The 57,671-nt window shown below is 51.3% G+C and carries 54 protein-coding genes (2 of these 54 cut by a window edge); 33 read left to right on the forward strand and 21 right to left on the reverse strand.

The features are described 5' to 3' along the window. Positions 1-33 carry the 3' end of a hypothetical protein gene (locus tag EFO84_RS09550; protein ID WP_127347837.1) on the forward strand. It extends 822 nt beyond the left edge of the window, so the window shows 33 of its 855 coding nt (coding positions 823-855); its start codon lies off the left edge, out of view; its stop codon occupies positions 31-33. Here EFO84_RS09550 and EFO84_RS09555 read toward each other — a convergent pair. From EFO84_RS09555 to mfd, 8 genes are all read right to left on the reverse strand, one after another. After that, the gene (locus EFO84_RS09555; RefSeq protein WP_127347838.1) at positions 30-872 is read right to left on the reverse strand and encodes a DUF1028 domain-containing protein; all 843 of its coding nucleotides are present in this window, start codon (positions 870-872) and stop codon (positions 30-32) included. The genes EFO84_RS09550 and EFO84_RS09555 overlap by 4 nt on opposite strands. Positions 873-884: 12 nt before the next feature. Continuing rightward, positions 885-2,243 carry an alkaline phosphatase gene (locus EFO84_RS09560; protein WP_127347839.1) on the reverse strand — a complete coding sequence of 453 codons (1,359 nt, stop codon included), beginning with the start codon at positions 2,241-2,243 and terminating at the stop codon, positions 885-887. Between the two features lie 75 nt (positions 2,244-2,318). After that, positions 2,319-3,155: a PDZ domain-containing protein gene (locus EFO84_RS09565; RefSeq protein ID WP_127347840.1), complete on the reverse strand. Its 837-nt coding sequence runs from the start codon at positions 3,153-3,155 to the stop codon at positions 2,319-2,321. Beyond that, entirely contained in the window at positions 3,152-3,559 is a 408-nt protein-coding gene (locus tag EFO84_RS09570) for a hypothetical protein (protein WP_127347841.1), read from the reverse strand. Before EFO84_RS09570 ends, EFO84_RS09565 begins: the two co-directional genes overlap by 4 nt. Then, entirely contained in the window at positions 3,552-4,109 is a 558-nt protein-coding gene (locus EFO84_RS09575) for an RNA polymerase sigma factor (RefSeq protein WP_127347842.1), read from the reverse strand. Before EFO84_RS09575 ends, EFO84_RS09570 begins: the two co-directional genes overlap by 8 nt. An 80-nt stretch (positions 4,110-4,189) precedes the next feature. Next, entirely contained in the window at positions 4,190-5,986 is a 1,797-nt protein-coding gene (locus EFO84_RS09580) for an ExeM/NucH family extracellular endonuclease (protein WP_127347843.1), read from the reverse strand. A gap of 27 nt (positions 5,987-6,013) precedes the next feature. After that, a complete protein-coding gene (locus EFO84_RS09585; RefSeq protein WP_127347844.1) occupies positions 6,014-7,090 on the reverse strand; it encodes a CsiV family protein in 1,077 nt (358 codons plus the stop codon). Positions 7,091-7,121: 31 nt separating this feature from the next. Beyond that, positions 7,122-10,601 (reverse strand): transcription-repair coupling factor, encoded by a 3,480-nt coding sequence (gene mfd, locus EFO84_RS09590; RefSeq protein WP_127347845.1) that lies wholly within the window; start codon positions 10,599-10,601, stop codon positions 7,122-7,124. Positions 10,602-10,731: 130 nt separating this feature from the next. On the opposite strand from mfd, the gene EFO84_RS09595 reads away from it, so the two are divergent. The 3 genes from EFO84_RS09595 to EFO84_RS09605 are packed head-to-tail and all read left to right on the forward strand — an operon-like array spanning position 10,732 to position 13,878. After that, positions 10,732-11,967 (forward strand): lipoprotein-releasing ABC transporter permease subunit, encoded by a 1,236-nt coding sequence (locus tag EFO84_RS09595; RefSeq protein ID WP_164742426.1) that lies wholly within the window; start codon positions 10,732-10,734, stop codon positions 11,965-11,967. Continuing rightward, positions 11,960-12,661 carry a lipoprotein-releasing ABC transporter ATP-binding protein LolD gene (lolD, locus tag EFO84_RS09600; protein WP_127347847.1) on the forward strand — a complete coding sequence of 234 codons (702 nt, stop codon included), beginning with the start codon at positions 11,960-11,962 and terminating at the stop codon, positions 12,659-12,661. Before EFO84_RS09595 ends, lolD begins: the two co-directional genes overlap by 8 nt. Continuing rightward, positions 12,655-13,878 carry a lipoprotein-releasing ABC transporter permease subunit gene (locus tag EFO84_RS09605; protein WP_240642686.1) on the forward strand — a complete coding sequence of 408 codons (1,224 nt, stop codon included), beginning with the start codon at positions 12,655-12,657 and terminating at the stop codon, positions 13,876-13,878. Before lolD ends, EFO84_RS09605 begins: the two co-directional genes overlap by 7 nt. On the opposite strand, the gene EFO84_RS09610 is transcribed toward EFO84_RS09605, so the two are convergent. After that, entirely contained in the window at positions 13,879-14,433 is a 555-nt protein-coding gene (locus tag EFO84_RS09610; RefSeq protein ID WP_127347848.1) for a DUF2062 domain-containing protein, read from the reverse strand. A 58-nt stretch (positions 14,434-14,491) separates the two neighbouring features. Between EFO84_RS09610 and EFO84_RS09615 the strand changes: the two genes are divergently transcribed. Genes EFO84_RS09615 through kdsB form a run of 5 tightly spaced genes read left to right on the forward strand, consistent with a single transcriptional unit; the run spans position 14,492 to position 20,556 of the window. Further along, positions 14,492-16,795, forward strand: a complete 2,304-nt coding sequence (locus EFO84_RS09615) for a DNA internalization-related competence protein ComEC/Rec2 (RefSeq protein WP_164742427.1) — start codon at positions 14,492-14,494, stop codon at positions 16,793-16,795. 57 nt (positions 16,796-16,852) lie between these two features. Beyond that, positions 16,853-18,604: a lipid A export permease/ATP-binding protein MsbA gene (msbA, locus tag EFO84_RS09620; protein ID WP_127347850.1), complete on the forward strand. Its 1,752-nt coding sequence runs from the start codon at positions 16,853-16,855 to the stop codon at positions 18,602-18,604. Continuing rightward, on the forward strand, positions 18,604-19,620 hold the full coding sequence (gene lpxK / locus EFO84_RS09625; RefSeq protein ID WP_127347851.1) for a tetraacyldisaccharide 4'-kinase: 1,017 nt from the start codon (positions 18,604-18,606) through the stop codon (positions 19,618-19,620). Before msbA ends, lpxK begins: the two co-directional genes overlap by 1 nt. Further along, on the forward strand, positions 19,610-19,807 hold the full coding sequence (locus tag EFO84_RS09630; protein WP_127347852.1) for a Trm112 family protein: 198 nt from the start codon (positions 19,610-19,612) through the stop codon (positions 19,805-19,807). Before lpxK ends, EFO84_RS09630 begins: the two co-directional genes overlap by 11 nt. Beyond that, the gene (kdsB, locus tag EFO84_RS09635; RefSeq protein ID WP_127347853.1) at positions 19,804-20,556 is read left to right on the forward strand and encodes a 3-deoxy-manno-octulosonate cytidylyltransferase; all 753 of its coding nucleotides are present in this window, start codon (positions 19,804-19,806) and stop codon (positions 20,554-20,556) included. Before EFO84_RS09630 ends, kdsB begins: the two co-directional genes overlap by 4 nt. Here kdsB and EFO84_RS09640 read toward each other — a convergent pair. The 4 genes from EFO84_RS09640 to EFO84_RS09655 all read right to left on the reverse strand — a co-directional run bounded on the left by EFO84_RS09640 (position 20,534) and on the right by EFO84_RS09655 (position 28,460). Continuing rightward, positions 20,534-23,602, reverse strand: coding sequence for an efflux RND transporter permease subunit (locus tag EFO84_RS09640; protein ID WP_431355331.1), 3,069 nt, complete (start codon positions 23,600-23,602; stop codon positions 20,534-20,536). The genes kdsB and EFO84_RS09640 overlap by 23 nt on opposite strands. Further along, a complete protein-coding gene (locus tag EFO84_RS09645) occupies positions 23,602-26,853 on the reverse strand; it encodes an efflux RND transporter permease subunit (protein WP_127347855.1) in 3,252 nt (1,083 codons plus the stop codon). Before EFO84_RS09645 ends, EFO84_RS09640 begins: the two co-directional genes overlap by 1 nt. After that, positions 26,850-27,944 (reverse strand): efflux RND transporter periplasmic adaptor subunit, encoded by a 1,095-nt coding sequence (locus EFO84_RS09650; RefSeq protein ID WP_164742428.1) that lies wholly within the window; start codon positions 27,942-27,944, stop codon positions 26,850-26,852. The genes EFO84_RS09645 and EFO84_RS09650 overlap by 4 nt, the downstream gene beginning before the upstream one ends. A gap of 186 nt (positions 27,945-28,130) precedes the next feature. Beyond that, on the reverse strand, positions 28,131-28,460 hold the full coding sequence (locus EFO84_RS09655; protein ID WP_127347857.1) for a hypothetical protein: 330 nt from the start codon (positions 28,458-28,460) through the stop codon (positions 28,131-28,133). Positions 28,461-28,645: 185 nt separating this feature from the next. Between EFO84_RS09655 and EFO84_RS09660 the strand changes: the two genes are divergently transcribed. Further along, positions 28,646-29,056: a hypothetical protein gene (locus EFO84_RS09660; RefSeq protein ID WP_127347858.1), complete on the forward strand. Its 411-nt coding sequence runs from the start codon at positions 28,646-28,648 to the stop codon at positions 29,054-29,056. A gap of 66 nt (positions 29,057-29,122) precedes the next feature. Here the strand turns inward: EFO84_RS09660 and EFO84_RS09665 are convergent, their stop codons facing one another. Beyond that, on the reverse strand, positions 29,123-30,403 hold the full coding sequence (locus tag EFO84_RS09665; protein WP_127347859.1) for a citrate synthase: 1,281 nt from the start codon (positions 30,401-30,403) through the stop codon (positions 29,123-29,125). 421 nt (positions 30,404-30,824) lie between these two features. Between EFO84_RS09665 and sdhC the strand changes: the two genes are divergently transcribed. The 12 genes from sdhC to EFO84_RS09725 all read left to right on the forward strand — a co-directional run bounded on the left by sdhC (position 30,825) and on the right by EFO84_RS09725 (position 43,626). Beyond that, positions 30,825-31,199 carry a succinate dehydrogenase, cytochrome b556 subunit gene (gene sdhC / locus EFO84_RS09670; protein WP_127347860.1) on the forward strand — a complete coding sequence of 125 codons (375 nt, stop codon included), beginning with the start codon at positions 30,825-30,827 and terminating at the stop codon, positions 31,197-31,199. Beyond that, positions 31,193-31,549: a succinate dehydrogenase, hydrophobic membrane anchor protein gene (sdhD, locus tag EFO84_RS09675; protein WP_127347861.1), complete on the forward strand. Its 357-nt coding sequence runs from the start codon at positions 31,193-31,195 to the stop codon at positions 31,547-31,549. The genes sdhC and sdhD overlap by 7 nt, the downstream gene beginning before the upstream one ends. Beyond that, a complete protein-coding gene (sdhA, locus tag EFO84_RS09680) occupies positions 31,550-33,316 on the forward strand; it encodes a succinate dehydrogenase flavoprotein subunit (RefSeq protein ID WP_127347862.1) in 1,767 nt (588 codons plus the stop codon). A 14-nt stretch (positions 33,317-33,330) separates the two neighbouring features. Further along, positions 33,331-34,050 carry a succinate dehydrogenase iron-sulfur subunit gene (locus EFO84_RS09685; RefSeq protein WP_127347863.1) on the forward strand — a complete coding sequence of 240 codons (720 nt, stop codon included), beginning with the start codon at positions 33,331-33,333 and terminating at the stop codon, positions 34,048-34,050. Between the two features lie 101 nt (positions 34,051-34,151). Continuing rightward, positions 34,152-36,962, forward strand: coding sequence for a 2-oxoglutarate dehydrogenase E1 component (gene sucA, locus EFO84_RS09690; RefSeq protein WP_127347864.1), 2,811 nt, complete (start codon positions 34,152-34,154; stop codon positions 36,960-36,962). 12 nt (positions 36,963-36,974) lie between these two features. Beyond that, positions 36,975-38,537: a 2-oxoglutarate dehydrogenase complex dihydrolipoyllysine-residue succinyltransferase gene (odhB, locus tag EFO84_RS09695; RefSeq protein ID WP_127347865.1), complete on the forward strand. Its 1,563-nt coding sequence runs from the start codon at positions 36,975-36,977 to the stop codon at positions 38,535-38,537. A gap of 135 nt (positions 38,538-38,672) precedes the next feature. Then, positions 38,673-39,839: an ADP-forming succinate--CoA ligase subunit beta gene (sucC, locus tag EFO84_RS09700; RefSeq protein ID WP_127347866.1), complete on the forward strand. Its 1,167-nt coding sequence runs from the start codon at positions 38,673-38,675 to the stop codon at positions 39,837-39,839. Between the two features lie 2 nt (positions 39,840-39,841). Then, positions 39,842-40,714, forward strand: coding sequence for a succinate--CoA ligase subunit alpha (sucD, locus tag EFO84_RS09705; protein WP_127347867.1), 873 nt, complete (start codon positions 39,842-39,844; stop codon positions 40,712-40,714). A gap of 94 nt (positions 40,715-40,808) precedes the next feature. Continuing rightward, positions 40,809-41,717, forward strand: a complete 909-nt coding sequence (locus EFO84_RS09710) for a M14 family metallopeptidase (protein WP_127347868.1) — start codon at positions 40,809-40,811, stop codon at positions 41,715-41,717. Beyond that, positions 41,714-42,016: an excalibur calcium-binding domain-containing protein gene (locus EFO84_RS09715; protein ID WP_127347869.1), complete on the forward strand. Its 303-nt coding sequence runs from the start codon at positions 41,714-41,716 to the stop codon at positions 42,014-42,016. The genes EFO84_RS09710 and EFO84_RS09715 overlap by 4 nt, the downstream gene beginning before the upstream one ends. 6 nt (positions 42,017-42,022) lie before the next feature. Further along, positions 42,023-42,367 (forward strand): hypothetical protein, encoded by a 345-nt coding sequence (locus EFO84_RS09720; protein WP_127347870.1) that lies wholly within the window; start codon positions 42,023-42,025, stop codon positions 42,365-42,367. Further along, positions 42,364-43,626 (forward strand): hypothetical protein, encoded by a 1,263-nt coding sequence (locus tag EFO84_RS09725; RefSeq protein WP_127347871.1) that lies wholly within the window; start codon positions 42,364-42,366, stop codon positions 43,624-43,626. The genes EFO84_RS09720 and EFO84_RS09725 overlap by 4 nt, the downstream gene beginning before the upstream one ends. Positions 43,627-43,643: 17 nt before the next feature. On the opposite strand, the gene EFO84_RS09730 is transcribed toward EFO84_RS09725, so the two are convergent. Continuing rightward, positions 43,644-44,204, reverse strand: a complete 561-nt coding sequence (locus EFO84_RS09730) for an FMN-dependent NADH-azoreductase (RefSeq protein WP_127347872.1) — start codon at positions 44,202-44,204, stop codon at positions 43,644-43,646. 121 nt (positions 44,205-44,325) lie between these two features. Between EFO84_RS09730 and EFO84_RS09735 the strand changes: the two genes are divergently transcribed. The 4 genes from EFO84_RS09735 to EFO84_RS09750 all read left to right on the forward strand — a co-directional run bounded on the left by EFO84_RS09735 (position 44,326) and on the right by EFO84_RS09750 (position 48,439). Beyond that, positions 44,326-45,288, forward strand: coding sequence for a LysR family transcriptional regulator (locus EFO84_RS09735; protein WP_240642687.1), 963 nt, complete (start codon positions 44,326-44,328; stop codon positions 45,286-45,288). A gap of 86 nt (positions 45,289-45,374) precedes the next feature. Continuing rightward, positions 45,375-46,601 carry an acyl-CoA dehydrogenase family protein gene (locus EFO84_RS09740; protein WP_127347873.1) on the forward strand — a complete coding sequence of 409 codons (1,227 nt, stop codon included), beginning with the start codon at positions 45,375-45,377 and terminating at the stop codon, positions 46,599-46,601. Between the two features lie 3 nt (positions 46,602-46,604). Then, positions 46,605-47,684, forward strand: coding sequence for a phosphotransferase family protein (locus EFO84_RS09745; RefSeq protein ID WP_127347874.1), 1,080 nt, complete (start codon positions 46,605-46,607; stop codon positions 47,682-47,684). Positions 47,685-47,686: 2 nt separating this feature from the next. Continuing rightward, positions 47,687-48,439 (forward strand): SDR family oxidoreductase, encoded by a 753-nt coding sequence (locus EFO84_RS09750; RefSeq protein ID WP_127347875.1) that lies wholly within the window; start codon positions 47,687-47,689, stop codon positions 48,437-48,439. Here EFO84_RS09750 and EFO84_RS09755 read toward each other — a convergent pair. After that, complete coding sequence (locus EFO84_RS09755) at positions 48,419-48,925, reverse strand: hypothetical protein (RefSeq protein WP_127347876.1); 507 nt, start codon at positions 48,923-48,925, stop codon at positions 48,419-48,421. The two genes, EFO84_RS09750 and EFO84_RS09755, sit on opposite strands and share 21 nt — an antisense overlap. Then, positions 48,922-49,890, reverse strand: a complete 969-nt coding sequence (locus EFO84_RS09760; protein ID WP_127347877.1) for a pirin family protein — start codon at positions 49,888-49,890, stop codon at positions 48,922-48,924. Before EFO84_RS09760 ends, EFO84_RS09755 begins: the two co-directional genes overlap by 4 nt. A gap of 142 nt (positions 49,891-50,032) precedes the next feature. Here EFO84_RS09760 and EFO84_RS09765 point away from each other — a divergent pair, with 142 nt between their 5' ends. The 7 genes from EFO84_RS09765 (at position 50,033) to glnS (ending at position 55,034) form a co-directional block, all read left to right on the forward strand. Further along, positions 50,033-50,212, forward strand: coding sequence for a hypothetical protein (locus tag EFO84_RS09765; RefSeq protein WP_127347878.1), 180 nt, complete (start codon positions 50,033-50,035; stop codon positions 50,210-50,212). After that, positions 50,199-50,486 (forward strand): hypothetical protein, encoded by a 288-nt coding sequence (locus EFO84_RS09770; protein ID WP_127347879.1) that lies wholly within the window; start codon positions 50,199-50,201, stop codon positions 50,484-50,486. The genes EFO84_RS09765 and EFO84_RS09770 overlap by 14 nt, the downstream gene beginning before the upstream one ends. 16 nt (positions 50,487-50,502) lie before the next feature. Beyond that, on the forward strand, positions 50,503-50,892 hold the full coding sequence (locus tag EFO84_RS09775) for a hypothetical protein (protein WP_127347880.1): 390 nt from the start codon (positions 50,503-50,505) through the stop codon (positions 50,890-50,892). A 2-nt stretch (positions 50,893-50,894) separates the two neighbouring features. Continuing rightward, positions 50,895-51,650 carry a 5-oxoprolinase subunit PxpA gene (locus tag EFO84_RS09780; protein WP_205701972.1) on the forward strand — a complete coding sequence of 252 codons (756 nt, stop codon included), beginning with the start codon at positions 50,895-50,897 and terminating at the stop codon, positions 51,648-51,650. After that, positions 51,647-52,300, forward strand: a complete 654-nt coding sequence (locus EFO84_RS09785; protein ID WP_127347881.1) for a 5-oxoprolinase subunit B family protein — start codon at positions 51,647-51,649, stop codon at positions 52,298-52,300. Before EFO84_RS09780 ends, EFO84_RS09785 begins: the two co-directional genes overlap by 4 nt. Positions 52,301-52,311: 11 nt before the next feature. Further along, entirely contained in the window at positions 52,312-53,286 is a 975-nt protein-coding gene (locus EFO84_RS09790) for a 5-oxoprolinase subunit C family protein (RefSeq protein WP_164742429.1), read from the forward strand. A 77-nt stretch (positions 53,287-53,363) separates the two neighbouring features. Continuing rightward, the gene (glnS, locus tag EFO84_RS09795; protein ID WP_127347883.1) at positions 53,364-55,034 is read left to right on the forward strand and encodes a glutamine--tRNA ligase; all 1,671 of its coding nucleotides are present in this window, start codon (positions 53,364-53,366) and stop codon (positions 55,032-55,034) included. An 18-nt stretch (positions 55,035-55,052) separates the two neighbouring features. On the opposite strand, the gene EFO84_RS09800 is transcribed toward glnS, so the two are convergent. From EFO84_RS09800 to EFO84_RS09815, 4 genes are all read right to left on the reverse strand, one after another. Continuing rightward, positions 55,053-56,354 (reverse strand): DEAD/DEAH box helicase, encoded by a 1,302-nt coding sequence (locus EFO84_RS09800; protein WP_127347884.1) that lies wholly within the window; start codon positions 56,352-56,354, stop codon positions 55,053-55,055. Positions 56,355-56,402: 48 nt separating this feature from the next. Then, positions 56,403-56,849 carry a ferric iron uptake transcriptional regulator gene (gene fur, locus EFO84_RS09805; protein ID WP_127347885.1) on the reverse strand — a complete coding sequence of 149 codons (447 nt, stop codon included), beginning with the start codon at positions 56,847-56,849 and terminating at the stop codon, positions 56,403-56,405. An 80-nt stretch (positions 56,850-56,929) separates the two neighbouring features. Then, positions 56,930-57,445 (reverse strand): flavodoxin FldA, encoded by a 516-nt coding sequence (gene fldA, locus EFO84_RS09810; RefSeq protein ID WP_127347886.1) that lies wholly within the window; start codon positions 57,443-57,445, stop codon positions 56,930-56,932. A 51-nt stretch (positions 57,446-57,496) separates the two neighbouring features. Next, a protein-coding gene (locus EFO84_RS09815; protein ID WP_127347887.1) for a DUF2788 domain-containing protein crosses the window boundary here: on the reverse strand, positions 57,497-57,671 show its 3' portion. It continues 41 nt past the right edge of the window; only the last 175 of its 216 coding nucleotides appear in the window; its start codon lies beyond the right edge, outside the window — the gene reads right to left on this strand; it ends in the stop codon at positions 57,497-57,499.

Consider the following 57,671-nt stretch of genomic DNA (forward strand, 5'->3'; position numbering starts at 1 on the left):
CGCTTTATGGTGGAAAACTGGCGTGATTTCTAAGCTCGCCATAGCGCCGTGAGAATTGGCAGGGCCGCAAGCAGAGCGGTGCTGAGGGTGTTGTCTTGTGGGTTTAGGTGGTGAGCTAAATTATGCCGTTGTAGCCATTGCTGTCGCTCAGCCGCGCTGTCTGGCAGCGGCAATTGTGCCAGCAGCGTAGTGGCGTCTGGGCTGAACTGAGCGGGGTGGATAAAGGTCAGTGCAGTCAGCGGATGATAGAGCCTATGAAGCTGCACTAAGTGGCTCAGTTCAGTGAGTGGCGTGGCGCTGGCATCAACGCGCACATTAAGCTGTTTATAGGCGGATAGTTGTGGCCGCCACGCTTGCACCGCCGCCGCCAGCTTGCCGCGTTTATCGCCGCCATGGCGGGCGCCAGCCTGCAGCGCGGCGACACAACGTTCTACCAGCGGCTGCTGCCGAGCGCGGTTAAAGGCCTGTATCATCTGCGCCACGGTACCGGCCACCAACATGTTACCAATAGCCACCACCCCCGGTGCTTGGTAGTGCTCTACCACTGGCACACAAGCTTGGCCTGAAAATACACGGGAGTGGCCCTGAGCATTTAACAGCGCCACTTGGCGGTGCTCACGGTGGGCATCATTGGCTAAATACTGGGCTAGGCTACCGTCGACATCTTCAGGGTGCTGTTGCAGATACTGCAGCGCTACGGTCGCGGCTTCGGGGTGCGCCTGTGACTGGCTTAACAGCACTCCCGCCGGTGGCGCGCAGTGCAGAACTAATGGCCCGAGCGCTAGATAGTTTGAGCAACTAGCGACCACCAACTCGCCGCTGAGGCTATCAACGGCGGCAATCGAAAAGGTAGCAAGTTTGGATTGTGACAAACCATCTCCTGTTTACTGTTGTTGCATAATACTCAGCAACAGCTTAGCAATTTCGGTGTTGTCTTGGTAGCCACGGAATTTTTCCGCACCTGGGCCAATGGCTAACACTGGTACATCCACGGCGGTATGGCCGGTGGTGGTCCAGCCGGTGCGAGTATGCGCGCTGATAATCTCCACCAACACTTTACCATGAGGCATTTGCCGAGCGCGACCACGCAACTCGTCAGGTACTTGTACTGCCTCCAACTGCTGCCACTGTTGTTCGGTAAGCGGCAAGTTAAGTAGCGGGCTTAAATAGTCGCGGAACTCGCTCGGTTGACGGGTGAGCAAGCCACGGGTCATTACCTCCAGCGAGGCTTTGATGCCCATCACTTTGTCACTATACCAAGCGTACTCGCCGCCTTGCCCTAGGGTCAGACCACCGGTGGAGTGGTCAGCGGTGATCACTACCAAGGTATTTGGGTGTTGTTGCTGGTACTCCAACACCACCTTAATAGCATTGGCGAAATCGGCCACTTCGTGCACGGCACAGGCGATATCATTAGCATGCCCACACCAGTCTATCAAACTGCCTTCAACCATTAAGGCAAACGGCTTGCCAGTGCTTTGCTGCTGTTGTTGTAACAGCCGCAAAGCCTGCGTTGTCATAGCTGCCAGTTGTGGTTCAGCATCAATGCTGTGCGGCAGCGCTAGTGGCGCAAATAAGCCAAGTACTGGAGTGTGTTGCAACTGGTTGAGTTGCTCAATTTCGGTCGCAATGTGCAGCCCTTGTGCGGTTAATTCCGGTAGCCAGTTTTTATCATCGCGGACAAAATGGCTCTGTCCGCCGCCAAGCAGAACATCAAAGCCCCATTCACCAGCGCTGACTTGTTGAGCATAACTGTCGGCAATGGCATCGTACATGGTGCGTGAAGCGTGGTGGGTAAAAAACGCGGCTGGGGTAGCGTGCGTCACCTGTACGGAAACCACCGCACCGGTGCCCCAGCCTTGCTGCTTGGCAACTTCCATCATGGTGGTCAGCGGTTGCTGTTGAGTATCCAGTCCAATGGCGCCGTTGTACGATTTAACCCCAGTTGCTAGCGCCGTGGCAGCGGCTGCAGAATCTGTCACCCAGGTATCATCATCGGGGTAGGTCGTGGCTGCGCCCACCAGCAAATCGTCAAATACCGTGGGTGTAAGGGCCTCAGCGCCGAGCTCACTGTGGGCATAGCGATAGGCAGAAATATATTCAAAGCCCATGCCATCGCCGACCATAAAGATGATCGACGGTGGTGTGCTAGGTGCAACTGGGGCGGGGCTTTGACAAGCTGTTAATAGACCAACAGCGAGTGCAATCGCTGGGTATTTTAGCCGTTTAGAATGAGCGCGCATAATCAACCTCTACCATAATTTTATGCGCGCTAGATTAGCACAATACAATGACAGTTGGGTGACAAAAAGCACCAGTTAGTCGAGTGAACAAGACTGTTCGGTGACTTTCCACACCACTGGTTCCCAATAGTTCTGATTGGCCCGCTCATAACGCTTGGAACGAACAAAATGAGAACCGAGATGGTATTTTTTATCCGCTTCAACCACCACCGATAACAGTTTGACCTGATCAATGGCGCCACTGCGGCTAACCTGACGGTTATCAATCAATTCGACCAAGCCAATAATATGCTCACCCACCGGTAGTACTAAATTGGGGCTGAGGCTTTTCAGCGGCTCACCATTAATACTGATGATCCGGGCTGGGTAGTGGTCAATAATACTGGGTTGTAAAAATACACTGAGTCGACCACAAGCACTGCTGCTGGCGGTGACGCCGGCGACATGGTCGCGCCGCGGTAATTCGATGTGCAGGCGCCACCCCGGCACTACGGTAGCTAGCACTTGGCCAGTAAGTTGCAGGTCTTCTCCGGAACGCTTGATCTGTACTGTTAGCTGGCTACCATGTTCTAAGCTGGCCAAATACTGCAATACTTCACCGAGTGAATCGCCGCTTACCTGTAAAGCGTTAATACCCTCAACCTGATCGTTTTCGCGCAGCCCCATAGTGGCGGCAACTGACCCCTCACGCACCGACAGCACCTTGCCGTCCGGGCGAATGATGGCGCCCCAGTCAAAGTAACTGCGTGCTGCTTCTTCATAGGTAGCTTGTTCTTTGTCGCCTAATTCTTTCGCCAGTTCAGCGGCGGCGGCGCGGGCTAGGTCAACCCCTTGTTGGGCACTGGCTACAGGTGCCATAGCGGCAATAGAAAGTAGCGCGAACATGAGGCTAAAGGCTGGTATGGGTTTCATTGTGTCCACTCCTGATTGATACGGTCTTTGGCTGTCCAATAGGCACGTTGTGCCCATAGCTGGCTGATAGTTTGCTCGTCGGCGCCGCTTAGATAAGCGTACTGAATACGCTGGTCTAAGGCTTCGAGCTGATAATTTTCTGCCATTAACATTGGCGGTGTGCTGGCGCCGTACTGTTGTGGCTGGGTAGGTGACAGGGTTGGCGACAAGGTATAGTCGCCAACCACCAGCCATGCCACCGCGGCGGCTGTGGCCAACGGCACGATGCCCCATGCCCAGCGGCGGTTCGACGCTGTCGGCAGCGGCCATGCCAGCGCTGGCTCATTACTGACTTGCGCAGCTGCTGCTTGCTGCAGGCGCTTACTGAGTTGCTGTTCAGCTGGACTGCGAGATAATTTATCCATGTTCGGCTCCATGATTTGCCGCCTGTTGTAATTTTTTTAATGCGCGGTGATAGCGTTGACGAATAGTCGCTGCTGGCACCTCATACAAGGTAGCAAGTTGCTGATGGCTATAATCTTCAACCAAGTATAACCACACCAGTTGTTGCTCGGCTTTGGTTAAGCACTGCATAAGTTGTTCAATGTCATCACAATGGCTTAACCAATCGGCTTGTTGATAGGGCTGCTCATCCACCGGCTGATGCTGGTCGTTGGCCTCAAGGACTAACCACGACTGTTTGCGAAAATGTGCCAAGGCACAGTTCACCGTAAGTTGCTTGAGCCAGCCGCCAAAGGCGGTAACATCGCGTAGTTGATGAATTTTGGCAAACACCTGAATAAATACGTCTTGGGCTAAGTCACGGGCAAGCTCGCGCTCACGGCATAAGCCCAGCAGACTGGTGAGTACCGCAGTTTGAAAGGTTTCGAAGATATGTTGCTGGGCATCACGGCGACCCTGTTGGGCTTGCCGAATGATGCTCGCAGCTATGGGCGTTCCGAATCCTCTGTACACAACATAGTTCCTGTGGCAACACGGTCAGTCTGTTACTAGCACAGATGAACACTAACCACTATGTGTGACAGCGTGACCGTCTAAAATTGAATATCAACGTATACTGGGTCGTGATCAGAGGCCCGGAATGGGCTGCTATCCACCCAATTGGGATTGCTTCGGTGCATGTCGTATTGCAGCGCCGTTGGCTCATCGGCGTTGATTGACCAATGGCGTTGCATAACCACGCGGTTGTGTAATGCAGTGGATACCAAAATGTGGTCGAGGCTGCCGGCAAAACCATTGAATACATAGGAGTATCCTTGTGGTTCAAACACTTCAATGCGGTTGTGGTAGCCGTTTTGTTTGAACCAAGTGATTGGGTCTTCCATAGCATAGGCATTGAAATCACCCAGCAATACGCTGTGTTCCACCGTGTTCAACGGTGATTGTTGCATGAGTTCGGTGAGTAATTGTGCAGATTCCAGCCGAACCGCATTCCAACAGCCTTGACCGTCAGCTTGATCGGCATTGGCTTGGTTACCATCGCGTGGGCATGAGCCTTTTGATTTAAAATGATTGACCGCAACGGCAAACAGCTCGCTATTATGCAAGGCTTGGAACTGCTGCACTAACGGTGGTCGGCTGCGGGTACCAAATGGAGCCTGCCGTGAGGTAATAACGTCACTGTGTGGCTTCACCCGGTCAGCTCGGTAGAGCAAACCGTTGGTAATAGAATCAGTACCGAAACGGCCACTATCTTGGGCCTGCGCCGCATTAACAAAGCGCCAATCGTGGCCACTGTGTTGGCGCAACGCGGTGGTTAGTTCAACAATGGCACTACTGCTGCCATAGCCGTCATTTTCAATTTCCATTAAGCCAATAATATCGGCATTCAAAGCAGTCAAGGCACTGATAATTTTATCGTGTTGACGAGCAAAGTCAGCGGCGGTTTTCGCACCACGATCGGTCGGAAAGGTTTTATCTGGGCCGTTACCATTAAAGTAATTGAGCACGTTGAAGGCGGCGATACGCAGAGTTTGCTCAGCCGGCGCCGGTGGGTTGGCGGGGCGCGGATTGCTGTGGCTAAATTGTGGTTGCTGGGTGGGTTGCAACTGGTAGCTGCCATTGAATTCACTCAATAGGCCAACCAATTGGCTGACGCTATCGCCACTGCGCAAGGTGTTGGTAGCAGTTAATTCGGGGCTTGGGTAGCTGATTTGAGCCGGTTTTTCGGCCTTATTGTCATCAACGCTAAGGCGGCCAAGTAAGGCTTGTTGATTGGCAGCGTATGCGTCAGCTCCAGGTGCACTAATCTGGGTTGCGGTGAACTGTTGCTGAGCGGCAACTTGAAATTGGCCATGCCGGGCTAATGGGTAATGGCCGGTGACCACCAGGGTTTGTGCAAAGCGTACTGGCATATTCTCCAGTGCTTCAAACTGACTCATTGAGGTGACTGGCAATTGTAGTAATTGAGCGGCAGGCAGGGCTTGTTCGCCGCAGCTTTGCAGCAGTGATGGTTGGCTTAACCCGGTCACTTGTGCGGTTTCGCTAACGGTGCCGCTTAGCAGCACGGTCTGCCCCGCAGTTAGCTCGGGAAAGCCAGAGTCCGTAGCAACAAATAGTGCCTCGGAGGTGGTTACATCCTGATCGTTATCGTGTTCCAAACTGTGCAGATAAAAGCCACCGAGTTGCTCCTCAGCTTGCCAGCTAGCGAGCACCACGCCACGCACGGTAACCTGTTGGCCGAGCAGGGAGCTGACCATGGCAGAGCCTTGAATGCTGTGAATAGGCGTGACGGCGACATCACAGGCGGCTACGGCTTGCGGTTGTTGTTGACAGCCAGCGACCAACAAAGCGGCGGTAGCGGTGATAAAAAGCGAGCGAAGAGCAACCATAAATAATCCTAACAGCTAAACTAAATGTTACCGTCGCGCCGATAGTTCGGTGCGTCGAATTTGTACCACCAGCGCAAATTTGGGGTGGTCAAAATAATGCGTTTCATGACTAATCACGCGACGTAATTGGTCCAGCTCAAAGCGTCGCAAAAATAGATTATTAGAACCTTGTTGCAGCGCCGCTTGAGCCTGTTCAGCCAAACTGATGCTACTAAATACTACCGGCTGTGGTTGGCGTAGCTCTAACTGACTATCAATATGCAGATAGTTGCCGACTAGGTAGATGTGCAGCAAGCCATCGAGCTCCCATACCGGCTGTTGCGCTAGTTGGCTGACATCCACAGTGGGCGGTGGCGGCGGTGTATCGGCTTGTTGTACCCGGAAGGTGAGCTGCCCTTGCTGTTGTAACTCCATTAATTGTTGCAGCGGATCGGCCTGTATGGGCTGGTCGGCATGGCCGACTGACCATTGCCGTGGCGGCCGTTGATAGCCGCTGGGCAGAAACGCTTCGGCATAGTTGCGGCCACCAAATAGGCGCATTTGAAAGTCTTGATTGCGGTTAAACACCGGCTGTCTGTAGGTGACGTGTAGCAGTGGGGTTGCCACCTTGCGGCGCACCAATTGTTGGCGCAGTTCGGTGAGCTGATGGGCACTGGCTGGCATCAAAAACGGTTGACTGGTTTGGTTGATATCACCGCCACCACCATCAATGACTACCGGCGCCTCAGCAAAACTGGCTAAGATACGTTGCGGCTGATACCAATCCTTGCCATCTGGCAGGTTGAGTTCGGCCCAATCATGACAGGGTAGCGCTGTGCTATCGGTAAAGATGGTTTGCCAATTGTCACGCGGGCATTCCGGCAATTGCTGTAACAGGGCCCAAAAATTGGGCGCATAGTAACCGCTCAACAAGTCATTGGCAGTGGCTTTTGCGGTGGCTGGCGGCAACCAATCAAAATGTTCCACCGGGCCGTCGGGCTGCTGGTGTTTGATGACTAATACTTCCACCTCAAACCAGCGTAACTCGGCAGCATCGGTTTGTGCCCAAGCAGGCATTGCCGTTAGCGCCAAAGCCCATGGCATTAATCGAATTAGCCAGCTCATGATTGATGGGTTCCTCTATGGCTCACTGCGGTTATGGCTCATTACGGTGTTGATTAAAGTCGTGTAATAGCGACTCTACCAGTTTCAAGCGGGCTTGAGTATCGTCAATTTTGCCAAGAACACGTAAACGATTCGGCCCGTCTAAGCGATAGTGTTGCGGTTGCTGTTGCATTAGTTCAATCAGATAGCTGACTGAAATCTTGGTGGTTGCAGCAAATTCAATACTTATGCCCTGCGGGCCGCCATCAATTTTACGAATGCCAAGACTATTAGCTATCTGCCGCAGGGTGGCAATACGGATTAAATTTTTCACCGGCTCGGGCAATAACCCAAAGCGGTCAATCAGCTCAATCTGCAGGTCATCTAGAGCGCTAGTATCTGCAGCGCTAGCAATGCGTTTGTAGAGACTGAGGCGCTGGTTGACATCGGCAATGTAATCATCAGGTAGCAATGCAGCAATCCGGAGGTCAATGTCCGATTGTTGCTGGAGCAGTTGATCAAGCGCTGGCTCACGCCCTTCGCGCAGGGCCTGAACCGCTTGTTCGAGCATCTCCATATACAAACTAAAGCCAATACTCTCAATTTGACCGCTTTGCTCATCACCGAGCAACTCCCCGGCACCACGGATCTCCAGATCGTGGGTGGCGAGCATAAAACCGGCTCCTAAATCTTCTAGTTGAGCAATGGCTTCTAACCGTTTTAAGGCATCTTTGGTCATGCGCTTGGGGTGCGGGGTCAGCAAATAAGCGTAGGCTTGGTGGTGCGAACGACCAACACGACCGCGTAATTGATGCATTTGCGCTAAACCTAAATGATCAGCACGGTCCATAATGATGGTGTTTGCCGTCGGTACGTCAATACCGGTCTCAACAATAGTGGTACAGACCAAGACGTTAAAGCGTTGATGGTAAAAGTCGGACATGATGCGTTCAAGATCGCGTTCCCGCATTTGTCCGTGAGCTACGGTGATGCGCGCTTCTGGCACCAGTTGTTCGAGGTCGGCGGCGGTTTTGGCGATAGTATCGACATTGTTATGCAAAAAGTAGACTTGGCCGCCGCGAAGGATCTCCCGCAAAATGGCCTCACGAATAGTCGCCTCATCGTATTCGCGCACAAAAGTCTTCACCGCCAGGCGCTTGGCTGGCGGGGTGGCGATGATGGATAGATCGCGGACACCATGCATTGCCATATTCAAGGTGCGAGGAATAGGTGTCGCGGTGAGGGTGAGAATATCTACGTCCGCGCGCATGCGCTTGATGGCCTCTTTTTGGCGCACTCCAAAGCGGTGTTCTTCATCCACAATCAACAAGCCCAAGTCGTGAAACGTCACTGAGTCTTGGAGCAATTTATGGGTACCGATGACCAAGTCCACTTTTCCTGCTTTTAGGTCGGCTAAAATTTGCGTGGTTTGTTTGGCGCTTTTGAAACGCGACAGCACCTCTACCCGAATGGGCCAATCGGCAAAGCGATCTTTAAAGTTCTCGTAATGCTGTTGCGCTAGTAGTGTTGTGGGTACCAGTACTGCCACTTGTTTACCGGCATTGACGGCGACAAAGGCAGCGCGCATCGCTACTTCAGTTTTACCAAAACCTACATCACCGCACACCAAGCGGTCCATGGCTCGTGGCGCTTGCATATCGTTGAGTACACCGCTAATTGCGCTTTGCTGGTCGTCGGTTTCCTCAAACGGGAAGCCATTGGCGAAGCGTTGATAATCGCTGTGATCGAAGGTGAATGGAAAGCCCGGTTTAGCTTCACGGCGGGCATAGACATCCAAAAGTTCTGCCGCGACATCACGAATTTTCTCGGCGGCCTTGCGCTTGGCCCGTTCCCATTGGTCATTGCCTAATTTGTGGAGTGGCGCGGCAGACTCTTCACCACCGCTGTAGCGGCTCAATAAATGCAGTGACGCTACGGGCACATACAATTTGCTTTGATGGGCGTACTCAATGGTAACGAATTCGGTGGTGATTCCACCGGAATCAAGAGTTTGCAGGCCTTGATAACGGCCCACGCCATGTTCAAGGTGCACTACCGGTTGGCCGATTTTTAATTCAGCTAGGTTGCGGACTAAATGCTCACTGGCCAGTGCTTGTTTTTGCTCACGGCGGCGGCGCTGAATGATGCGGCTGCCCAGCAGCTCGGTCTCGGTAATCAGAACTAATTTGGCTTCTGCCAGACTGAACGAATGGATCAGTGGCGCTACTACTACGGCACTGCGTTCATTGCTGGTTAGAAAGGCATCAACGCTGGCGCATTCTGGTAATGCCAAGCGCAGTGGTGCCAATAGCTCTTTTAAGCTTTCGCGACGGCCAGCAGATTCCACCGCAAATAGCACCCGATAGCCCTCGGCAAAGTGCTGCTCGAGTTGTTGACGAAGGCTTTGCAGCGGTTCTTTCGCCTGATGATTAACGGCAATGGCAGTCAAGGCTTGGGTGGCAAACTGCTGCGGCCCCGGTTGTGGCTTATCGGCAGGGATCAGTGCGCGAATCCGCGGCCGACGTTTGAATTCTCCGTGCAGCTGATCAACGGTGAGAAATAACTGCTGCGGTGCCAGTAACGGCCGTTGCTGATCGTAGCGGCGTTGTTCATAACGTTGGCTGACGTCGTGCCACAGGCCATCAACTGCGGTCTGTAAGTCGCCGCAGGTAACCAGCAAGGTGTCATCGGGCAGATAGTCAAATAAACTGGCGGTGTCGGCAAAGAACAGCGGTAGATAGTATTCGATACCACCAGGTAGTTGGCGCTGTGAGACTTGATAATAGACCGAGTCACGCTCGTTGGAGGCGCCGAACAGTTCACGGTAACGGGCGCGGAACTGTTCAATACCGCTATCATCAGTGGGGAACTCATGCGCCGGTAACAGATTAATGGCATCGATGGTGCCGGCTGACAACTGGGTGTCTGGGTCAAAGATACGAATGGAATCCACTTCGGTATCAAAAAAATCAATGCGGTAGGGCACACTGCTTCCCATCGGGAACAAATCCAGCAACGAACCTCGAGCACAGAACTCACCATGCTCCATGACTTGCTGGACATGGCGATAGCCGGCCCGTTCGAGGCGCAGGCGCAGGGCATGGATATCAAGATGCTGCTGCTTGCGTACTTGTAATGCTTGCCCAGCAACATAATCTGTCGGCGCCAACCGATGCATGAGGGTGTTGAGCGATACAATCAAGGCGCCACGCTGCAAGCTGGGTAATTTTGCCAACACACTTAAGCGTTCTGAGATAATATCTTGATGCGGCGAAAAGCTGTCATATGGCAGCGTTTCCCAATCGGGGAATACCCACACGGCAGCAGCTGAATCGGGTAAGAAGGCATTGATTTCTTGTTCCAGCCGATGCGCTTGCGGTGCGTCTGGGGTAACAATAAGCAATGGTCGAGTTTGTTGCTGAAGCAGTTTAGCCAGCGCCAATGCAACGCTGCTGCCAGCCAATTGCTGCCAACTGATATCTTGGGTTGCCGACAGTGGGAACGGTGGCGATAAAACAGAAGCCTTGGTCATAAGTGTGTGTTGATTCTTAATAACAGCGGGTTTGTTAGCGTGTAGGCAAGTATACCTGAAGTTGTCGCTTGGATCAGTGGCAAGATTTCTTTATGCTTGCAACGCACCATGGTTTTCATTGGAGATGCCCTTGTCGGCCGTATTTTTTATTGCTCAACGCTTTGCCCGTTCTAATTACGGTAATCGCTTTGCTCGCTTTATCAATCGCTTTTCGTTGGCCGGCATTATGCTTGGTGTTGCAGCGTTGATTGTGGTCGGCTCGGTGATGAACGGCTTTGAACAACAACTTAAAGAACGCATTTTAGGTGTGGTGCCGCAATTATCGATTGTCCCCAGCAACGGCTTAGCCTTGGTTGATTGGCAGCCACTTGCCGAGCAATTACCAGCGCTACCACAACAAACCGCGTTATTGCCGCAGGTGCTCAGCGCCGGCGTGGTGCAACAGCAAGGGCAACTCAAGCCGATTTTTATGCAAGGCATATTTGCCGACTATCCCGGCAGTGAGGTGCAGTTAGCACCGTTGCGGCAGCAGCTTCAGGTCGGTGATTTCTCGGCCTTACAAGCTGGTAGCTATAAGGTGTTGATTGGTCAACAACTGGCTACTGAACTGAACCTTTGGCCAGGCGACAGCATGCGTATTGTTGCCGCCGCAGGGGGCACCTATACCCCGTTTGGCTTGGTACCGTCACAGCGGCAATTTGAAGTTGCCGGTATTATTGCCATGCAATCTGAAGCAGACGCGCAACTAGTGGTGATGCATGGCGTTGATGCGGCACGGCTGTTGCGCCTCGGGGATGACCAAATCACCGCGTTACGCTATTTCTTCAGCGACCCATTTGCCGCGCTTGCCGCTCAACAGCAGCTCGATACCTTGTTAAACGACAACTATCGCAGTGAAAGCTGGCGCCAACGTTATGGCGAATTGTTTGATGCGGTGGCACTGGAAAAAGCCATGATCACCATGATGCTGGGGCTGATCATTGCCGTTGCTGCGTTCAACATTGTGTCGTCACTGATGATGGTTATCCAAGATAAACGGGCCGATATCGCGATCTTGCAGACCATGGGGCTGCGCCGCCGCTCACTGTACTGGATCTTTGTTATCCATGGTCTGCGTAATGGCATTATTGGCGGACTGTTAGGGTGCGCCCTAGGGGTCGGCTTGAGCCTCGGTTTGAATGATCTACTCTGGGCCTTTGGCGTACAAACCGACTTTACCGCCGATGGCGGCCTACCGGTGCGACTAGTCACCACACAAATTGTGCTGATTGTGGTCACTGCCATGCTATTAACTCTGCTTGCTACACTCTACCCAGCGTGGCGAGCCAGTCGAATTTTGCCCGCGGAGGCACTGCGCTATGAATGATGTGTTATTGGCTTGTCAGCAATTAAGCCGGGTCTATCAAGACGGTCAGCGGCAACTGCAAGTCCTCAATCAGGTCGATTTGCAGATTCAACAGGGCGATATGGTTGCTATTGTGGGTAGTTCAGGATCGGGTAAAAGTACCTTGTTGCACTGCTTAGGGGGGCTTGACCAACCTAGTTCCGGTGCGGTGACCTATCGTGGCCAAGCCATTACCCAGTGGTCGCCGAATCAGCTAGCTGACTGGCGTAATCAAGCGCTGGGTTTTGTTTATCAGTTTCATCATTTATTACCCGAATTTAATGCTCTCGAGAATGTTGCTATGCCGCAACTTATTGCTGGACACTCGCAGCGTTTAGCCATGCAACGAGCTGCCGAAATGTTGGCTTTTGTTGGTTTAAGCGAGCGCCAGCAGCACCGTCCGGCTGAGCTATCAGGCGGTGAGCGGCAGCGTGTCGCTATTGCCCGGGCATTGGTTAATCAGCCACAATTGGTGCTCGCCGATGAACCAACCGGCAACTTGGACGCGCAAACCGCTGAGCAAATTTATGCGCTGATGCAGCGCCTGAATCAGCAATTGGGTACCGCATTTGTGATCGTCACTCATGATCAACATCTAGCCCATCAATTACCGCGGGTGTTGCATTTGCACCGCGGCCAATTGCAAGCCGTGGCAAGTGAGCAAGCGGCATGCTAGCGCAAGTGCGGTTGACCTTTGCGCTAGCCCGGCGCTTTCGTGCTGGCCGTGAACGCAGTGGCTTTTTATCATTTATCTCAGCATCATCAACCTTAGGCATCGCCTTAGGTTGCGCCGCCTTTATTGCTGGCCTGAGTGTCATGAATGGTTTTGCTGATGTATTGCAACAACGTTTTTTAAGCTTGATACCGCAGGTAGAATTGCGCGCGGTAAACGGCACCTTGCAGCAGCCGCAACAACTCATTGAGCAAGCGCTGGCGCATCCACAGGTGCGTGCTGCGCAACCGGTGATCCGTAGCCAAGCTATGATTCAGCAAGGTGCGCGGTTTACTGCCTTGCAGGTGAATGGTATTGCGCTTGAGCAACCTCAAGCTATTGCTGACTATATGCCGGCCACGGCATGGCAGGCGTTGCAGCAGCCCAATAGTATCGTGTTAGGAAGTGGTTTAGCGAAGCTATTGGATTTAACGGTCAATGACACCATCACGGTGTTGGTGGCGGACCAGCAAAGCTTTCGGCAGCCGCAACGTAAAGTGATGACCGTAGCTGGTGTGTTTCATTTTGGCGGCACCGTCGACCATTATATGGGGTATACCTCGCTGGCTAACGCCCGCGAATTACTCGGCATGGACACCGGCGTCACGGCCATTGACGTACAGATACGCGATATCTTTGAAAGTGGTCAGGTAGCTACCGCTATTGGCCGGCAAAGTAGTGAGTATTTGTATCTTGATCATTGGATGCGCAGTCATGGTCACCTATACCGCGATATTTTACTGGTACGCTTAATCATGTATGTGGTGTTGGTGCTGGTATTGGCGGTTGCCTGCTTTAATATTGTTTCAACGCTGATTATGACGGTGCAAGAAAAGCTACGTCACATCGGGATATTGCGCACCATGGGCTTACGTCGGGCGCACATGATGCAGGTATTCGTGTGGCAAGGCCTACAGAACGGTGCATTTGGTGTGTTGTTGGGGGTGTGCGGCGGCATGCTGTTGACTATCAGTATTCCACAGCTGTTAGGGTGGCTGCAGCAACTCACCGGCAGCAGCGTTTTGGCTGGCGATGTATACTTTGTCGATAGTATTCCGGCGCGGTTAGCATGGCAGGATGTACTGCTCGTAGCACTGGCCGCCTTAGTCATGAGCATGATTGCCACGTTGTATCCAGCGTGGCGAGCCGGCACCATTGAAGTGATTGAAGCGTTGGAGTAATTACTGCCGATGGTGGTCGTTATCACCTAACTTCAGCGCTGCTAGCATGCGTGCTTTGCGGGCTTGCCAAGCGTTGACCACTGACTGCCGCCACAACAAGCTAATAGTGAAGTAGCCGACAATGCAGGTAATGGTGCCCAAAATCAAACAACCAAGCAAAAAGGCTGGGCTAATGGTTGAGATGCTTTCGGCCAACCACTGCCATGACAGTTCAAAACTAAATTGCTGTTCGGGGCTGCCAACCAGTGAATTACCCACCAGGTAGCAAAAATAGAAGATCACCGGCATGGTGATGGGATTAGTCACCCACACCAAAGCCACCGATAGCGGCAAATTGACTCGAAAGGGAATAGCAAGCGCAGCGGCCAGGACCATTTGAAAGGGTACCGGAATAAACGCACAAAATAAGCCAACCGCAAAGGCGCCTGCCGCTGAGCGGCGATTGAGGTGCCACAAATTGGCATCATGCAGCAACTTGCCGAAGATCTTCATGCCACGACTAGCGCGCACTGAATCATGGCTCGGCATTATTCGCTGTATAAACTTCTTCGGCATCGCGCAACAAACTCGTTATCGATAAAAAGGTACAACATCCATGGATAGGTGGTTGTGCATGTTTATGCTTGGCCTAGCGTTGAGCTTTATGGCTGGCACTATTATAACAGCAACTCAGGCTGTGGGTCTGCTGACATTGTTGCTGTTGACCGCATTACTTGGCTACCGACCGTTACCGTGGCCGACCAGCGGCAGCCGTGTGGTGGTGCTGGCGCAGCTGTTAATGGCTATATTGTGCGGGATGAGTTGGGGTGCTGGCAACGCCTATTCGATCAGTCAGGACAAATTACCGCCACAAATTATTGGCGAGACGCTCACCGCAAACTTCACGGTCAGCGCAATTACCCAAGCTCAGCCTGATTATTGGCGGCTGCAAGGGCAACTGCTGGTTGATCATGCGCAGCTGCCAGATTCGCTGCAAGCGCGGCTTAATTGGTACGACCCTGAGCCGCAGCAGCGGATGCCCAAAGCCGGCGAAACATGGCAACTTCAAGTGCGTTTACGACACCCTCAAGGGCAGCGTAATGACGGCGGCTTTCTGTATCATCGTTATTTATTGAGCCAACACATACGCGCCCTTGGTTCGGTGGTCAGCGGTCACTGGCTGCACGGCGAGGCTAACCTCAGACAGCGCATTTATCAGCAACTTCAACAGCATACCCAAGCGCTCCCGCATGGCGGGGTATTGGTGGCGTTGTTGGTGGGTGAGCGACAGCAACTGAGCAGTGCGCATTGGCAGGTGTTCCAGCGCACCGGTTTAGCCCACCTGATTGCTATTTCCGGGCTGCATTTGACCTTGGTTGCCGCGGGCGCGTTGCTGCTGGTGCGCGCGCTGTGCTGGCCGCTTGGCAACACTCGGCAGGGCCGCGATAACCGTAATCTGGTGGTCATCAGTTATGCCGTCGCGCTGCTGGTGGCTTTTGGTTATGCCTATTTGGCCGGATTTGCCACCGCTACGGTGCGAGCTTGGTTGATGCTCAGCGTGGTATTTGTGCATAAATTGCTCGGTGCGCGCACGCCACCGGCGCGTATTTTGTTGCGTGCTGCGGCCCTTGTGGTGTTGGTTGAACCTATGGCACCGCTACAAAGTGGCTTTTGGCTGTCGGTGGCTGCGGTGGCGACAATTATTTTTATGAATTGGCGCTGGCAGCCAATTCAAGGCAAATGGTCGGCATTGCGCATGTTGTGGCGGCTGGAAGTGGTGTTAACCCTGGCGCTGTGGCCGCTGACTGCGTGGTGGTTTGGTGGCCTACCAATAGCCGCACCGGCGACTAATTTGCTGGTGATTCCGCTGTTTACCTTCTGGATTCTACCGCTAGCATTGTTGGCGCTGGTACTGCAGCTGCTGCAGCTCGATAGTTTTAGTCAGGGGCTTTTACAGCTGGCGCATTGGCCGCTGGAACTGCTGTGGCCGCCGTTGCTGTGGTTGGCGGAGCAGCCTTGGCAATGGCTCGCAAGCGCCACCGTAGGGGGCTGGAGTTTGTTAGTGGTGCTAGTGATGATGATCATACCCGGGGCGTATTCTTGGCGCGTTGGGGTGGTTGTGGTAGTGCTCGTTGGGCTGCACCTCCAGCATTTGCTGCGCAGCTATGAGACTGATGTCTATGTGCATATGTTGGATGTGGAGCAGGGCAGTGCGCTAGTAGTAGAACGCCAAGGCTATGCCTTGCTGATTGATACCGGCGCCAATTATGCCAGTGGCGCGGACATGGGGGCGCGCACTGTGCTGCCTTTTCTGCAGGCGCGCAAACTCGTGCCCGAACTTGGCTTTATCAGTCATCGCGATAATGATCACCAAGGTGGCGCTGCCAGTGTCTCCGAAGCCTATCCGGACCTGCGCTGGTTTGGTGCTGATGTTGGTTCGGCCTGCAGTGCTGGCCAGCAGGGTAATTGGCGTGGCGTGCATTGGCAGGTATTGCACCCACGCGCAGAAACCCGTAATCAGCACAATGACGACTCCTGTGTGCTGATGCTGCAATTTGGTCACTTACGATTACTGGTACCGGGTGATATCGAAAAGCGCGGTGAACGCCAACTGCTGGCACACAGTGCTGATGTCAAAGCCGATATTCTGGTGTTGGCCCACCATGGCAGTAACAGTTCCAGTGAAAGCTATTTTTTACGCCATGTCAGGCCGTCCTTGGCGCTGGCGAGTCGCGGTCGTAATAATCCGTGGCGGTTAGTTCATCCGTTACTGCGTGAACGTTTGGCGCAGCTACAGATACCCTTGCTCGAGACCGCTACTGGCGGGCAAATCAGCATTTGGAGTGATGGTCGCAATTGGCGCGCGGAGCAGCCGTGGGCAGCGGCTCAGCGGCGCTGGTTTGATGCCGATGCGGTGCCACCGCGCATGCGAAACTAGCCAGTCTGCTGGCAAAACGGTTAGAATGTGCTGAATTGTTCTTACGACATGTGATTCATGAGCACTGAAACTGTAAAACAGACCACCTTTCGCCGCTTGCTCGGCTACATTAAACCCTATCGTGCAGCGTTTGCGCTATCGATTGTTGGCATGCTCGGCTACGCCGCCGTGGATACCTTCTTTTTCTCGCAAATTGAAACCTTAATTGATGACGGTTTAACCGAACACAATTCAAAAATACTGATTTATGGGGCTATTTTTGTCCCGGTGGTGTTTATTGCACGGGGCATCTTCAACTTTGTGGCGTCGTATTTTCTCAACTGGGTGGGTTTTCGCGTGGTCACCACCATGCGCCAACAGTTATTTGATCACATGATGCGCTTACCGGTGTCCTTCCATGATCAGCACTCCACCGGTGATTTGATTTCTAAGATCACCTACACCACCCAGCAAGTCGCCGAAGCCAGCAGCCGCGCGTTATTGATTCTGATCCGCGAGGGAGCTTTTGTCATTGGCTTACTGTCGTTGATGTTCTACCACAGCTGGCAATTATCCTTGGTGTTTTTGGTGGTTGGTCCGTTGATTGCCAAGGTAGTGACTATTGTCTCCAAGCGTTTTCGGATGGTATCCAGCCGTATTCAAACCGCTATGGGTAGCGTTACTACCACTGCTGAGCAAATGATTAATGGCCACAAAGTAGTGGTGATGTACGAAGGCCAGAAGCGTGAATCAAAGCGCTTTAACGACATCAACAACATTACCCGCAACCAGAACATGAAACTGGTCAACGCGCAGACCGTTAGTACCTCAGTGATTCAGCTGATTGCATCGTTTAGTTTATCGATGGTGTTGGTGCTGGCGAGTTATCCGCAGATGCTGCAAAACTTATCAGCCGGTGCTTTTACCACCTTGTTAACGGCGATGATTATGCTGTTACGACCGCTCAAACAACTGACCTCAGTGAATAGCGATTTTCAGCGTGGGATTGCCGCTGCCACCAGTATTTTTGAAGTGTTGGATGAGCAGCCAGAGACTGATTCAGGCACGGTGAAGTTAGACCGCGCGCGCGGTGATATTGAATTTGATCAGGTGACCTTTCGCTACGACCAAGCCGATAGCCCGGCGCTGGATAAAGTCAGTTTTACTGTACCCGCTGGCAAAACCTTAGCTTTGGTAGGGCGCTCAGGTAGTGGTAAATCGACGATTTCTAACTTGTTAACGCGGTTTTATGCGCCGCAAGATGGCGTCATTCGCTTAGATGGCGTGGATATCTATGACTACCGCCTGAAGTCACTGCGGCGGCAGTTTGCCCTAGTGTCGCAAAGCGTAACCCTGTTCAACGACACCATCGCTGCCAATATTTGTTATGGAGCCCATCAGCCCGTCAGTAAGGAACGCTTGCGTGAAGTGGCTGAGCAAGCGTATGTCACCGAGTTTACCGATAACTTACCGCGCGGTTTAGAAACTATGGTGGGCGAAAATGGCGTGATGCTATCTGGCGGTCAGCGCCAACGTATCGCCATTGCCCGAGCTTTGTTGCGCGATGCGCCTATTCTGATTCTCGATGAAGCCACCTCGGCGCTAGATACCGAATCAGAGCGCCATATTCAGACCGCGTTGAGCCGCTTGCAGCAAAACCGAACCTCCATTGTGATTGCCCACCGGCTATCAACCATCGAAAAAGCCGACGAAATTCTGGTGCTGGAAGATGGCAAAGTGATTGAGCGTGGTAGCCACAAAGAGTTGTTACAACAGCAAGGCGCCTATCATCAATTGCATCGTTTGCAGTTTACTGGAGCTGATCACTAATGTGGTGGCAGCGAGCTTGGTACGCTGCCAAGGTTCGCCCCATTTTATGGCTATTACTGCCATTACATAGCCTCTTTGTGCTTATCAGTAGCAGCCGCCGTTGGCTCTATCAACAGGGTTGGCTGCGTAGCTATCGGGCGCCGGTGCCATTGGTGATAGTGGGGAATATCAACGTTGGTGGCAGCGGTAAAACCCCAGTGACCTTGGCCATGGTCGACTATTTGCAACGCCAGGGCTGGCGCCCGGGTATTATTTCCCGTGGCTATGGCGGTAGTGGTCCGTTTCCATTATTGGTAGATGGCGCATGCTCAGCGCATGCCTGTGGCGATGAGCCATGGCTGTTGCAACGCCGTGCTGGGGTGCCGCTGATGGTAGCACCAGATAGAGTCCAAGCGGCGCAGCAACTGTGCCAGGTACACCCCGAAGTAAACATTTTAGTGGCCGATGACGGCTTGCAGCATTATCGCCTACAACGCGATATTGAAGTGATTGTGATTGATAGCCGTCGTGGCTTTGGCAATGGTTGGCGGTTACCACTGGGGCCATTGCGTGAACCGCCAAGCCGGCTGCAACAGGCTGATTTTTGTGTTCGCCATGCGCACACCGAGGGCAGCTATGATCAGTTCGCCTATCAAATTGTCGCGGCAGCGTGGCGTCGGGTTAGCGATGATGCTGAGGTTACCGGCGCGGATTTTAGCGGCGCGCTGGTGATTGCCGGCATTGCCGACCCCGAGCGATTTTTTACCACTGTGCGCGGGCAGAAGATTGCCGTGGCCGAGTATCGGGGTTTTGCCGATCATCACCCGTTCAGTGCGGCTGATTTCGCTGACCTAGAGCCATCACAGCCAGTGCTGATGACCGAAAAAGATGCCGCCAAATGCCGCGCATTTGCCCAACCAAATTGGTATTATCTGCCCATTAGCGCACAGTTTAACGATGAATTTTGGCGTTGTTTTGACGCCCGATTAGCCGCAGTTACGAGTGATTCTAAACGAGGAAACAGTCATGGCAATTGATGCACGCACCTTGGCAATTTTAGCCTGCCCATTGTGCAAAAGTCGGTTAGTTTGGTTGGCACAGGCGCAGGAGTTAGTCTGCCGCGCTGATAAGCTTGCTTTTCCGGTTCGTAACGACATGCCCATGTTGCTCAGTTCAGCAGCCCGTGAGCTAAGTAACGACGAGTTGGAGCAGGTACCCCAATGAGCTTCACCGTCATTATTCCAGCGCGCTATGCATCCAGCCGCTTACCTGGTAAACCACTCGCCATGATTGGCGATAAAACTATGGTGCAACGGGTGTATGAACGCGCTGCTGCAGCTGGCGCAGCCGAAGTGATCGTTGCCACCGATGACCAACGCATCGTCGATGCAGTAGAGGCCTTTGGCGGCCGTGCAATGCTCACCGCTAGCCATCATCAATCGGGGACTGAACGAATCGCCGAGGTGATTGAGTATTTAGCCATTGCCGATGATCACATTGTGGTCAACGTGCAAGGTGATGAACCTTTTATTCCGCCGGAGATTATTCGCCAAGTTGCCGATAACCTAGCCAATCAACGCTTGGCGCAAATGGCGACCTTAGCAGTGCCGATTGAAAGTATTGATGAGGTGATGAGCCCGCACGCGGTGAAAGTGGTCACCGATGTTAACGGCTACGCGTTGTATTTTAGCCGAGCACCCATTCCCTACGAGCGCGATGCCCTGGGTCAACAGCAATTAGGCGCACTGGCTGATTACCGCCGTCATATTGGTATTTATGCCTATCGCGCCGGCTTTGTCTGGCGCTATGTGGAATGGCCCGCCAGCCCACTGGAGCAAATTGAGTCATTAGAACAACTGCGGGTATTGTGGTACGGCGAGCGTATTCATGTGGCGGAAGCGATTAAAGCACCGCCAGCGGGCATTGATACGCCCGCTGACCTGATGCGTGCTAACCAGCAATTACTCGACTAACCGCTGCACCGGCTTGCTGGCGCAATTGCCGCCAGCGCGCACGGATGTGCAGTAACCGCACGTAGGCATAGGGGACCAAGTACAAACTGGTCAGCGTCGATAACACTAAGCCACCAATAATGGAAATCGCCATAGGCGCATAGGGCGGGCCATCACCACCAATTTGCGTGGTGCCGAAAGCTAACGGAATTAACCCCAGCACGGTGGTAGACACGGTCATCAAAATAGGCCTAAAGCGGCTCACACTGCCATCAATCACCGCTTGTTCAAGGCTCATACCAGCGGCTAAATACTGGTTAATGCGGTCGACCAACACAATGCCGTTATTCACGACAATGCCCATCAAGATCAAGATCCCGATCATCGCCATGATGGTGATCGATTGGCCAGTCAGGAATAGCGCCCAGAACACCCCAACAATAGAAAACAGCAACGAGGTGATCACTGCAGTAGGCAACAGCACCGACTCAAACAGCGCAGCCATAACGATATAAATCATCACCACCGCGAGCAGCGTGTTTACCAACATCACGTTTTCGGCTTCTTGCTGGCGCAAGAAACTGCCATCAAGACTCCAAGCATAACCCTGCGGTAGTTGCACGTTATTGAGCACCTGGGTGATGCGGTCGCGCGCTTCATTCAGGGTCAGTTCATTGAGGTTGGCGTCGATATTAAGCGAGGTACGCCGATCAACCCGACGAATTTGCCCCAAGCGCGGTTGCTTGGTCACGGTGGCAACACTGCGTAAGGTCACCACCCGCTCGCCCAGCTGGGCAATAGGAATATCCAATAAGGCTTCAAGCGAATATTCCAGCTTTTTATCAAAGGCAATGCGCATTTGAATTTCGCCATTGGGATCACCGCGAAATGAGCGTAAACGCTGACCGCGCAGGGCGGTACTCAAGGCCTGAGCCACCGTACTGGAACTCAAACCAAGGCGATGAATGCGCTCCCGGTCTAGTTGCACCAATAACTCAAATTGGCCGGCGTCCATTTCGGTTTGCACATCCGTCAAACCATCAATGGCACTGAGCTTGGGTAACAACTCGGCCGCTAGCTGTTGCAGGGTATCGGTGGAGTTGCCGCTTAAGGTTACCCGCACACCGTTACCATTACCGCCACCAAAGCCAAATTGTGGATCGCTGCGCAGCATTTTCGGAAACTGTTCACGCATGCGGTCCATCAACGCTGATAGTTTTTCTGCCCGTTCAGGTTTTAGCAACAGCGTTGAAATGGCGTAATCAGGGGTGTAATAGCTGTAAACCGCATCAATGTAAAAGCTGTCTTGATTGGCGTACAAAAACGCCTCCATTTTGCTGACTTCTTCTTCAACCTCAGCCAAATTGTATTGGGTATGCAGGTTATAGCTGATAAATAAGCGGTCATTGGAACCTTGTGGTTCTTGGTCGCCACTGACGCCAGCAAAGGGAATAGCAATACTGAGTAAAATCAGCAGTGCAAATAGCCCAGTCCAGCGCGGATGCTGATAACTCCAGCTCAAACTGCGCTGATACCAGGATGGCTCTTGCGGCTTCACCGATTGCGCTGGTTTGGCCTTTACCGCCGGCATAAAGCGACTGGTGAGTAACGGGATCAGTGTTTGCGCAATCAGCAACGACGCCAGCAACGATAAACAGATAGCAATGGCGGTGTGCTCAAGGAAGATGGTCACATCAATTTTTTTACCGAAGATGTTCGGCAAAAATACAATGGCGGTGGTTAGCGTTCCAGCTACTACTGCCAGTGATACATTGCCCACCCCAAGAATCGTGGCTTGTTTGGCATCGGCGCCGCGTTCTTGCTCGTGCAAGATACTCTCGGTAATAACCACTGCGTTATCAACCAACATACCAATGGCGAGCATCAGCCCCATCAGCGATAGCACGTTCAATGAATAGCCTAAAAAGTACATACCACCGAGGGCAATACAAATCGCGATAGGCACTGACAGCACCACAATAAGAGTGGTTACTAAATTACGAATAAAGACATACAGCACAATAAATGACAGCAAAGCACCGATAAGCCCGGCCATGACCAAATCACTGAGCGAGGTAGTTACGCCATCAGCGGTATCGTCCATGATGTACAAATTGATGCCATTAAATTGCGGATCGTTACGGATCTCTTCAATGACCGTCATCACCCGTGCCGATACTTCGACCAAATTGGCACTGGACTCTTTAAATACTTCCATACCAATGGCATAGCGCTGATCGAGGTGGCGGCCATCGTTTTTACGCGGCATTTCACGGCCAATGCTGGCGATGTCAGCAAGCTTTAAGCCAGCGCGAATAGGCAACTGACCAATTTCGTATTCGTTGCGAAACTCCCCAATGGGGTTGACCAAAATCCGTTCAAAGTCATTTTCCAAATAGCCAGCGGTCAGTGCAAAGTTGGCTTGCTGCAGCAGCCGCGTTACCGTAGCTGCCGATAAGTTATGAGCCAACAAGGCTTGCTGATCAAGACGGATAACGATCTGTTGCGGCTGTACGCCATACAAGGTCACCCGTGATACGCCATCAACGCGTTCAATCGGTTTGCGCAGGCTGCGATCGAGCAAGTCGTAGGCATTGCTCAAGTCCCGTTGCGACGAGATACGCAATTGAAACACCGGCATGTCTTCGGTGTTAAATTGCAGCACTTGAATGCGCTCAATGTCATCGGGCAATAAATGTTTAATGGCATCAACCTTTTCACGCGCCTCAATACTCTTGGCGTTGATGTCTTGGTCCCAATCAAATTGCAGCAACACTTGTGCTTGCTCGGAGCTCGACCATGAGCGCATGCGTTCCACATTGCTCATGGTGGCTAGAGCTTCCTCCAGCGGCCGCGTTAGTAAGCGTTCTACTTCGGCAGGGGTGGAGTTGGGATAAGGCACGGTCACCACAATTTCGGGGATCTCAATACCGGGGAATTTTTCCAGCGGTAACAGCCGTGAACTGATCGCACCCAGCAGTACCATGGATACGAAGATCATGCAGGTGGTCACCGGCCGGCGTAATGCCCAGCGCGCTAAGCTCGCACCGATTTCGGCCGCAGTCATCATGGCTTTGGCTCCACAGCAACAACCTGTTTACGGTCCACCAGCGCATACAAACACGGAATAAACAGTAAGGTCAGTAAGGTGGAGAACAGTAGACCAGCAATCACGCTAATCGCCATAGGCGCACGAATTTCTGCCCCTTCGCCTAAGCCAAGAGCCAACGGCATCAGACCCAGTACGGTCGTTAACATGGTCATCAGAATTGGCCGTAAGCGCTGCTGTGCGGCATCGCGCACCGCAGCTACGCGGTCTAATCCGGCGGTGCGCAGCTGATTAATGCGGTCAACCAACACAATGGCGTTGTTCACCACAATACCGGCCAACATGATCAAACCGATAAACACAATGATGCTCAGCTCGGTTCCCATCAGGTACAAGCCAAGAATAGAGCCAGCTCCGGCTAATGGCACACTCAAGAGAATGAACAGCGGGTGCAGCAATGATTCAAATTGTGACGCCATCACCAAATACACCAAGAATACTGCGAGTACTAAGGCAAATTGCAGCGATTGGAAGGATTGCTGCATTTCTTCATTTTGCCCGGCCACATTAGCAGTGATGGTCATGGGTAATTGCGTTTGTGCGACAATCTGTTGTGCTTCAGCAACCGCCGCGCCAAGGTCACCATAGGCTAAGTTTGCTTCAACCAGCGCGGTGCGTTGCTGGTCAACGCGGGTAATCTCGCTTGGCCCAACAATAGCGGTGACATCAGCCACTGCTGATAATGGAATTTCACGCTCAGCACCGGGGTTGATGATCAACTGCCGTAAATCTTGCAGTGAATCACGATCAGCCTGTTCACTGCGTACTAAAATATCAATTTTGCGGTCGGCGAGGCTGAATTGACTGGCCACCCGGCCACCAATTTTGGTGGCCAGCAATTCACTGACTTCGGCGCTGGTGAGCCCATATTGCGCGAGGCGCTGATGATCAAAGGCTACCGCCAGTTCAGGTTGGCCATCGGTCATATTCACGCGGATATCGGTGTAGCGCTCGCTGCCGGCAAACTGCTGGGCTAATTGCTCAGCGGCTTGCTGTAACAAGGTCAGGTCATAACCGGTGATTTCTACCGTGATGGGGCTGCTGAAGCTGAACAGTTCTGGCCGGCCTAATTTCACCATCAGCCCAGGAATACGGTCGGTTTGTTGGCGCAAGCGTTGCTGCACCCACTGTTCATCGGCAGCACTAGCACTGCTCGCCATCACCACATTGAAGCGGCCCCACTGATTTCCACTTTGCCCGGGTGCGGCATTTAATAAGCTACCGGTGCCAGCAACACTGTAATAGCGGCTAACTAGTGCGGTTAATTGTGGGTCATTGGCAATAGTTGCCGCCAGCCCGGCGAGAACCTGGTCGGTTTCGCTGATGGTTGCACCCGGTTGCAGCTCAACTTCTACATAGAACTCGCCTTGCGCCATGCTCGGCAACAAGGCAACCGGCAGTTGTGGTAGGAGCGCGTAACAGGCAGCCGCCGCTACCACAATAATGGTTAAGGTTGCTTTGGCATGCTGCAAGGCACGCTCTAGTAAGCCTTGATAGGCGCGGGCAAGGCCCTGATAAAGCCAGTTAAAGGCTGCCAGCAAGGGCTTGGTGATACCCCCAAAGACCTTACCAAGAGCACGCCATAGCAGTGTTAGCACAGCCACCACCGCAAACGGTAACCAGCGAAATAGCAGCTGCCCAGGAAATGCCAACAGATACTGCCACCAACGGCTTGGCGCTGGTTTAGCCGGTGGTAAAAATGGATCCGCAGCGCTGCTGTTGGCTTTGCTACGCGATAGCATAGGAATCAAACTAAGCGCTACAAGCAGCGAAGCGGCTAACGAGAAGGTCACGGTCAGTGCTTGATCACGAAACAATTGTCCGGCTATGCCTTCAACAAACACCAGCGGAAAAAATACCGCCATAGTGGTTAAGGTTGAGGCGGTAATGGCGCCCGATACCTCGCTGGCGCCTTTTTCGGCAGCGACTGTGCCATCGTCGCTAGCGGCTTGATGGCGGGCAATGTTTTCTAGCACCACAATGGCGTTATCCACCAGCATACCGACCGCTAAGGCAATACCGCCCAACGACATCATGTTGAGCGATACTTGGTAGCCATGCATCAAGTTAAAGGTCGCAATAATCGAAATTGGAATGGCTAATGAGATAATGACCGTTGGCCATATGCGTTGTAAAAACAGGTAAATGATCACCATAGCGAGCGCGCCACCGAGCAGGGCTGCATCGCGTACTTCTGAAATAGCGGCGCTAATAAACACCGCTTGGTCATAAATTGGCTTGATTTCGTATTCAGCGGGAATCAATTTGGCCTGTTGTAATTGCGCTAAATGAGCTTGCACGGCCTTTGATACTGCCACGGTATTCGCGTCACCTTCTTTGTAAAGCGATACCTCGACCGCTTCTAAGCCGGCAACGCGGCTAATTGAATCACGTTCTTTGTAACTATTACTAACGGTAGCAATATCACGCAGCAGCACCGGCCGCTCATTGCGCGAGGTGATATAAATCGCGCGCATATCGTCGAGATTCTGGAATTGATTGAGGGTACGCACCAAGTATTCAGCGCGCTCAGACTCAATACGCCCGCCCGAGAGGTTGATGTTTTCCTCGCGCAAGCGAGAAATGATCAAGCTCATCGGAATTTGTAACTGACTGGCGCGTTGTTCGTTCACCAGTACCTGAATTTCGTCTTCTAAACCGCCACCCAGACGCACCGAAGCGACCCCTTCAACACCCTCTAATTGGCGTTTCAGATCTTCTTCGGCGTAGGTACGCAGGCGTTTCAGGCGTTCGATACTGACGTTATCATCAGCGGCTTTGAGCCCTAGCGCCAGTCGATATACCGGCTCTTCAGCTGGGTTAAAACGCAATAGTGTTGGTTTTTCAATATCTAGCGGTAAGTTGACCAGGTCGAGCTTTTCGCGCACGTCGAGGCTGGCCATATCCATATTGGTGCCCCACGAAAACTCCAATACCACATCGCTTTGCCCTGCACGTGATACCGATTCAATCCGACGAATTCCTTTCACCGTACCGAGGTTTTCCTCAATAGGCTTACTAATCAGCTGTTCCACTTCACTTGGCGCACCACCTGGGTAATCGGTGCGCACGGTCAGGGTGGGGTAGGCCAAATCAGGCAGTAAAGTTACTGGAATACGGCCTAATGCCACTAACCCAAATAACAGCACCGCGAGGGTGATCATCGATATGGTGACAGGGCGGCGCACCGCCAAACGAACTAAGCTCATGATTGTTGCTCGCTGCGAATGACCTCAACCAAGGCGGCATCTTTCAAATTGGCTTGGCCATTGACCACAATCTGGTCGCCAAGCGCGATGCCTTCGATAATCTCAATGCGCTGTTCATCTTCAAAACCAATTTTCACGTCCACTTTATGGGCAACACCTTCAGCATCCACGGTAAATACGCTGTACTGGTTATCTAGACTGATGACCGCATAACGTGGCAAGGTCATGGTGTTGTCGCGAGTTGCATAATTGAGATTGACGTGGGCAAACATGCCCGGCTTCAGCTGATTATCGCTATTGTTGACGGTCAGTACCACGCGGAAGGTGCCAGACTGAGTGTCCACCACTGGGCTAATGCGGGCTACCGTGGCGTCAATGCTTTGATTGGGGTAGGCGCTCACGCGCAGTTGCGCGCTTTGCCCTACGGCAATATTTTTTAGTTCACGCTCGGGTAAGTAGACGTTGCCTTGCAGGGCATCGCTGGCAACGATATGAAACAGTTTCGCGCTCTCGTACTGCTTGATTAAGTTACCAAGTTTGACATAGCGTTTTGACACGAAGCCACTGATTGGTGCACGAATTTCAGTTTCTGCTAAGTTCAAGGCCGCCATATCATAGCGTGCTTGCAACAAATCCACTTGATAGCGCAGTTTGTCGTAAGCGTCAGCGCTAATCATGTCGCGTTCAGCCATGTCTTTTACCCGTTTCAATTCTTGTTGCACGCTGCTTAGCTCGGCCTGTGCTTGCGCCGCTTGAATACGGTATTCGTGGTCGCGTACCCGGGCGAGAAGTTGCCCTTGCTGCACAAAGTCACCTTCTTCCACCAGAATGTCTTCAATCAACCCGTTGGCTTTACTGACTACATCGGTTTCGGCGATGGCTTCAAGCGTAGCGGTGGTTTTGAAACTTGCGGTAATGGAGCTACTACCCACCAACTGTGTTGCCACTGGTATCCGTGCAACAACTTCGGCTGTTTCCGTTTGATTAGAGGCGCCGGCTTGACCGCAACCGTTTAGTAACAGACTAGAAGTCAGTAATAAAACGGCCAAACCGGCAGAAGGGTAACGGGTATTCACGGTAACTGTGTTCATGACTAAGGTCCTATTGGCAAACTGATTCATTGCATGGAGATATGCAGAACCCGTGCCAAGTTTATTTGGTGTTTTATAAAAACAATTAACCAATTGATTTAATTTGATTAATTTAATTTTCTCGGTTTAACTTTTGGGCGAGACAAAACCTGAGGTAGTAAAATACACCAACAATTGCGGCGCAAATTAGTCAATTTGCTTATTTAATTGTAACGCTTGGTGACGGGCACGCTCGGCCGCTTCGCGGCGTTGCTGTTGTAACGTGGGGTTATGGCTATCTAAAACCTGCTGCCGGCAACTTTGAAAGTGTTGTTGGCTCTCCACCCAACACTCATGAATGCTGGTGCTATTGGCCTGTTGCTGGTCTAAGCATGCACTTAAGCTAGCAACCGCCAGCTTCTTGCAAGGCTCAAACTCATTTTCGGTGGCCGAGGCTAGAACAACACTGGTAGCGATGAGGCTTCCCGATAGTGACACCGAAGCAAACAGTAAAAGCTGTAACGCTGACCATTTCATGATGTTAATCCTCGACCGTCTGAACACAAATCGTTGTTGGTCCTATTTATAGTGCATGTTGGGAATGTTTGAGCAGCAGCTTTAACTTAGCTGAAAGATCGGTTATTTGACAACCTCAAATCATTTGGTTAAAGATTAATCAATGGTATTCAGTGACAAAGTAAGCGAAAACAAGGACCCATGCTATGTTATGGTTAATTCTGGTATTTATTTTTGTAATAGCTATTCCTGTCGCAATCATAGCGGCAAAGAATCAATCCGTGGTCATGGATGTGCTGGCAATGCACGAGAATTTGAAGCGTAACCATCCAGATGATGCCCTGAGTCAGCTTGGTCCACACGAATTTCAGAGAGCTTTTTATATCGTTAAGAAAAAGCGCGGTAATAAGCTACTCGGCCGAGCTTTTATATTGTGGTTTCTGGGACTATTCATCAGTATGATCGTTGCTTCCGCATTTTTTACCCTTGACTACGATTCCTTGGGGGTGGTGGTGATGATTGTTTTGCCCCTGGGATTTGCGTGGTATGGGGTCAAGTCAGCGCGGGCAAAGATGCCTGAAATATTTGAGCAAATGCGCACGGAGCTCCGCTTGTAAGTATCTCTCACTCAGGTGAGAGCAATAAAAAACCGGCCTAAGCCGGTTTTTTTATGTTTGCCTGAGCTACTTTTTAATGGCGACAAAATCGCGCTGGGTTTCACCGGTGTATAGTTGACGCGGGCGACCAATTTTTTGGTTTTCTTCACCCATCATCTCGTTCCAGTGTGAGGTCCAGCCAACGGTGCGTGATAGTGCGAAAATCACCGTGAACATGTTGGTTGGAATGCCAATGGCTTTCAAGATGATACCTGAGTAGAAATCTACGTTCGGGTAGAGTTTCTTCTCAACAAAGTATGGGTCTTCCAGCGCAATGCGCTCGAGTTCCATGGCCACATCTAACAGTGGGTCTTTGATGTTGAGTTCTTTCAGCACTTCGTGTGCGCTGTCGCGCATCACCGTGGCGCGCGGGTCAAAGTTCTTGTACACGCGGTGACCAAAGCCCATCAAGCGGAATGGGTCATTCTTGTCTTTAGCCTTATCGATGTATTTTGGAATATTGGCAACACTGCCAATTTCCGCCAACATCTTCAAACACGCTTCGTTAGCACCGCCATGAGCAGGGCCCCACAGCGATGCAACACCGGCAGCAATACAGGCGTATGGGTTGGCACCCGATGAGCCAGCTAGGCGCACGGTAGAGGTTGAGGCGTTTTGCTCGTGATCGGCATGCAAGGTGAAGATACGGTCCATGGCCCGGGCAATGGTCGGGCTAATGATGTATTCCTCAGCTGGCACTGAGAACATCATGTTGAGGAAGTTCTCGGCGTAGTTCAGATCGTTGCGTGGATACACGAACGGCTGACCAATGCTGTATTTGTAGGCCATGGCCGCGATGGTTGGCATTTTTGCAATCAACCGATAGGCACTGCGTAGCCGCGTTTCTGGATCGTGAATGTCTAAGTCATCGTGGTAAAACGACGACAGTGCACCGGTTACGGCACATAGCATGGCCATCGGGTGGGCATCGCGACGGAAGCCGTTAAAAAAGTTATGTAGCCCTTGATGGACCATGGTGTGCTTGGTAATGGTTTGCTTAAATTTGCTGTATTCTTCGGCCGTTGGTGCTTCACCGTGTAGCAGCATATAACATACTTCGAGATAGTCCGCCTGCGTGGCGAGCTGATCAATCGGGTATCCGCGATGCAGAAGTACGCCTTTATCACCATCAATGTAGGTAATCTTCGATTCGCATGAACCGGTAGCTAGAAAACCTGGGTCGAAAGTGAAATAACCATGCTTGCCAAGAGTACGCACGTCAATTACATCATAGCCGGCTGTACCAGTTAATACTGGCAATTCAATGGATTGGCCGTCAATCTGCAGGGTGGCTTTACGATCAGCCATAAGGAAATCTCCTTGTTTGGGTCTGCTTCATCACTAAAAAAGAGCGCTAGTTTTACTTGATCTTAACCCTGTTTGTCAATTCAAACAGCTGTTTGAAGCGGGGTAATAGTCGATTCGATCGGGCATTATTACGCGCTTTTGTGACATTTGGATGATCACTAAGGTGGTGATGGCGCTTGTTATACTGAGTTTAGTTTGCCGACGGTATACGACCAAGGTCGGATTGTATTCTACAGCGACATTTTATGTGCTGATCTGAATCACAAAAAATTACGTTTTTTCAGGTAATCCGCGTGATTGAGAATTGTAATTCGTTGCTCTGGCTTATATACTTTGGCAGCGATCTAGCAGGGTCCTCAAGCGCGAGGATGTTTGAAGTTCCGAGCATGTTATCAATGCTTTTCCACAAGGCACAACAATCGTGAAAAAACAAAGACCTGTAAATTTAGACTTAACAACAATTCAGTTTCCAGCAGCAGCCATTAGTTCAATTCTTCATCGTATCTCTGGAGTCATCATGTTGGTGGCTGTGGGCATGTTGGTGTGGGCATTGGCAACCTCGCTGCAATCAGCCGAAGGCTTTGCCATGGTGCATGGCTTGTTCAGCAGCTGGTTGGCCAAATTCATCGCGTGGGGCATTTTAACAGCGTTGGGTTACCACCTGTTAGCAGGCGTCCGCCACATGTTTATGGACCAAGGTTATTTTGAAGAAATTAAATCGGGCCGTATTAGTGCACAAATCGTGTTCGTGTTGGCAATCGTGTTGTCAGCTTTAGCAGGAGTATGGTTATGGTAAAAGTTGCAACGACCTTTGGTGGCAGCGGCACACGCGATTACGTGTTACTGCGCGCCTCAGCCATTATTTTGGCCTTGTATGCCATTTTTATGGTGAGCTTTTTAGTTACCGCCGCGCCGCTTAGCTACGACGTATGGACTAATTTGTTTGCCGGTTTAGGCATGAAGATTTTTACCATGTTGGCGCTCACCAGTGTATTGGTGCACGGCTGGATTGGTATCTGGCAAGTGTTAACCGATTACATCAAGAACTCTGGTTTACGTGCATTCATTCAATTTGTAGTCAGTGTGGCGCTCATTGTGTACTGGTTAGCCGGTCTGCTTGTAGTGTGGCCTGTAGGGGGTATGTAAGTGAGCGTACAAACTCTAGAATTTGACGCCGTAGTTATCGGCGCTGGTGGTGCAGGCATGCGTGCAGCACTGCAAATTTCGCAAAACGGCATGACCTGTGCGTTGATGTCGAAAGTGTTCCCAACGCGTTCGCACACGGTATCAGCACAAGGCGGTATCACCGTAGCCTTGGGTAACGCCCATGATGACAATTGGGAATGGCACATGTTCGATACCGTGAAAGGGTCAGACTATATTGGTGACCAAGACGCTATCGAATATATGTGTAAGACTGGTCCTGAAGCCATTTTAGAAATGGAAAATATGGGCTTGCCATTCTCACGTTTCGAGAACGGTAAAGTGTATCAGCGCCCATTTGGTGGCCAATCTAAGAATTTTGGTGGTGAGCAAGCTGCACGTACGGCTGCCGCTGCTGACCGTACCGGTCACGCATTATTACACTTGCTGTATCAGCAAAACGTAAAAAACAAAACTACAGTATTTTCTGAGTGGTTTGCGCTGGATCTGGTCAAAAACCAAGATGGCGCTGTGGTCGGTACTACCGCCATGAACATCGAAACCGGCGAGATTTTCTTCGTTAAAGCCAAAGCAGTTATTTTGGCCACCGGCGGTGCAGGCCGCATTTACGCCTCAACCACCAACGCCCATATCAACACCGGTGACGGCGTCGGTATGGCGTTACGCGCTGGAGTACCGGTGCAAGATATGGAAATGTGGCAGTTCCACCCAACCGGTATCGCCGGTGCTGGCTCCCTGGTTACTGAAGGTTGCCGTGGTGAAGGCGGGTACTTGCTGAACAAAGATGGCGAGCGTTTCATGGAACGTTATGCACCAAACGCTAAAGACCTAGCCGGCCGTGACGTTGTTGCTCGCGCTATGATGACTGAAATTCGTGAAGGTCGTGGCTGTGATGGTCCATGGGGCCCACACATTAAGCTGAAGCTCGATCACCTAGGCCGCGACGTGCTAGAAAGCCGCTTGCCGGGTGTGTGTGACTTGGCCAAAACCTTTGCTCACGTTGATCCGGCAGAAGAGCCAATTCCAGTCATTCCAACCTGTCACTATATGATGGGTGGTATTCCAACCAACGTGCATGGCCAAGCGCTGCAAATCGACAACAACGGCAATGCCAAGCCAATCCCTGGCTTGTTTGCTTGTGGTGAAATTGCTTGCGTATCGGTGCATGGCGCTAACCGTTTAGGTGGTAACTCATTACTCGACCTAGTGGTATTTGGTCGTGCAACAGGCTTGCATTTGGGCGAAGCGTTAGCGGCGAATACCGAAGCGCGTGAAGCCTCAAGCAGTGACATTGAAGCAGCATTGGCACGCACTCAGCGTTGGGAAAACACCCAAAAAGGTGAAGATCCGGTGCAGATCAAGAAAGACTTGCAAAACTGCATGCAGCTGAACTTTTCGGTTTTCCGTGAAGGCGATGCAATGGCCGATGGCCTGCAGCAGTTACGCGAAATTCGTGAGCGCTTACAGCACGCTCGTCTCGACGATACCAGTAAAGAATTCAATACCCAACGGATTGAATGCTTAGAGCTCGACAACCTGATGGAAACGGCATACTCAACTGCAGTAGCCGCAAACTTCCGGACTGAGAGCCGTGGTGCTCATAGCCGTGCTGACTTCCCAGATCGTGATGATGAAAACTGGTTAGTGCATACCGTATACCGTCCAACCGACGAATCTATGGTCAAGCGCGAAGTGAATATGCAGCCGAAGCTGCGTGAAGCATTCCCGCCAAAAGCGCGGACTTACTAAGTTAGGTGGCAACGATGAAGACGTTGAAAATTTCAGTTTATCGTTACAATCCCGATGTGGACAATGCGCCATACATGAAAGACTACACCCTTGAAGTCGATGAAGGGCGTGACATGATGGTGCTCGACGTGCTGCTCAAATTGAAAGAGCAGGACCCAACCCTGGCATTCCGCCGCTCGTGCCGTGAGGGCGTATGCGGCTCGGACGGTTTAAACATGAATGGTAAGAATGGCTTGGCCTGTATCACGCCGTTGTCCGCCTTAAATGGTGGTAGCAGCAAAGTGGTTATTCGGCCATTACCAGGCTTGCCGGTCATTCGTGACCTGATTGTTGATATGAGCCAATTCTATCAGCAGTACGAGAAGATCAAACCGTATTTGATCAACGACGATAAGACTCCGCCAGCACGTGAGCGCCTGCAGTCGCCTGAACAACGTGCCAAATTAGATGGTCTGTACGAGTGTATCTTGTGCGCCTGTTGTTCTACCTCGTGCCCGTCATTCTGGTGGAACCCAGACAAATTTATCGGTCCAGCTGGTTTGCTGCATGCTTATCGGTTCTTGATTGATAGTCGTGATACCGCTACTGAGCAACGTTTGAACGAACTGGACGATGCGTTCAGTGTGTTTCGCTGCCATGGCATCATGAACTGTGTCAACGTATGCCCGAAAGGATTAAACCCGACCAAGGCTATTGGACACATCAAATCCATGCTATTGAGCCGTGCGATTTAACCTAAGCGCACAGATTTGCTATAGTATTGGGCGAGCTGTATCGAAATAGCCATCCAGCATGGATGGCTATTTTTTTGTAAAACGAGTGTGAAGGAACAGCGATGCAAGACGGCGTAATGCAAGCCTGGTTAGAATCTTCCCACCTGGCTGGTGGCAACATGGCTTATGTTGAGGAACTGTTTGAGTTATATCTCGACGATCCAACCGCGGTCAGTGATGAGTGGCGAAGCTTTTTTGACCGCTTACCCCAAGATGGTGTAGGGCGCGATACCAAGCATAGTGCCATTCGTGATGAATTTCGTGAAGCGGCAAAAAATAAGCTGAAACAAGCTGGCACAGTAGTGGCTGCGGCACCTGATTATAAGCAGGTAAAAGTGTTGCAGTTGATTAATGCCTACCGTTTTCGCGGTCATCAGCATGCTAATCTTGACCCACTTGATTTATGGAAGCAGCCTCAGGTTCCCGATTTGAGCCTTGAGCATCACGACCTGTCGAAAGATGATTTCGACAAAGAATTCAATGTTGGCTCGTTAGCTGTCGGCAAAGACACCATGAAGCTTGGTGAGATCTACCAAGCGCTAGAGCAAACGTATTGTGGCTCTATCGGTGCCGAGTACATGCATATTGTCTCAACCGAAGAGAAGCGCTGGATCCAGCAACGCCTTGAAGGTGTGCGCGGGCGCCCGCAATTTGCTGCTGAGCAGCAACGTAAAATTTTAAAAGAACTGACTGCAGCGGATGGTCTAGAGAAGTATTTAGGCGCTAAATTTCCTGGCGCTAAACGCTTCTCACTCGAAGGCGGTGACGCTTTAGTGCCGATGCTCAAAGCGCTGATTTCACGCGCCGGCGAGCAGGGCGGCAAAGAAGTGGTTATCGGTATGGCCCACCGTGGTCGTTTGAACGTATTGGTCAACGTGCTCGGTAAGAAGCCACAAGATTTGTTTGATGAGTTTGCCGGCAAGCATGACCATGTCAAGGGCTCGGGTGATGTGAAATACCATTCAGGGTTTTCATCGGATTTCGCCACCCCAGGCGGCGACGTGCATTTAGCCTTGGCCTTTAACCCGTCACACTTAGAAATCGTTAACCCCGTGGTCATGGGGTCGGTGCGGGCGCGGATGGATCGTTTAGGCGATGCCAGCGGTGCTAAAGTATTGCCGATTACCATTCACGGTGACTCGGCTATTGCTGGTCAGGGTATCGTGCAAGAAACCTTTAACATGTCGAAAACTCGCGCCTATCAAGTGGGCGGGTCAATTCGCATTGTGGTGAACAACCAAGTTGGTTTTACCACATCAAAACAAGAAGATACGCGCTCTACCCAGTACTGTACCGATATTGCCAAAATGGTGCAGGCGCCAATTTTCCATGTTAATTCAGATGACCCAGAAGCCGTGGTGTTTATTGCTCAGTTGGCGCTGGATTATCGCAACACCTTCAAGCGTGATGTAATGATTGATTTGGTTTGTTATCGCCGCCATGGTCACAACGAGGCCGATGAGCCAAGTGCGACCCAGCCGGTGATGTATACCAAGATCAAGCAACACCCAGTACCACGCGTCATCTATGCCGAACGCTTGGCACAGGCTGGGGTGTTGAAAGATGATGATGCCGATAAACTACTCAGCGACTACCGTGACCTACTCGATAAAGGTGATGTTGAAGTTGTTGACGAATACCGTGACATGAAATCACATTCGTCGGATTGGACTCCTTATATCGGTAATGAATGGGACGTGCAATACGACGCTAAAATTAGCTTGCAGCAGTTGCAGAAGCTCGGTACCGCCATGAGTACGGTGCCGGCCACGCACAAACTGCATTCGCGGGTTGAAAAGGTCTATGAAGAACGCCTGAAAATGGCAGCCGGGGAGCGCCCAGCAGACTGGGGCTTTGCCGAAACTTTGGCCTATGCCACCTTGGTGGATGGCGGCGTACATATTCGCTTAACCGGTCAGGATAGCGGTCGTGGTACCTTCTTCCATCGCCATGCAGTACTACATAATCAAGATGACGCCTCAACCTACATGCCGTTGAACAACGTGCGCGAAGGTCAGGGCCGTATTGAATTGTATGACTCGGTGCTATCAGAAGCCGCGGTTGTTGCCTTTGAATACGGCTATGCCACGGCTGAACCGAAATCACTGGTGATGTGGGAAGCGCAGTTCGGTGACTTCGTCAACGGCGCCCAAGTGGTGATTGACCAGTTCTTAAGTTCTGGCGAGCAAAAGTGGGGCCGCTTGTGTGGCTTAACGCTGTTGTTGCCGCATGGTTATGAAGGCCAAGGCCCAGAGCACAGCTCGGCGCGCTTAGAGCGGTTCTTGCAACTGTCCGCAGACCATAACTGGTCGGTGTGTGTGCCAACTACGCCAGCGCAAGTGTTTCACATGATCCGTCGCCAACAATTACGCCCAGTGCGGCGGCCATTGATTGTGATGACGCCTAAATCATTACTGCGTCATCCATTAGCGGTGTCAGAATTAAGCGAAATGACCGATGGTGTGTTCTTGAACGCTATTGGTGAAATCGACAAACTGCCAGCGAAGAAAGTGAAGCGGGTGGTATTCTGCTCGGGCAAAGTGTACTACGATCTATTGCAAGAACGTCGCAAGCGCGAGCAAACTGATGTAGCAATTATTCGTATCGAACAGTTGTATCCGTTCCCAGCCGAAGAAGTGGCTGAAATTTTAGCTGATTATAAGCACGTGAAAGACTTTGTTTGGTGTCAAGAAGAGCCGCAAAACCAAGGTGCATGGTACAGCAGCCAGCACAATTTCCGCGCTGCAATTCCTGCTGGTGCCGAGTTAACTTATGCCGGTCGGTCAGCCTCTGCGGCGCCGGCGGTCGGTTATCTGTCTGAGCACAACAAACAACAGCAACAACTCGTCGATGACGCGTTAACTATTAAATAGGTGATATGGACCATGGCTATTGATATTAAAGTTCCACAACTCCCTGAATCTGTTGCCGATGCAACGGTTGCTACTTGGCATGTTAAGCCGGGTGACAAGGTGTCACGTGACCAAAACTTGGTCGATATTGAAACTGACAAAGTTGTGCTTGAAGTTGTGGCGCAAGAAGATGGCGTAATGGGCGACATTATTGCTGAAAGCGGCGCCACGGTTGGAGCTGAAGAAGTGATTGGTAAGCTCGAAGCGGCCGGCTCAGCCAGCAGCAATGCCAAGGCTGATAAAGCTGACAGTAAAGCAGAGACTAAAGCAGAAGCTAAAACCGAAGCCAAAGCAGACAGACCAGCCAGCGGCGGTAGCAAGGTTGAAGTCAAAGTACCAACCCTGCCTGAGTCGGTAGCGGATGCCACGGTTGCCACCTGGCACGTTAAAGCCGGTGATGCGGTGAAACGCGATCAAAACTTGGTCGATATTGAAACTGACAAAGTAGTACTCGAAGTGGTTGCAGAAGCTGACGGCGTATTAGCCGAGATTCTGCATGACAGCGGCGCCACTGTGGGCGCTAACGATGTGATTGGTATTCTGATGGCCGGCGCTAGCGGCTCAGATAGCAAAGCCGACAGCAAAGATGACAGCAAAGCCGACAGCGCTACAGCTCAGAGCGGTGATAGCGATGAAGGCGACAGCGAAGTAGCTGGCCCAGCGGTACGCCGTTTGTTAGCTGAGCAAGGCTTGAAAGTCGCTGACGTGAAAGGAACTGGTAAAGGCGGTCGCGTGACCAAAGAAGATGTCGAGAAGCATGTGAAAGACAGCAGCAATAAATCAACCCCAGCCAACAAGCCAGCAGCCACCACTGCGGCACCAGCGGTCAGTGGCGACCGCGAGCAAAAACGTGTGCCTATGACGCGTTTACGCAAGACCATTGCCAAGCGCTTGTTAGAAGCCAAGAACTCCACTGCTATGTTGACTACCTTCAACGAAGTCAACATGAAGCCCATCATGGATTTGCGCAACACCTACAAAGACATCTTTGAAAAGCGTCATGACACCCGTTTAGGTTTCATGGGCTTTTACGTGAAAGCCGTGACCGAAGCGTTGAAACGCTTCCCAGAAGTGAATGCCGCACTGGATGGTGACGACATTGTGTATCACAACTTCTTTGATATCAGCATTGCGGTATCTACCCCGCGTGGTTTGGTAACCCCAGTACTACGTGATACCGATAAGCTCAGCATTGCTGATATTGAAAAAGGTATCAAAGACTTAGCTATCAAAGGTCGTGACGGCAAATTGACCATGGACGATATGCAAGGCGGTAACTTCACCATCACCAACGGTGGGGTATTCGGCTCGTTGCTATCTACGCCAATTTTGAACCCGCCACAAAGTGCCATCTTAGGCATGCACAAGATCCAAGACCGCGCCATGGTAGTCGATGGTAAGATTGAAATCTTACCGATGATGTACCTGGCCTTATCTTATGACCACCGTATTATTGATGGTAAAGAGTCGGTCGGCTTCTTGGTCACCATCAAAGAATTGTTAGAAGACCCGCAACGTTTGTTGCTGGACATCTAACGCGACGTACCAGCCGCTGTGATTCATCTGAACCAGCGGCTGTATTTTTTCCGCGCAAGCCTGTAAAATACGCGCGAAATTCGGGTTAGCAGCCAGTCGGCTGTTATTGTTGTTCATACGAATCGGAAGAGCATCATGAACTTGCATGAGTATCAAGCCAAGCAACTGTTTAAAGAGTTTGGTTTGCCAGTATCTGAAGGCTACGCAGTTGACACTGCGGATGAAGCCGTTGAAGCCGCCAAGAAAATTGGTGGTGACCGTTGGGTTGTTAAGACTCAAGTCCATGCCGGTGGTCGCGGTAAAGCGGGCGGTGTTAAGTTAGTTTCTAGCTTAGACGACGTCCATGCATTTGCCAGCAACTGGTTAGGTAAGAACTTAGTAACTTATCAAACAGATGCTAATGGCCAGCCAGTTTCTAAAATCTTGGTTGAGAGCCTGACCGATATCGCTTCTGAACTTTATTTAGGCGCTGTGGTTGACCGTGCATCACGTAAAATCGTGTTCATGGCGTCAACTGAAGGTGGCGTTGAAATTGAGAAAGTTGCTGAAGAAACTCCAGAAAAAATCTTGAAAGCAGTGATTGACCCAATTGTTGGTCCATTGCCTTACCAAGGTCGTGAACTGGGCTTCAAATTAGGCTTAAACGCTGATCAAGTGAAGCAATTCACCAACATCTTCATGGGCTTAGCCAAGATGTTCGAACAGTATGATTTCGCCTTATTAGAAATCAACCCGTTGGTTATCACTGAGCAAGGCAACCTGCATTGCTTAGACGGTAAAATCAACATTGACGGTAATGCTCTGTATCGTCAACCAAAAATCAAAGCTATGCACGACCCGTCACAAGACGACGCACGTGAAGCGCAAGCCGCTAAATGGGACCTCAACTATGTCGCCCTTGAAGGCAACATTGGTTGTATGGTCAACGGCGCTGGCTTAGCTATGGGTACCATGGACATCGTTAAATTATCAGGTGGCCAACCAGCTAACTTCTTAGACGTAGGCGGCGGTGCAACCAAAGAGCGCGTTACCGAAGCGTTCAAGATCATCCTCTCAGACAGCAACGTGAAAGCCGTGTTCGTAAACATCTTCGGCGGTATTGTTCGTTGCGACATGATTGCGGAAGGTATTATCGGCGCTGTTGAAGAAGTTGGCGTGAAGGTTCCAGTGGTAGTTCGCCTTGAAGGTAACAATGCCGAGCTGGGTAGTAAGAAATTGCAAGAAAGCGGCCTAAACATTATTGCCGGCACCAGCTTAGCTGATGCGGCAAATAAAGTTGTAGCAGCGGCGGCAGGAGCTTAATCATGAGTATCTTGATCGACAAAAACACCAAAGTGATCTGTCAGGGTTTCACTGGCGGCCAAGGCACCTTCCATTCTGAGCAAGCGATTGCTTATGGAACGCAAATGGTTGGTGGTGTAACCCCAGGTAAAGGCGGCCAAACGCATTTAGGCCTGCCGGTATTTAACACCGTACGCGAAGCCGTAGAAGCAACTGGCGCTACTGCATCGGTTATTTATGTACCTGCACCATTCTGTAAAGACTCCATTGTTGAAGCTGCTGATGCCGGCATCGAATTGATCGTGTGTATCACTGAAGGCATTCCAACCATCGACATGTTGTACGTGAAAGAATATCTCACGGTGAAAGGCGTGCGCATGATTGGTCCAAACTGCCCAGGCGTGATCACTCCAGGCGAATGTAAGATTGGTATCATGCCAGGTCACATTCACAAGCCAGGTAAAGTGGGTATCGTATCGCGTTCAGGCACCTTGACCTATGAAGCGGTTAAACAAACCACTGACGAAGGTTTCGGCCAGTCTACTTGTGTCGGTATCGGTGGCGACCCAATTCCGGGTTCAAACTTTATCGACATTTTGGCGCTGTTTGAAAAAGATCCGCAAACCGAAGCTATCGTGATGATCGGTGAAATTGGTGGTTCAGCTGAAGAAGAAGCGGCTGAGTTCATCAAGCACAACGTCACCAAGCCAGTGGTATCGTACATTGCTGGTGTAACTGCACCTCCAGGCAAGCGTATGGGCCATGCCGGTGCGATTATCTCTGGTGGTAAAGGCACTGCCGATGAGAAATTTGCAGCATTAGAAGCCGCGGGCGTTAAAACCGTTCGTAGCTTAGCCGATATCGGTAAAGCATTGCGTGAAAAGACCGGCTGGTAAGCACCGCCGTGTTACTATCGAAGGCCGCTCACTTGAGCGGCCTTTTTTTTCGGGTAGAATCGAGCTACAGCATTGATATAAGGAAGCAGCCGTAATGAGTTATGCAATTGGAACCGCCGGTGTGCCCTGGGGCGCACCTGAGAAGCAACAATGGTATCAGCAGCAACGTGTTCAGCGTTCGTATCAGCATGACATTGTTAGCCACATTCAACGTTTGGCGGAGCGTTTTGAGCTGCACCAATACGGTTGCTTAGACTATGCCGCTGGTAGCTATCCGTTGTATGTGCTAACCAGCACTATCAGTGCCGATAAACCCACTATTTTGGTGACTGGTGGCATTCACGGTTACGAAACCAGCGGTGTGCTCGGCGCCTTGCGCTTTTTAGATACCGAGGCCAGCTTCTTTAGTCAGTTTTTTAATGTGGTGGTGGTGCCCTGTGTTAGCCCCTGGGGTTATGAAACCATCAATCGTTGGAACCCCGAGGCGGTTGATCCGAACCGGTCGTTTAAGAATCCAAGTCCGGCTCCAGAAGCGGCGCAATTGATGGCCTATATGAGCGAGCACCACCCGCAGGTGCTGTGCCATATTGATCTGCACGAAACCACCGACACCGATAACAGCGAATTTCGCCCGGCATTAGCGGCTCGTGATGCCAAGCCGCAGTCGGTGTGGACCATTCCCGATGGCTATTATGGTGTCGGTGACAGCGCCAATCCGCAGCCAGAGTTTCAAGCAGCTATTATTGCCGAAGTAGCTACCGTCACCCATATTGCTGAAGCCGACGCCGACGGCTGTTTGATTGGTGTACCCATCGCGCAGTTTGGGGTGATTAATTATGATGTTAAACCCTTAGGTTTGTGCGCTAGCTTGACCAATGCCAACTATGTCAGCACCACTGAAGTGTATCCTGACAGCCCACGCACCAACCCTGAGCAATGTATTGATGCTCAAGTAGCGGCTATTCGTGGCGGTTTAAATTACTTACGCAAGAAGGTTTTATGAAAAAGTTACTGCTGCTCATTTTGGCACTGGTGCTGGCTTGGCGCTACTACTTAGACGACAGTCAGCGCCAGCATTTTATGGGCTACTTGCAACCAAATAAGCTCAATGAAGTGATTGCTACTCCGAGCGATGAGCAACGGTTTAGTTGTGATAAACGGCGTTTTTGTAACGAAATGAACTCCTTTGCCGAGGCAAAGTTTTTTATGCAGCAATGCGGCGCGGTGGAGCTTGATGAAAATGAAAATGGCATTCCATGTGAAGCAGATCCGCGATTTTTTAACGACTTACTAAAGCAGTAAAAGACCATGAACGAATCACAGAAACTGCAAAATTGGCTCGGTTTTAGCTGGCTGGCGGCGATGCTGAACACCTTTTTCTATTTACCGGCAGGGCTTATGTTTCTGATGTATTACTTATTACATCAGCCGTTACAACAAACTACTTCCAAGCCACTGTTGTTGCTTGCTAGTGTGGCCTGTCTGTTGGTTTGGGTGAATTCGGTGCTGGTTTTAATAGGGCAAAGTTATTTGGCCAAACAGAGCAAGCATAGAGTTTATATCATCACCGCGTTGCCATTGCTCGGTTTAGCTGCGGGCGCACTGGGCTTGGTGATGGTGTTAGTAATTTTTGGACAAAATGGCTTTTCATGAAACAACTTTTGCAATTAGGGTTATTGGCGGCGCTTATCGTCGGCTTGACGGTGGCAGTACAACAGGCGCAAGCGCCTGCGCCAAGTATTGCCATTACGCTGTCCAAACAGTCTGCTGAGCATTGGCAAGTAGCCTATCAAAGCCCGCAACCAGTTCACCAATTGGTATTTATTCGCAACCCCGATCAATCACGTCAGCAGCGCTGGCTGCCACTCGATAGCGCTTTTGAAATGAGCCTGACTGCGGCTAATGAAGAGCGTATTCGGCGTCGTGATGGCGCGCTATTCGAGCAGGTCTCGTTGCAACTTACCCCAACGTATGTGGCGCTCGATAAAGACTATGCGCCATTCTCACCCTTTACCGATGGCGGCATGGCGTGGTTTACCGGGCGTTTTAAAGTGTGTCCTGAGCACTGTGACAACAGCGCTGCTATTAACTATGACTTCACCATGCAGGCTTTGGCGAGCGATGCCATTCGTATTCCGGCACAACAATTTACCGGTACAGCGAATTGGGTAGAGGCTGCCGATGATGGCCAGGTGGTGTATGTTGGCCCACAGCAACAAACCGACCCATTCTTAGATAGCGTGATTGACCCCGGCCTGCCGTATGCGCTGCAAACCTCGTTGCGTTACGATTTACCGCCGATGTTGCAGTATTTTGCTGAGCGCTTGCAGCCGTTAGCAGCGCCACCTATTTTATTCGCCTCGTTTAGCCCTACTGATGATGGTCGTTATGGTCAACAGGGCGGGGTAATTGGTCGTCAACTGTTTGTGCATTGGTATGGGCACAGCATGCATGAGCGCATGACCGAAGCTAATTTTATTAACGACACGCTATGGTTTTTTGCCCATGAAGTAGGGCACCTCTATCAAAGTAATATTTATTCCAATGACGATGCCTGGATCCACGAAGGTGTGGCTGAGTTCATGGCCTATGATTATTTGCGTGCAAGCAGTGGCCGTGACGATTATTTGCAGCAACGCTTGGCGCAAGCCGAACAGCAATGCCAAACAGTAGCCAGCGGGGGCAGTGCGTTTGCTAAGCATTACAGTTGTGGTTTGTTACTGGCGGTGACCATGCACGAGCGGTTATTGCAGCAGCATGCCGCCGGTTTGTATCGGTTGTGGCAGGCTTATAAAGCCGTGCATGAGGGTGGCGCGCCAGTTGACGCCACCACCTACTTACAGGTGTATCAACAGCTTACCGACGCAGCTAGTGCTGCGGCGATTCACCAGCAGCTGCAACAATTGCGTTAAGCCGTTGACCGCGCAGTTTAAGACAGCGCGGCAATATCCTGTGCTGCGGCAGCAAGTGCTTGTTGCCGTGGCTCATCACCCATATTGACGCCTTCAGCGCGAATTAAATGAATATCGTTTAAGCCAATAAAACCAAGTACCGTGCGCAGGTAGCTCTCTTGGTGATCCATAGCTGCCGCTTCGCCTTTGCTGTATACGCCACCACGGCCGGAGGCGATATAGATGGTTTTGCCAGGTAACAAGCCCTGAGGGCCTTGTTCGGTGTACTTGAAGGTCACGCCGGCTTTCACGATACGGTCTAACCAAGCTTTAAGCTGAGTTGGAATGGTGAAGTTGTACATGGGTGCGCCAATGACAATGGCGTCGGCCGCCTTTAGCTCATCAATCAGCTGATTGGTCAGGGCGTTGTCTTGAGTTAATGCTGCCGCATCTAAATGTGGGATCGGCTCGGCGACTAAGTCGCGATGCGTCAAGGTGGCTTGGTGTTGCGCTTGCAAGCGCTTGACGATGTCAGCGGTTAACTGGCGGCTGACTGATTGGCCCGGGAATAAACCTGAATCTAGTTGTAAAATATGCATGGTGTACCTCATTGTTGAAATCAGTTAGGAATGACTTAATGACTTATGGCACTAGTATAGAGTGTTCCATTTTTATCGGTAGATAGATAATATGGAAACAATCGTTCCACAAATGGAACGAATGAAAAGATTCATTATTGGATACGTAGCCATGGCCATTCCAGATTTAACTAATTTTCTTATTTTTGCGCGGGTGGTTGCGGCCGGTAGTATCAGCGCTGGGGCGCGTGAGCTTGATATGCCGAAATCCACTGTGAGTCGGCGCTTAACGGACTTAGAGCAGCAACAGGGTGTACGCTTGTTGCATCGTGGTACCCGCGGACTGCGTTTGACCGATATTGGTCGCGCCTTTTTGGCCCATTGTGAAACCTTAGTAGAGGCTGCTGAGGCGGCCCAGCAAGTCACCCAGTTGGTACAAGAAACCCCGCGTGGCGATATCCACTTGAGTTCACCCTTTGCCCTTAGTCAAAGTATGTTACGTGAGTTATTGCCGGAGTTTATGCGACGCTACCCCGAGGTGCGGGTGCATTTATTGGTCACCAACCGACCGGTAAACCTGATTGAAGAGGGCATTGACGTGGCGCTGCGGGTGCGATCTAGTATTGACGATTCATCATTGATTGCGCGGCCTTTGGCTGATGCGCCGTCAACGTTATTTGCGGCACCATCATTGTTGGCTGGCCGCAGCGATTTACATCCACTGGACTTGATTCATTTACCGCAGTTGTCATTGCATTACACCAGTGGTCGCTATCGCTATGAATTTACCCACCGTAGTGGTGAACAGTTATCATTAAGCTACCGGCCACGACTTATTACCGACGACATGTTTGTATTGTTAGAGTCAGCCATTGCTGGCCACGGCGTAGTGGCACTACCCAATTACATTGCCGCAGATGCGGTAAAACAGGGGCATCTGCAGCTGGCCTTGCCGGATTGGCGCTTACCGATGGGGATCATGCATATGGTTTATCCGTATCGGCGAGGTCTGCTGCCGGCGGTGCGGGTACTGATTGATTTTTTAGCCGAACAAATGCCATTAGCCGCAAAGCGCTCACTATTAATCGATACCCCCAGTATTTAGGGCTTTTCTTTTGCCGTCAGCTGACTACAATCATTTAAACAGTTGTTTAAAAATACTTATCGCCAACAGCGAGACGAGGAAGCCCCATGGATTTTAATCCCAGCGCCAAAACTTTGGATTATCGGCAACGGCTGATTGCCTTTATGCGTGAGCATATTGAGCCGATTGAAGCGCACTATCACAAAGAAAACCGCCGTTTGAATGCCGATGGTGATTGGCGCACTTGGCAGGTGCCACCGATTGTCACCGAGTTGAAGGCCAAGGCCCGTGCGGCTGGCTTGTGGAATTTATTTTTACCCGATAATGAGTTAGGCGCTGGTTTAAGCACATTGGAATATGCGCCCTTGGCCGAAGTGATGGGTCATAGCTTATTAGCCCCCGAGATATTTAATTGCAATGCACCGGATACTGGCAATATGGAAGTGCTGTATCACTTTGGCAGTGCCGGCCAGCAACAGCAGTGGTTGACACCGTTACTGCGTGGTGAAATTCGCTCGGTCTTTTGTATGACAGAGCCTGATGTCGCCTCCTCCGATGCTACCAATATGCAAGCGCGTATCGTTGCCGATGGCGATGATGTGGTCATTTCTGGGCGTAAATGGTGGTCGACCGGCTTAGGCCATCCGCAGGCAAAATTTGCCATTGTGATGGGGCTGACCGATCCCGAAGCCGAAAAACACCGCCGTCATAGCATGGTGTTGGTGCCGCTAGATACCCCTGGCGTGACCATAGAACGTATGTTACCGGCTTTTGGCGAGTACGATGCCCCGTACGGTCATGGTGAGGTGTTATTTGATAACGTCCGCGTGCCAGCAAGCAATGTGATTGGTCAACTTGGCGATGGCTTTAAGATTGCCCAAGGGCGGTTAGGGCCGGGCCGTATCCATCACTGTATGCGTGCGTTAGGCGCGGCAGAACGGGCGTTACAACTGTTTGTACAACGCGGCCAAGACCGGATTGCCTTTGGTCGGCCGTTGCTACAACTGGGCGGCAATATGGAACGCCTGGCGGATATGCGTATTGCTATTGACCAAGCGCGCTTACTGACTTTCTATGCGGCGTGGAAGATTGACCAAGTGGGTGCTATGAAAGCGCTGGCTGAAATTTCAGCGATCAAAGTGGCAGCGCCGAATGCCTTGCAAATGGTGGTGGATGAAGCCATTCAGATTTTTGGTGGTGCTGGCATGAGTCATGATGTGCCGCTTACTGCATTGTTCGCTATGGCGCGGGCACTTCGCATTGCTGATGGCCCTGACCAAGTGCATCGCGCCACCATCGCCAAAGTTGAACTGGCCAAGTATCGGGAGCGTTAGGCTATGACCGCTAGTAACCGTAGCGAAGACCAAGCGGGGCAAGTGCGCAGTGGTGAAGAGCTACCCGTGGCGCAACTACAACAGTGGTTACAGCAGCAACTCCCGGAACTCAGTGGTGAGATGCAGGTCAGCCAGTACAGCGGTGGCGCCTCCAATTGGACCTATCGGCTGCAATTTGCCAACGCCGATTTAATTTTACGCCGACCACCAGCCGGTACCAAGGCCAAATCAGCCCATGATATGGGCCGCGAGTATCGCATTCAAAAAGCGCTCAAGCCGGTGTTTGCAGCGGTGCCAGAGATGCTCCTGTACTGCCAAGATGAGAGCATTATTGGTGCTGAATTTTATGTGATGGAACGCATTGCTGGCATTATTCCGCGCAAAAATATGCCGCGCGATGTCACGCTCAGCGAGCAGCAAACTCGCCAGCTGTGCCAAAATGCGCTGGATACTTTAATTCAATTGCATCAGGTTGATATTGAGCAGGCTGGTTTAAGTGACCTAGCCAAAGGAGCGGGGTATACCCAGCGCCAAGTCAGTGGTTGGAGTGAGCGCTACGGTAAGGCGAAAACTTGGAATGTGCCCAGTGGTAAGGGCATTATGGCGTGGCTGCAAGCCAATATGCCAAACCGCGAACGGATTTGCATGACCCATAACGATTTTCGCTTTGATAATTTAGTGCTCGACCCGAGCGATCCAACCCATATTATTGGCGTGCTAGATTGGGAATTAGCCACCCTGGGCGACCCGCTGATGGACGTCGGTAACATGTTGGCTTATTGGATCCAAGCCGATGACGATGCGGTAGCACGCTCAACGCGGCGTCAACCCACCCATCTATCTGGCATGTTCACACGCAAGCAAGTTATTGATTATTATTGCAAAGCTATGAACGTATCAGCGCGAGACTTTAGTTTTTACGAAGTATTTGGGCTATTTCGCTTAAGTGTGATTGCCCAGCAAATTTATTACCGCTATCACCACGGCCAAACCAATAATCCCGCGTTCAAGAATTTTTGGTTTTTGGTCAATTATTTACACTGGCGTTGTCGCCGTTTAATCAAGCAAAGTAAAAGGATCTAGTCATGCGCAAAACCATTCTAATTACCGGCGCCAGCTCAGGGCTGGGCGAAGGCATGGCTAAGCAATTTGCGGCAATGGGGCGTAACTTAGCCTTATGTGCGCGGCGTACCGACCGGCTTGAGCAGCTTCGCACCGAGCTATTAGCACAGAATCCCGATTTAACCATCAGTGTGAAGGCCTTAGATGTGAATGATCACGAGGCGGTGTTTCGGGTCTTTAAAGAATTCCAACAGGAGTTTGGTGAGATAGACCGGGTGATCGTCAATGCAGGTATGGGCAAGGGTGCATCATTAGGCACCGGCTACTTCTATGCTAACGTGCAAACCGCGCAAACTAACTTTGTTGCCGCCATTGCCCAATGTGAAGCGGCGTTGGAGATTTTCCGTGCCCAGCAACATGGCCATTTGGTGACCGTCAGCTCCATTAGCGCGTTGCGCGGTATGCCTCGAGCAATGACGGTTTATGCCGCCACCAAAGCAGGCTTATCGGCACTGACCGAGGGTATTCGCGCCGATTTAATTCGCAGTAAATCAGCAATTAAAACCAGCACCATTTGCCCCGGATTTATCCGTTCAGAAATCAACGAAAAGGTCAAAAACACCCCGTTTATGGTGGACAATGAGACCGGTTGTAAGGCCTTGGTGAAAGCTATCGAAAAAGAGCCCGTTACCGCTTATGTACCGGGCTGGCCATGGGCCGTGATTGCCTTTTTGATGAAACGCTTACCGCTCAAGTTAGTCATGAAGCTCGGTTAATTGACATAGATCCATGCGCTCGGTAGCAATACTGAGCGTATGTGGACGGTCATTAACGTCATCATACACCACCGAATTCTTCGCCAGAGCAATATCACCGCGGCTTTGACTATGAGCCACCAGCACCGTAGTTTGATTGCGCCAGCCGATGGTTAAACACTGTTGCATGCTGTCGTTGTGCAGCTTTTCAGCAGTCATGATGCGTTGCCAGTCACCATTTAATGGTTCAAATAGCCATAGTTCGTAGCCACTCCAACTCGGCTTGCCGCCGCGCTGGCAATGCTGCAGATGTAATTCAGCGGCGCCATCGCTGGTGGTCAGCAGTTCCAAGCTGGTGCAATCCGCCAATGGCGGCGGATCCGGTTCATAAACTGTCCACTTGTACACCAGTACCGCGCTAAACAGCACCGCTAAAGTAATAGCCGCTGCTAAAATCCAGATCCCTAAGCGCCGAATGGCTGCTCTCAATTTTCCTAGCCAGTTCATTGATTGTCCTCTTGACTCGGCAGTTCCGGAGCCATCATTCGCTCCCCTTGATAACTACTGACACTGCCAAAGCGGCTATGACCAACATTCCATTGCTGTTGTGCTTGCTGTAATTGTTGCATATCAGCAGCGACAAAATTCCACCACATTCGCACTGGTTGCTCGAAGGCTTCACCGCCGATCACCAGCAGTTTGGTATCCGCTGAAAGCTCAATCGCCAACCGTTGCCGATTACTCCCCAGATTGAGCAATTGGTGTGCCACGACGGTTTGCTCGAGGCTATCAATACGACCCGTAACCACGTATAAAGCATGCTCAAATTCGCGCTCTAGGACCAGTTCAATGGCAGTGGCTTTTGGGGTGCTGAGCAGCAACGCTATTGATGGATGAAAACTCAATGCTGGTGAGGTGAAACGTTGCACATTGTCACCATCATCACGACGATAGCTGCCGACCAACAGACTGGCGGTGCAGTCACCGATAGAAAATTTCGGCACCTGCGGATAATGGTCAAAGCGCGGTTGGGTATCTGCGCTTGCCGGTGGCAGGGCACTCCATAGCTGCAAACCATGCAGTGGCTCACTGAGCTGTTGATCAGCCACTTCGGCATGGCTTATACCGTGGCCACTGGTCATTAAATTGAGTTGGTCACGGCGCAAGGGCTGTTGGTAGCCGAGGCTATCGTGATGCAGCAGTTGTCCGGAAAATAACCAAGTGATGGTTTGTAAGCCGCAATGCGGGTGCGGTGCCACGTCAAAATCAGCATAGTCAGCTATCGGTAGTGGACCAAAATGATCAACAAAGCACCATGGCCCAACCATGCGCAGACCACGCTGCGGGATCAGTCGTTGAACCGTCAATTTCGGGCTGATTTTTCGCGCTAAAGGCAAATAAACCGTGGCATCACGTTGCAATAATTCAGATTCACACAGTTCGGCTTGGTTATCATCGATGCTGCGACTCATGTAGGTTAGGTCTCCATAGGTTAGAAAATGAGTATGGCATTGACCGCGATAATAGTCGAATAGTGCGGTGTGACGCTTTTCACACTGGCTAGAATTGGGTATTGTGGTGTGGTAATAAACCAGCCTATCTCACGGGGGCATCATGCTGATTGCACTAGTGGTGGTTATTATCGGTTTAGTCACGTTGCTCAGCGGCGTGTGGGAGCAAAATTATGTCACCATTGCCATTGGTGTGGTGCTGATGACCGGTGCTTGGCTCAGTTTCTATTTAACCTGGCGTAAACACGCTAAAGCAGGACAGATAAACCATGATAAAAACTAATATCGTCACGCGTATTGCGGCCTTGGCCGTTATTGTTGCAGGGTTATTATTGGGCGTGTTATCGCCCGCCGGTGATAATACCGGCAACTGGCGATTGCTTGGCCTCGGTCTGCTGATTGTTGGGGTGGTGTGGCTAATCAGTCAAAGGCAGGCTCCTATTGAAGAGCGTCAGCCTGAACCCTATCAGGCCCCAGTCATGCAATGGTATCAGTCGCCGATTTTGTGGGTACCAATTATCATTGCGGTGGTGGCGATTTTGTCGCTAGTACTGTAGTTGGGGAGTGGCCACCATGTCATTGACACAACGTTTAGTGATTCTTGCTGGTTTAGTTGGCTTGCTGTTTTATACCGCGACTCCAGAGCAGCTCTGGACTGTTATGGTTAATTATCAATTAAGCTGGTACAGCTTAGGTGTGCCGGTGGCTTGGGGGCTGATTCTCGGGGCCTTTGCCAGCCTGTTGGGGGTCACTGCTATACAGCGCTGGCTGGAGCCGCTGACGCTGATTGCTATGGCACTACTGACCATGGGGTTGACTGGTGCTGCTGCCGTTTTCGGTGCCCATCAAATTACCGCCATAATCATTCCACCGTTACAAATTGCTGCGATTGGTTTGGGCCTGTATCTGTTTGGTTATAGTTATGCGCGTTTTACTGCTGCGCGCAATCGCCATGAGGACTGATCGTGCTGCTTAATTGCGATATGGGGGAAAGTTTCGGCGCCTGGACCATGGGTAATGACGCTGCGGTCATGCCGCATATCGATATGGCCAGTATTGCTTGTGGTTTTCATGCCGGTGACCCACAGGTGATGCAAACCACCGTGCGCCTAGCAGTAAAGCATCAGGTGCGTATTGGCGCGCACCCTAGTTATCCTGATTTAGCTGGGTTTGGGCGTCGTTCTATGCATTTTAGTGACGAGCAGTTGGCGGCAATTCTGCACTATCAGATTGGCGCATTACAGGCTATTTGTGCGCTTCATGGCAGCCAAATTGATTACGTGAAGCCCCATGGCGCCCTGTACAACGATATGCAACGTAATCCAGAGTTATTTGCCACGGTACTGCGGGTCATTGACCAATGTAATCAGCAGCGTCAGCAGCCCTTGCAGTTGTTGACTCTCGCTAGCATTGGTGGTGACTGGCAGCAGCAACAAGCAGCGCGTTATGGTATCCCGTTGTTGTTTGAAGCTTTTGCGGACCGTCGCTATGACCCCAACGGACAATTACGAGCTCGAACACACGCCGATGCGGTGTTGCATGATGCCGCCGAGATCATTGCCCAAGTCAGTCAGCTAGCTACCGGGCAAGCGATTCGTGCCAGCGACGGCAGCGCCTTAATGGTGCAGGCTGACACGCTGTGTGTGCATGGCGATAATGCTGAGGCGGTGGCATTAGTTAAGACCATTCGCCAGCATCTGCTTGGCATGGCCCATGCATGAATTCAGTCAACTTGGTGACCGCAGCCATCGATGCGGTGATGGTAGAATTTCAGCGCCGTATTGATCGCCAGGTAAACGCGCAGGTGCATGCCTTAGCGGCACTGTTGGCAGAAGCTGATCAAGTCGTTGAGTTAGTCCCGAGTTATCGCTGCCTGTTGGTCTACTACAACCCGTTAAAACATAGTGAACAGCAGATCCGTGAGTTGATCTTACAGGCCGTGCAACAACCGCTCACAGTAACCCCGGAAAGCACCCTTAATCACCTCATTGAGGTGTGCTATCACCCCTCGTTGGCTCTGGATAGCGAATTGATAAGCACTCAAACTGGGCTGAGTAGCGCGGCCCAAGCTAGCTTGCATAGTGGTGAAGATTATTGTGTATACACCCTCGGTTTTGCGCCGGGGTTTGCCTATCTCGGTGACCTACCACCAGCACTACAATTACCGCGTTTAGCGACGCCAAGAGCCGCCGTACCGGCATTGAGTGTGGCCATTGCTAATCAACAAACCGCGATTTATCCGCACAGTTCCCCCGGTGGCTGGTTGATTATTGGGCGCGCGCTAGCATTGCCGCAACTGAGCGCTGGCGATCGCGTGCGTTTTGTTGCCATAAGCCTAGCCGATTATCAGGCGCGAGCGGTCACTCAATGAGCAATGACACGATGAGCAATAATATCATCAGCCACAGCGTTCTGAGGGTAGTCAGCGCTGGGTTTTACACCAGCCTGCAAGATTTTGGCCGGTTTGGTTTGCTCGCCGCTGGTATCACTCGTGGTGGCCCGGTTGATGAGCGCGCATTCTTGTGGGCCAATCGGCTCCTCGATAACCATTACAATGCAGCACAATTGGAAATCACCGCCAGTGCTTGTCGGTTGGCGTGTTTAGCTGAGACCCAAGTTTGTGTCACGGGGGCAGCAAGTCAGGTCGTGATTAACGGCGAACCGCAGCGCAGCTGGCAAGTTCTCACTCTACGCGCTGGTGATCAGTTAGAGATACCACCGCCGCAGCGTGGATTGCGAAGTTACCTTGCTATTCGTGGTGGTTTCAGTGCCACTCCCTGCCAAGGCAGTGTGGCAACGGTGCGCCGTGACCGTCGCGGTGGTATCCATGGTGATGGCCGTTTGCTTGCTGACGGTGAGGTCTTAAAGGCACCATTGTTTAGCGTTGAACTGCCGCAACGGCGGCCGCAGCAGGAACTCCTCGCCGCCTTAATCAGTCAACCCAGCACACCACTGCAGCTGGGTATTATTGCCAGCGGCCAATATCAGCAGTTCAGCGATAGTGCGCGGCAACTGCTCACTAATCAAACCATGCGAGTGAGTCCCGCACATGACCGTATGGGCGTGCGACTGCAGGTTGAGCAACCGATAGAGTGGGCGGGCGAGCAACTGATTTCTGAGCCACTTGCGGTTGGCGCCATACAAATCCCCCCTGATGGCCAGCCGATTGTCATGCTCAATGACCGCCAAACCCTCGGCGGTTACCCTAAAATAGCTACTTTAAGCTGGCAAGCGCGCTGTTTATTGGCGCAAGCCGGCAGTGGCACGCAGCTGCAATTTTATTGGCAAGAGCTCAGCGAAGCACAAGCACATTGGCGTGAAGTAGCGCAGTTTTTTCATCTACCGCGCAGCGGTTAACAAGGCTTGCACGGCACCGCGGAAACTGCGATCATAAGCACCATTTTGCAGGTGTACTCACTGGAGATTTTTGATTCATGGCAGCAGACGCGCCCCGTAGTAACTTTATTCGGCAAATCATCGACAAAGATTTAGCCAGCGGCAAACACGCCTCGGTACATACGCGGTTTCCGCCGGAGCCGAACGGTTTCTTGCACATTGGTCACGCTAAATCGATCGTGCTGAACTTTGGCATTGCTGAAGACTACCAGGGTAGCTGTAATCTGCGCTTTGATGACACCAACCCGCTGAAAGAAAAAGTCGATTATGTCACATCGATTCAAGAAGATGTGAGCTGGCTTGGTTATCAGTGGCAGGGCACACCACGTTACGCCTCAAACTACTTCGATCAACTTCATGGTTATGCCATTGAGTTAATCAATAAAGGCTTAGCTTATGCTGACTTTTCCTCGCAAGAGCAAATGCGCGAAATGCGCGGCACCTTGAAAGAGCCCGGTGTGAATAGTCCCTATCGTGATACCAGCCCGGCTGAAAACTTGGCTATTTTCCAAGCCATGACGGCTGGTCAGTATCAAGAGGGTGAAGTGTGTTTGCGGGCTAAAATAGATATGGCATCGCCGTTCATGTGTATGCGTGATCCGGTGATTTATCGTGTGCGCTTCGCCCATCACCACCAAACCGGTGATCGTTGGTGTGTGTACCCAATGTACGACTTTACCCACTGTATTTCCGATGCCATTGAAGGTATCACCCATTCATTGTGTACCTTGGAATTCCAAGATAACCGTCGTTTGTATGACTGGGTGCTAGACAACATCAGCATTGACTGCCATCCGCAACAAATCGAATTTTCGCGCCTCAATCTGCAATACACTGTGATGAGTAAGCGTAAACTCAATCAACTGGTTGAAGAGGGCTTAGTCAGTGGTTGGGACGACCCCCGTATGCCGACTATTGCGGGCTTACGCCGCCGCGGTTACACGCCCGCCTCGGTGCGCGAATTCTGTCACCGTATTGGCGTGACCAAAATGGATAACCAGGTGGAAATGAGCATGCTCGAATCCTGTATCCGCGATGAACTCAACCAGCACGCGCCGCGCGCTATGGCGGTCATTGAACCGTTGCGGTTGGTGATTGAGAACTATCCCGCTGATCAGCACGAATTGTTGCAGGCACCGAATCATCCTAACGATGACAGTATGGGCCAGCGGCAGTTACCGTTTGCACGTGAAATCTGGATTGAAGCCGATGATTTCCGTGAAGAAGCCAACAAAAAGTACAAGCGCCTCGTGCTTGGTAAAGCAGTGCGCCTGCGTAATGCTTATGTGATCACCGCTGAGCGCGCCGACAAAAACGCTGATGGCACTATTACCACGGTCTATTGCCGCTATGATGCCGACACCTTGGGTAAAGACCCAGTGGATGGCAACAAGCCTAAAGGGGTGATTCACTGGGTTGCCGCTAGCCATGCCGTGGCGGCTGAATTCCGCTTGTATGACCGCTTGTTCAAAGTGGCTAACCCAGCCGCTGAAGATGACTTTGTTGACAGCTTGAATCCCCAGTCATTGGTGGTGAAGCAGGGTTTTGTCGAGCCAAGTTTGCAACAAGCATCTGCTGCCCAGGCGTATCAATTTGAGCGTATTGGTTATTTTGTTGCCGATAGCAAGGATAGTTCAGCCGCCCAGTTGGTCTTTAATCAGACCGTTGGCTTGCGCGATACTTGGACTGGAAGCAGCGACGCAGAATAGCGTCGCTGTTGGTTGAGTTTAACGTGGGCGTCGCGCTGGTTTACCACTGCCGCCAGTGCGATTGCCGCCACCGTTGGCATTGCCACCACCATTGTTGCTACTACCATGGCTACGCTGACCACCTTGATTGGAGCGACCACGTGGCTGACGCTGTTCACGTTTGGGCGCTGGCCGACCTTTGACCAGGTCAACGGCATCAAAGCCGTCCACCTGGCATTGGGTGATACGTTGGCCAATCAATTTCTCGATACCACGTAAATCACGCACTTCTTCTGGGCTTACCAACGATATAGCCTGGCCGCTCGCACCCGCGCGCGCGGTTCTGCCAATACGGTGGACATAATCTTCACTGACGTTGGGCAAATCGTAATTCACCACCAACGGTAATAAATCAATATCAATACCACGGGCAGCGATATCAGTTGCTACCAGCACTTGAACCCGACCTTGTTTAAAGTCATCAAGGGCTTTGGTACGCGCCCCTTGGCTCTTGTTGCCGTGGATAGCCGCAGCTAAAAAGCCATTGGCTTCAAGTTGCTTGACCAAGCGGTTAGCACCATGCTTAGTACGGCTAAATACCAGTGTCTGCGGGGTTTTATGAGCCCGTAATAAATGACAGAGCAGGGCGGTTTTCTGCGTCTGCTCAACACCATATAAGGACTGTTCAACACGCTCGGCAGTGCTGTTTGGCGGGGTGACCGAAATTTCTTGTGGATTATTCACTAAGCCTTTGGCTAGGGCGCGAATCTCGTCAGAAAAAGTCGCCGAGAATAGCAAGTTCTGCCGTTGTGTGGGTAGTAAGCGCAAAATCTTCTTAATGTCGTGAATAAAGCCCATGTCGAGCATGCGATCGGCTTCGTCCAATACCAGCACTTGCAGCTGCTGAAATTTCACCGCATTTTGCTGGTACAGGTCGAGCAATCGGCCAGGCGTGGCGATTAAGATATCGATACCTTTGCGCAAGCGCATCATTTGCGGATTAATACCTACCCCGCCAAACACCACCGCAGACGATAGTTTCATATCGCGACCATAGGTTTGCACGCTGTCAGCAACTTGCGCAGCTAATTCACGGGTCGGGGTGATAATCAACGCTCGCACATGATTAGCGCGCGGCGCCTGACCGTTATTTAAGATCTCGAGTAACGGCAGGGTAAAACCGGCGGTTTTACCGGTACCGGTTTGTGCTGCCGCCATCACATCGCGGCCTTGCAAAATGGCTGGAATGGCTTGTTGCTGAATGGGGGTTGGCTCGGTATAGCCCTGTTCGGCAAGTACGTTTAATACCTGCGCAGATAAACCTAACTGCTCAAAACTCATGAAATAATGGATTCTCAGTGCGGCGCTATGAAGCAAAGCGCCGTTGCTTTAGTCCTGTGTGGACAAATTGTGTTCGCAGCTGGCGGCATTCTTACATTCGCCGTATAGATACAAACTGTGATTGATGAGATTGAGATTATTCGCGTTGGCAATTTGCTCTTGGCGATCTTCAATCATGTCATCTTCAAATTCAAACACGTGGCCGCAGGTCAGACACACTAAATGGTCGTGATGCGCTTTGTTACTCAGCTCAAACACTGAGCGACCACCTTCAAAGTGATGACGACTGACTAAGCCAGCATCATCAAACTGGTTGAGCACGCGATACACTGTGGCCAAACCAATTTCTTCGTTTTTCTCGAGCAGGATTTTATAAACATCCTCAGCACTGATGTGCTGGTTGGCAGGGTTCTTTAAAATCTCAAGGATCTTGACCCGTGGAGAGGTGACCTTAAGGCCAGCTTTCTTCAACTGGAGTTCGTCTTTGCTGCTCATTAGTCTCGCTTCGCTATCAACTTCGCCTGCGCCATTATAGCCACAAGCCAAGTGCCTTGTGAATGCCTTGATTAGCCCTGCTATTCAAGACCCATTTCTTCACGAATTAGCGCGCACCATTGTTGCACACGCTGCTTGGTCAGTTCAGGTTGACGATCTTCATCAATACCTAAACCAACAAAATGCTGATCATCAACCAGTGCCCGTGACGCATCAAAGTGATAACCGTCAGTTGGCCAATGGCCCACAATAATTGCGCCACGTGGCTCGATAATGTCACGTACGGTACCCATGGCATCAAGAAAGTATTCGGAATAGTCCTCTTGATCACCACAGCCAAAGATCGCGACTAGCTTGTTATTAAAGTCAATTTGCTCAAGCTCTGGGAAAAAGTCATCCCAATCACATTGTGCTTCGCCATAATACCAGGTTGGAATACCAATCATGATTAGGTCAAAGCTAGCGATATCTTCTTTGCTGGATTTTGCAATATCAAAGACATCAATTAGCTGCTTGCCCAATTCTTTTTGGATCATTTGCGCAACTGCTTCGGTGTTACCGGTATCACTGCCAAAGAAAATGCCAACACGTGCCATAAGGTGTTACATACCTGTGCTAAAAATGAAAATGTTACCGATTGTGCTATGTTACAGGCCGCTTTCCCAGAAGGCTTGAATAATGCCCTTGGCGATAAACCCCGCACAACCTAAAAATAGAACCAGCCAGACAAACCAGCGCCCGAACTTCGGCACGTTGCCCTTTTTTAAAACGTCTTGAATGGCAAGACCGATCAATAAAAACAACACTGCTAAGGCAAAGTTT

The organism is Pseudidiomarina mangrovi (assembly GCF_003999375.1).
Taxonomy (GTDB): domain Bacteria; phylum Pseudomonadota; class Gammaproteobacteria; order Enterobacterales; family Alteromonadaceae; genus Pseudidiomarina; species Pseudidiomarina mangrovi.

What these genes read in the sequence shown, in the direction of transcription:
- EFO84_RS09645 (WP_127347855.1), bottom strand. Translation starts at nt 26,853, where the DNA reads ATGAGCTTAGTTCGTTTGGCGGTGCGCCGCCCTGTCACCATATCGATG.
- EFO84_RS09745 (WP_127347874.1), top strand. Translation starts at nt 46,605, where the DNA reads ATGACCGCTAGTAACCGTAGCGAAGACCAAGCGGGGCAAGTGCGCAGT.
- EFO84_RS09605 (WP_240642686.1), top strand. Translation starts at nt 12,655, where the DNA reads ATGCTAGCGCAAGTGCGGTTGACCTTTGCGCTAGCCCGGCGCTTTCGT.
- EFO84_RS09580 (WP_127347843.1), bottom strand. Translation starts at nt 5,986, where the DNA reads ATGGTTGCTCTTCGCTCGCTTTTTATCACCGCTACCGCCGCTTTGTTG.
- odhB (WP_127347865.1), top strand. Translation starts at nt 36,975, where the DNA reads ATGGCTATTGATATTAAAGTTCCACAACTCCCTGAATCTGTTGCCGAT.
- lpxK (WP_127347851.1), top strand. Translation starts at nt 18,604, where the DNA reads ATGTGGTGGCAGCGAGCTTGGTACGCTGCCAAGGTTCGCCCCATTTTA.
- EFO84_RS09730 (WP_127347872.1), bottom strand. Translation starts at nt 44,204, where the DNA reads ATGCATATTTTACAACTAGATTCAGGTTTATTCCCGGGCCAATCAGTC.
- EFO84_RS09570 (WP_127347841.1), bottom strand. Translation starts at nt 3,559, where the DNA reads ATGGATAAATTATCTCGCAGTCCAGCTGAACAGCAACTCAGTAAGCGC.
- msbA (WP_127347850.1), top strand. Translation starts at nt 16,853, where the DNA reads ATGAGCACTGAAACTGTAAAACAGACCACCTTTCGCCGCTTGCTCGGC.
- EFO84_RS09735 (WP_240642687.1), top strand. Translation starts at nt 44,326, where the DNA reads ATGAAAAGATTCATTATTGGATACGTAGCCATGGCCATTCCAGATTTA.
- mfd (WP_127347845.1), bottom strand. Translation starts at nt 10,601, where the DNA reads ATGACCAAGGCTTCTGTTTTATCGCCACCGTTCCCACTGTCGGCAACC.
- EFO84_RS09665 (WP_127347859.1), bottom strand. Translation starts at nt 30,403, where the DNA reads ATGGCTGATCGTAAAGCCACCCTGCAGATTGACGGCCAATCCATTGAA.
- EFO84_RS09655 (WP_127347857.1), bottom strand. Translation starts at nt 28,460, where the DNA reads ATGAAATGGTCAGCGTTACAGCTTTTACTGTTTGCTTCGGTGTCACTA.
- EFO84_RS09615 (WP_164742427.1), top strand. Translation starts at nt 14,492, where the DNA reads ATGTTTATGCTTGGCCTAGCGTTGAGCTTTATGGCTGGCACTATTATA.
- EFO84_RS09585 (WP_127347844.1), bottom strand. Translation starts at nt 7,090, where the DNA reads ATGAGCTGGCTAATTCGATTAATGCCATGGGCTTTGGCGCTAACGGCA.
- EFO84_RS09770 (WP_127347879.1), top strand. Translation starts at nt 50,199, where the DNA reads ATGATAAAAACTAATATCGTCACGCGTATTGCGGCCTTGGCCGTTATT.
- sucC (WP_127347866.1), top strand. Translation starts at nt 38,673, where the DNA reads ATGAACTTGCATGAGTATCAAGCCAAGCAACTGTTTAAAGAGTTTGGT.
- sucA (WP_127347864.1), top strand. Translation starts at nt 34,152, where the DNA reads ATGCAAGACGGCGTAATGCAAGCCTGGTTAGAATCTTCCCACCTGGCT.
- EFO84_RS09775 (WP_127347880.1), top strand. Translation starts at nt 50,503, where the DNA reads ATGTCATTGACACAACGTTTAGTGATTCTTGCTGGTTTAGTTGGCTTG.
- EFO84_RS09640 (WP_431355331.1), bottom strand. Translation starts at nt 23,602, where the DNA reads ATGACTGCGGCCGAAATCGGTGCGAGCTTAGCGCGCTGGGCATTACGC.
- glnS (WP_127347883.1), top strand. Translation starts at nt 53,364, where the DNA reads ATGGCAGCAGACGCGCCCCGTAGTAACTTTATTCGGCAAATCATCGAC.
- EFO84_RS09715 (WP_127347869.1), top strand. Translation starts at nt 41,714, where the DNA reads ATGAAAAAGTTACTGCTGCTCATTTTGGCACTGGTGCTGGCTTGGCGC.
- EFO84_RS09725 (WP_127347871.1), top strand. Translation starts at nt 42,364, where the DNA reads ATGAAACAACTTTTGCAATTAGGGTTATTGGCGGCGCTTATCGTCGGC.
- EFO84_RS09755 (WP_127347876.1), bottom strand. Translation starts at nt 48,925, where the DNA reads ATGAACTGGCTAGGAAAATTGAGAGCAGCCATTCGGCGCTTAGGGATC.
- lolD (WP_127347847.1), top strand. Translation starts at nt 11,960, where the DNA reads ATGAATGATGTGTTATTGGCTTGTCAGCAATTAAGCCGGGTCTATCAA.
- EFO84_RS09765 (WP_127347878.1), top strand. Translation starts at nt 50,033, where the DNA reads ATGCTGATTGCACTAGTGGTGGTTATTATCGGTTTAGTCACGTTGCTC.
- EFO84_RS09630 (WP_127347852.1), top strand. Translation starts at nt 19,610, where the DNA reads ATGGCAATTGATGCACGCACCTTGGCAATTTTAGCCTGCCCATTGTGC.
- EFO84_RS09785 (WP_127347881.1), top strand. Translation starts at nt 51,647, where the DNA reads ATGAATTCAGTCAACTTGGTGACCGCAGCCATCGATGCGGTGATGGTA.
- EFO84_RS09650 (WP_164742428.1), bottom strand. Translation starts at nt 27,944, where the DNA reads ATGAACACAGTTACCGTGAATACCCGTTACCCTTCTGCCGGTTTGGCC.
- EFO84_RS09685 (WP_127347863.1), top strand. Translation starts at nt 33,331, where the DNA reads ATGAAGACGTTGAAAATTTCAGTTTATCGTTACAATCCCGATGTGGAC.
- EFO84_RS09610 (WP_127347848.1), bottom strand. Translation starts at nt 14,433, where the DNA reads ATGCCGAAGAAGTTTATACAGCGAATAATGCCGAGCCATGATTCAGTG.
- EFO84_RS09660 (WP_127347858.1), top strand. Translation starts at nt 28,646, where the DNA reads ATGTTATGGTTAATTCTGGTATTTATTTTTGTAATAGCTATTCCTGTC.
- EFO84_RS09790 (WP_164742429.1), top strand. Translation starts at nt 52,312, where the DNA reads ATGAGCAATAATATCATCAGCCACAGCGTTCTGAGGGTAGTCAGCGCT.
- kdsB (WP_127347853.1), top strand. Translation starts at nt 19,804, where the DNA reads ATGAGCTTCACCGTCATTATTCCAGCGCGCTATGCATCCAGCCGCTTA.
- sdhD (WP_127347861.1), top strand. Translation starts at nt 31,193, where the DNA reads ATGGTAAAAGTTGCAACGACCTTTGGTGGCAGCGGCACACGCGATTAC.
- EFO84_RS09800 (WP_127347884.1), bottom strand. Translation starts at nt 56,354, where the DNA reads ATGAGTTTTGAGCAGTTAGGTTTATCTGCGCAGGTATTAAACGTACTT.
- fldA (WP_127347886.1), bottom strand. Translation starts at nt 57,445, where the DNA reads ATGGCACGTGTTGGCATTTTCTTTGGCAGTGATACCGGTAACACCGAA.
- EFO84_RS09565 (WP_127347840.1), bottom strand. Translation starts at nt 3,155, where the DNA reads ATGAAACCCATACCAGCCTTTAGCCTCATGTTCGCGCTACTTTCTATT.
- EFO84_RS09560 (WP_127347839.1), bottom strand. Translation starts at nt 2,243, where the DNA reads ATGCGCGCTCATTCTAAACGGCTAAAATACCCAGCGATTGCACTCGCT.
- EFO84_RS09720 (WP_127347870.1), top strand. Translation starts at nt 42,023, where the DNA reads ATGAACGAATCACAGAAACTGCAAAATTGGCTCGGTTTTAGCTGGCTG.
- fur (WP_127347885.1), bottom strand. Translation starts at nt 56,849, where the DNA reads ATGAGCAGCAAAGACGAACTCCAGTTGAAGAAAGCTGGCCTTAAGGTC.
- EFO84_RS09760 (WP_127347877.1), bottom strand. Translation starts at nt 49,890, where the DNA reads ATGAGTCGCAGCATCGATGATAACCAAGCCGAACTGTGTGAATCTGAA.
- EFO84_RS09710 (WP_127347868.1), top strand. Translation starts at nt 40,809, where the DNA reads ATGAGTTATGCAATTGGAACCGCCGGTGTGCCCTGGGGCGCACCTGAG.
- EFO84_RS09740 (WP_127347873.1), top strand. Translation starts at nt 45,375, where the DNA reads ATGGATTTTAATCCCAGCGCCAAAACTTTGGATTATCGGCAACGGCTG.
- sucD (WP_127347867.1), top strand. Translation starts at nt 39,842, where the DNA reads ATGAGTATCTTGATCGACAAAAACACCAAAGTGATCTGTCAGGGTTTC.
- EFO84_RS09750 (WP_127347875.1), top strand. Translation starts at nt 47,687, where the DNA reads ATGCGCAAAACCATTCTAATTACCGGCGCCAGCTCAGGGCTGGGCGAA.